A 56,221-nucleotide genomic window follows, 5' to 3' on the forward strand; every position below is an offset into this window, starting at 1 on the left:
CATCGGCCGCCTCCGCCCGTATGCCCAGCTCGGTGAGGTGTGCCGCCACCGCGGCGGGGGTACGCAGGGCGTTGTTGGTGACGTACGCCAGGTGCGAGGCTTCGAAGCCCAGCCGCTCGTAGAAGCGGCGGGCGTGGGTGCGTGTCCTGTCAGAGGTCAGCTGGACCAACTGGCAGCCTTCGCGGCGTGATGTGTCGACGGCCCACTCGATGAGCCGCGTGCCCAGGCCGCTGCCGCGCTCGTCCGCGTGGATGCGGACGCCTTCGATGATCGACCGGGTGGAGCCGCGCCGAGACAGGCCGGGAATGATCGTGAGCTGGAGCGTGCCGACGATGCGGTCCTCGCGCACGGCGACCACCAGGTGCTGGTGGGGATCGGCGCTGAGCCGCTCCAGCGCGGACAGATAGGGCGCGAGGTCGTCCGGCGACTCACGCTGGGCCCCCAGCGGGTCGTCCGCGAGCATCGCCACGATGGCGGGGACGTCGGCGGCGACAGCGGCTCGTATGGCGAGTTCTTCCATGGCCCGCACCCTATGGGGTGGTCCGGCCCGTACCGGCCATGCCGGTGCGGGCCTATGCCGGGGCTGTCGCGTGCAAGGACTCGACGGCCCGGACCAGCGGTGCCAGATCCGGGTTCTTCGCGGCTTCGTCGAGTGCCTCGCGCAGGGCGCCGTCGTTGGTCGGCCGGGCCTGGGCCAGGAGCTTGAGACCGGCTTCGGTGACGTTGGTGTAGATGCCGCGGCGGTCGGTGGGACACAGGTAGCGCTCGAGCAGCCCACGGTCCTCGAGCCGGGTGACCAGTCGGGTGGTGGCGCTCTGGCTGAGGACGACCGCGTCCGCGACCTGCTTCATCTGCAGATGGCCGCCCTCACCGTCGTGCTGCCGGCTGAGCACGTCGAGCAGGGAGTATTCGCGCACGCTGAGATCGTGCCCGGCCTGAAGGGCGCGCTCGACGTGCGCCTCGATCCTGCCGTGCAGCAGGGCGAGCGCGGACCAGCCCTGGGCTAGGGCGGTCAGCGCGGGGTCCGTCGCTGTCATGGGCGTTTCCTCCGTCCCGGAGCGGCTGGATCCAGGATAGGGCAGCGCAACAATAGACAGCTTTTGAAGATATCGCGCGTGCGCAACTATTGCCTGACGGAAGATCGGTTCTCGGCCTGGCGAAAGACAGGGGCCGCCGTCGAGGCGCCAGCCCGGAGCAGTCGCCTCAGCCCGCTGCCACGGTGAGCGGTGCGAACCGGCGGGTCCAGTCCCCGGGCGGCTCCGCGATGCCGTACATCATGACGTCGTTGCGCATCACCGGCGCCAGCCCGCGTTCCGTCACCCAGGCCAGCAGTTCTTCGTGGCGTACGTCGATGTCGGTGCGCAGCCGGCGGTCGGTTCGGGCTGCGAGGGAGGCGATCAGGGCCTTGGCCGTCTCCGTGTCCCGGGCGATCAGGGGACCCACGACATGGGTGTCCATGTTGGGCCAGGCCGCTGCGTACCCGATGATCCGGCCGTGCTCCTCGGCGACGCGCAACTGGTCGGCGAACGCGGGCAGTCGCGTGATGACCGGGGTTCGATCAATGCCGAACACCTCCTCGTCGAGCCGGAGGATGCCCGCGAGGTCCGCCGCAGTGGCCGCGCGCGTGGCGATAGGAGGCCGCGACTCGTCCGGTGTGAAGTGCCCGACCACCATCTCCGCCCCGCCGGTGGTCTTGAAGCCCAGCTCCTCGTAGAGCGGGCGGCCGAGTGGGGTCGCGTGGAGGGTCAGGGGGGTGCTGCCCATTGTCGAGACCACGTGGCGCATCAGCCGCCGTCCGATGCCCTGGCGGCCATGTCGTTCGGCGACCAGGACCATGCCGATGGCGCCGAGATCCGGGCGGCCCTGCGGTCCGTACTCGCTCACGACACACGCGGCGATGAGTCCTCCGTCCGGGTCGTCGATGCCGTAGGCCGTCCCGGCCGTCAGAAGAAAGCTCCACTTGTGCTCCTCCCGCGGCCACCCCCGGTCCTCGGACAAGTCGGCGCAGGCGGTGAGATCGCGAAGCGTCAGGCGGCGGATGGGGGAATGAGCGGGAGAAGGAGTCGACACGCAGGTCAGGCTGTCCGAAGGACCCCCTCGGCGTCCACCTGTTTCGGACCGGACGTACGTGCTTTTGGCCACGCACGGGTGACCTGTTCCTCAGCCCAGGTCGGGAGCGTGCATGGCCCGCACGCCCTCGATGTTTCCGTCCAGGTAGTGGCGCAGGGACAGCGGAACCAGATGGACAGAGGCGATGCCGACCCGTGTGAACGGCACCCGTACGATCTCGTACTCGCCGGCGGGCTGGTCCACTTCCGGGCCATGCCGCTGGGAGGGGTTCATGGACTCCAGTCGGCAGACGAAGAAGTGCTGCACCTTCACACCGGTCGCGCCGCCGTCCTCGCCGATGTGCTCCACGGTGTCCACGAAGCAAGGCACCACGTCGGTGATCTTGGCGCCGAGTTCCTCGTGCACCTCGCGGTGCAGAGCGTCGACGACGGTCGCGTCCCCGGGCTCGACCCCGCCACCGGGAGTGACCCAGTAGGGATCGACGCCGGGCTTGGTGCGCTTGATCAGGATCAGGTCGTCACCGTCGAGGAGAACGGCACGGGCGGTGCGCTTGACCACGGGTCGGACGGTCATGGGAGAAATGTGGCCCGGCTGGTTCCACGTGAAACATCGCACGCCGCCCCGGTCTCATGCCGCGCCCTTCCCACCCCTTCTCCTCCCTTGCCCTCCCCCTTCTGCGCTCAGCACCAGGCGGTGGCCGCTCGCAGCAGCCATTCATGGGCCCGCGCGATGTGCGGCATCGCCAGTGTTCCGGTGCGGACCGCGAGGAAGTAGGTGCGCAGCGGTGGCACCGCCGGCTCGTGCAGGGGCACGATCTCCCCCCGCCCCAGGGCGGCCGTGCACAGATACCGGGGCAGCACCGCGAGCCCCGCACCCGCCACCACGCAGGCGAGGACCGCACGCAGATCGGGGACGATCACCGTGCCGGAGGCCGCGGGCCGTGCGTCGAAGACCGAGCCCCAGTAGCGGGAGGCGAAAGGAAGCGACTCGTGGACCTCGATCACGGGGACGGTGTCCAGGGCGGGCACGACCGTGCGGCGCGGTGTCGTCTGATCGATCCGCTCGGCCCAGCGCGGAGCGGCGACCAGGACGTGCTCCTCGTCGCACAGCGGAGCCGCCGTGAGCAGTCCGCCGCGGGGCCGGGCCGTGCTGATGGCCAGATCGTGATGTCCGGCGGACAGGCCGTCCAGGGTCTCCTCGGCGGTCCCGAAGGAGGTGCGCAGCGCGAAGCCCTGCCCGTCGTCGCCGGTCAGCCCGGTCAGTGCGGGCAGGGCCCGTTCGGCGATGAACTCCGGCGGCCCGGCCAGATGCAGCGTGCGCAGGGAGAACTCGTCGTCGAGGCCGGTCTCGGTGATCTCCACGAGCGCGTCCAGATGCGGCGCGGCCTTGTGCGCGAGCTCGTCGCCGATGGTCGTGGGCGTCACACCGCGGGCCTGGCGCAGGAACAGGGGCCGTCCCAGCTGCCGTTCCAGCGTGCGGATCTGGGAGGTGACGGCCGGCTGGGAGAGGCCGAGGAGCGCTGCGGCGCGGGTGAAGGAGCCCGCGCGGTGCACGGTCACGAACGTGCGCAGCAATGCCAGATCCATGGCACGCCCACCCCTCTTGGTGCCCTTTCGTACGACCCCCCGGCCCCGCCCAACTATAAATATGTCGATAGGTCTCTGTCGCTACCGTGATTGGACACTGACACAGAGTCAACTAGCCTTGTTCGCGCGGTTCTTCGCGCGCGGAACCGAGGGCGGTCCGAGCCACGAGGGGGGAGGCTCGGACCGCCCGCTGTGGACGGACGGAAGCGGAAGGAAGCGGACGGAAGCAGACGGAGACCGCCGGGACTCGCAGGAGATCTGTCAGGTGCCCGCCAGGGACCGGCCGGCGTCCGGGAAGGGGTCAGTGGGCCGGCTCGGCCGACTCGTCCAGCGCCCGCAGCACATCCGCCACCAGGTCCTCGGAGTCCTCCGCGCCGACGGACATCCGGATGAAGCCCTCCGGCACCGCGTCGCCGCCCCAGCGTCCGCGCCGCTCGGCCGTGGAGCGCACCCCGCCGAAGCTCGTCGCGGGGTCCACGAGCCGCAGCGCGTCGAGAAAGCGCTCGGCACGCGCACGCGTGGGCAGCGTGAAGGACACCACGCACCCGTAGCGCCGCATCTGCCGTGAGGCGATCTTGTGGGAGGGGTCGTCGGGCAGCCCGGGGTAGCGCAGCCCGGTCACCTCGGGTCGACCGCGCAGCGCCTCGGCGAGAGCGAGGGCGGAGGCGTTCTGCCGGTCGACGCGCAGTTGCAGGGTGGCGATCGAACGGTGGGCGAGCCACGCCTCCATCGGTCCCGGGATGGCACCGACGATCTTGCGCCAGCGGCGTACGGCCGCCATGGCCTCGCCGCCGCCGCCGGCGACGTATCCCAGCAGGATGTCGCCGTGTCCGCTGAGCTGCTTGGTGCCGCTGGCCACGGAGAAGTCCGCGCCCAGCGCCAGCGGCTGCTGCCCGAGCGGGGTCGCCAGGGTGTTGTCCACGGCGACCAGGGCGCCATGCGCGTGTGCCGCCTCGACCAGCCGCCGGATGTCGCACACGTCCAGCCCTGGGTTCGACGGGGACTCGATCCACAGCAGCCGTGCCCCGTCCAGCGCGTCGAGCTGGGCGTCCCCGCCGGTCGGCGCCGTGCGTACCTCGATCCCGTACTCCTGAAGCTGCTCGCGCACCAGGGGCAGCGCCTGGTAGCCGTCGCTGGGCAGCACCACCGCGTCCCCGGCGCGCAGCTGGGAGAAGAGCACCGACGAGATGGCGGCCATGCCGGAGGCGAACACGAGCGTCTCGACGCCGTCCTGCCCGGGTGCCTCCAACTCGCCGATGGCGCGCTCCAGCAGCGTCCAGGTCGGGTTCTCGTCGCGGCCGTAGGTGTACGGGCCCGTGGGGTCGCCCGGCAGATGGAAGTGGGCGGCGAACACAGGTCCCGGAAGTGTCGGTTCGTGCTTGACCGGCTCGGGCAGCCCGGCCCGCACCGCACGCGTGCCGTCACCGGCGCCGGTGGGGAAACGGGGCTGCTCCGGCGTGCCGTTCGGGTCGTCCGCAGCGGAGTCGTTCATACCGCTCTGCCTTCCTTCGCTTGCTGTCGTCTTGCGGCGAGCGGTGCGCGGTCCGCCGCCCACTTCTCTCTCGGGGCGCTTCCTCGGCCCCTCGGTTCAGTCCTCGTCCGGCAGGACCAGGTTCAGCGCCCAGGAGACGACCGAGACGATCAGGCCGCCCAGTACGGCCGTCCAGAAGCCCTCGACGTGGAAGCTCAGGTTGAGCTTGCCGCACACCCACGACGTCAGCAGCAGCATCAGAGCGTTGACCACCAAGGTGATCAGGCCCAGTGTCAGGATGAACAACGGGAAGGTCAGTACCTTCACGATCGGCTTGACCAGGAAGTTCACCAGCCCGAAGATCAGAGCAACGACGATCAGCGTGCCGGCCTTCTTGGCGGTGCTGTCGCCGGTCAGGGTGATCTTGTCGAGCAGCCACACGGCGACCGCCAGGGCGCCCGCGTTGGCGATCGTCTTGACTACGAAATTCTTCATGTGTCTGATCGTGGCAGACCAGATCGACTACGAGTACGGGCGAGGGCTATGAAGGCATTCCGGCTGGACGAACTGGAGGCGGAACGAGCCGCCAACGAGGGTGCCTACCTTCAGTTCCTGCGCGAGCGGAACATGTCGGTCGGTCTGTACGCGCTCAACGCGGGCGAGCACGACCCGCAGAAGCCGCACAACCAGGACGAGGTGTACTTCGTCGTGAGCGGCCGCGCCGCGATCACGGTCGGTCTGGAGACGACCGAGGTGGCCCGCGGCAGCGTGGTGTACGTGCCGGCCGGGGTCGCCCACAAGTTCCACCACATCAGCGAGGATCTTCGGGTCCTGGTGGTGTTCTCTCCCCCGGAAGCCTGAGGCGGCGTCTCGGGGTTCCCTAGGGGACCGGTCAGGGCAGGACAAGGGGTGCGAGGGCTCCGCGGGGCGCCCTCCCGGCTCTAGCATCGAGTGCAGAACATCGACAGGGCCCGCACCGGGGAGTGCGGGATGCCGACAGGGTCCGGCACCGCGCCGGCGGAGAGATGAGGACGAGGGCAATGCGAGAGATCTTCGCGAGTCTGCCGTGGTGGGTGAAGTGGATCGCGGTGCCCGTCATCGCTCTGGTCGTCTTCGGCGGCGTGATAGCGAGCGTGATCGGCTTCGTGGTCTGGCTGCTGTTCAAGGTGCTGATCTTCGTCGCGCTGGTCGGCGGGCTGATCTACATCGTGCGGAAGTTCATGGCGGGGTCGTCCTCACGCAGCGACTGGTGAGTGCCGGAGGGCGCCGGTGAACCGGTAACGGGAATCGCCGGTTCCCTCGCGGGAGGGAAGTTTCCCGGACAAGTCGTCCGTGTGCGGTGACAGGCGGATAAAGTCCGGAGATCGACGCGGGGGCCGGCCCCCGCAGGCGGCGTACACCCCCATTCGTGTTCCCCGCACGGCTGCCCCCTCGCGCTACGGGAGTGACCCCTTGGCCACGGTTGACACCGCACCCGCAGAACGGCACGCGCCGCCCGCACCCCGGGGGCCGTCCCGCTCGACGGCCCTCCCGGCGCAGCCGCGTTCGTCGGCCCCCTTGGAACGGCCCAGGGCCACGGTCCCGGAGCAGCCGAGGCCCCAGCAGCCCCCCACCCTCATCGGATCCGTGCAGCGCGCGATGCGCCTGCTGGAGACCGTCGCGCGGCACGAGCACGGGGCACCCGCCAAGCAGCTCGCCCGTGAGACGGGCCTGGCCCTGCCCACCGCGTACCACCTCCTGCGCACGCTCGTCCACGAGGGCTATCTGCGCCGCGACCAGGGCCTGTTCTTCCTGGGCGAGGCCGCCGAGCGGCTGAGTAGCAGCGGAGCGGCGCAGAAACGTCGCACCACGATCGTCGAGGCGCTCGCCCAGTGGCGGGATTCCATCGGTGCGCCGCTGTACTACGCGATGTACCGCGAGGGCGAGATCGAGCTCATGTGCGTCTCCGCCACCGCGGCCATCCCGGCGGTCGAGGAATGGGCCGGCTTCCGCGAGACCGGGCACGCGCACGCGATCGGCCAGTGCCTGCTGTCCCAGCTGGACGACAGGGCTCGCCGCGACCACCTCGACCGCTACCCCGTGCGGTCCCTCACCCCGTACACGGTCCGTGACGAGCACACGGTGCTGCGGCGCCTGGAACGGGCCCGGCCGATGGAGCCGGTGACCGAGCGGCAGGAGTACGTGCTGGGGGCGGTGTGCGCGGCGATTCCCATCACTGTGGGCACCACAGCGGCCGCGATGGCCCTCTCCCTGCCGGCCCATCAGGCGGACCGGCTGCTGCCCGCCGCACGTCGGCTGCAACACGAGGTGGGACGGCGTCTGGGCTCCCTGGCGCTCTCTATCAGTATCTGAAAACTCACTCCTTGTGATCTGATGTGCACGTTCAGCAAGATGCACCATTGTCACGGGATGGATTCCCGGCCAGTCGACGGCAAACAACGGGGTAGCGATGCGCGAGTCCGTACAGGCAGAGGTCATGATGAGCTTTCTCGTGTCCGAGGAGCTCTCCTTCCGCATCCCGGTGGAGCTGCGGTACGAGACCTGTGATCCCTATGCCGTACGGCTGACCTTTCATCTGCCCGGAGACGCCCCGGTGACCTGGGCGTTCGGTCGAGAGCTGCTGATCGACGGGGTGGGGACGCCGTGCGGGGACGGTGACGTGCGCATCTCACCGGCCGACCGCGACTCGCTGAGCGAGGTCCTGATCCGGCTTCAGGTCGGCGGCGACCGGGCGCTGTTCCGCTCCTCGACGGCGCCGCTGGTGGCGTTCCTGGACCGTACGGACAAGCTGGTGCCCCTGGGCCAGGAGGGTGCGTTGGCCGACTTCGACGCCCACCTCGACGAAGCCCTGGACCGCATCCTGGCGGAGGAACAGAGCGCGGGCTGAGGCGTCACGGCAGCGGACGCGGGCGGTGGTGTAACGCGTCGCCACGGCCTCAGGGGGTGCAGGAACGCTTCGTCGGCCGCCCAAGTGGCCCCCGCACACGGAGTCAGCGCCTGCGGCGCCTGCCCCTTCCACCGCGCGCCGGAGCGGGCAGGGTGGCCTGTGCCGCGGCCTGCGCCCGTCCCGGGCGGTCGGCCGAGACCACGAGTGCCGCCAGCGCCGTGGTGACCGGCACGGAGGCGACCAGGCCGATGGAGCCCACCAGCGTGCGCACGATCTCCTCCGCGACGAGCTCACTGGTGGCGACGGTCGTCACGCTGCTCTGCGCGATGGAGAACAGCAGCAGCAGCGGGAGCGCGGCACCCGCGTACGCGAGGACGAGGGTGTTGACGACGGAGGCGATGTGGTCGCGTCCGATGCGGATGCCCGCGCGGTACAGCCCGCGCCAGCCCATCGCGGGGTTGGCCTCGTGCAGCTCCCAGACCGCGGAGGTCTGTGTCACCGTCACATCGTCCAGGACGCCGAGCGAGCCGATGATGACACCGGCGAGCAGCAGGCCGCTCATGTCTATCGACGGATACAGGCCGTGGATCAGACCGGTGCTGTCGTCGGTGTTGCCGGTCAGCGCGGCCCAGCCGATGAACAGCGAGCCCAGGAAGCCGATCAGCATGAGCGAGATCAGCGTGCCGAGCACCGCGACCGAGGTACGGGCGGACAGGCCGTGACACATGTACAGCGCGATCAGCATGATGGCGCTGGCTCCCACCACCGCCACGACCAGCGGGTTCGATCCCTGCAGGATCGCTGGCAGGACGAAGAGGTTCAGCACCAGGAAGCTGATGGCCAGCGCGACCAGCGCCATGACGCCCCGCATCCGCCCGACGACCACGACGGCGAGTGCGAAGAGACCGGCCAGCAGCGCCATCGGGAAGTGCCGGTTGATGTCGGTGACCGAATACTGCAAGTCCTTGGGTGCCGAGGGTTCGTAGGCGACCACGACCTTCTCGCCCTGGTGCAGCTGCCGGGACTGGTCGGGCTGTACGACCTCGGTGAAGGTACGGCCCTTGTCGTTGCCGGTGTCCACCCGGATCGTGGCCTTCTTGCAGCTCCCGGACTGCTGCTGCTGTGCGGAGGACCCTTCGGCGGTGGAGGTGTCGCCGGTCGGTGTGTCCCCGGAGCCGTTCACCGACCGGCAGCTGACCTCGAGCACCTCGACGACGGTGGCTTGCTGGGTCTGCCGGTCGAAGCCCACGCCGGTGCGCTCGTGCGACGGGGCGCCACCCGGCCACAGCACGGCGAGTCCGGCCGCCACCACGGCGGCGAACGGGATGAGGATCGCCGCGATCACTTTGCGGAGGTGCTTCGACACGGGTGCGGCCGGCCCGTGGCTGTGGCCGTGCCCGTGCCCGCCACCGCTTCCCGGACCGTGCCCGGCACTGCTCCCCGGGCCGTGGCCGCCGCCGGTCGCGGGGCCGTGTCCGTGGCCGGCGGCGGTGGCTTCCTGGCCGTGCCGGAAGTCCTCTCCGCGTCGGGGTTCGGGCGGCGGATGGGGGAACTGCTCTGTCGTGGTCACCGCCCGATCATCGCAAGAACGGCACAGGCCCACTGTTCACCGCGCCACAAATGACGCTAGCGTGGGGGCACCTTTGCACACGCGGGAGCTCGGAGCACCGGGCTGAGAGGGCGCTGACCTCCGTCTTTGCGATGTTTCACGTGGAACGTGCGATGTTTCACAGGAAACGCCGGCAGACGGATACCGCTGCGTCGACCGCCGAACCTGTTACCGGGTAATGCCGGCGTAGGGAGTAGGTCTCATGACCAACAAGGACGTACGCACGCCTGCCTCCAAGCAGATCTCCAGCGACGCGGAGCGGATCACTTCCGACGCTTCCGACGGGGAGGCCGGAAAGTCCAGCGGCTGGCACAAGGGCTACGTGGAGGGCTCACGTCCCGATCTGCGAGTGCCGGTCCGTCAGGTGCACCTCACCGACGGGCAGTCGGTCACGCTGTACGACACCTCCGGCCCGTATACCGATCCACTTGTGGGAACCGATGTCCGCAGGGGCCTGCCGCCGTTGCGGGAGAACTGGATCGTGGCCCGCGGCGACACCGAGGAGTACGCCGGCCGTCCCGTCCGCCCCGAGGACGACGGGATCAAGCACACCTCGCCGCGCGGCGGTCTGCGCAACCTCGACGCGGTGTTCCCGGGACGGCCGCGCCAGCCGCGCCGCGGCCGCGACGGAGGAGCGGTGACGCAACTCGCCTACGCGCGCCGCGGGGAGATCACGCCGGAGATGGAGTTCGTGGCCATCCGGGAGAACGTCGCTCCCGAGACCGTCCGCGAGGAGATCGCGGCGGGCCGCGCGGTGCTGCCGGCCAACGTCAACCACCCGGAGATCGAGCCGATGATCATCGGCAAGCGGTTCCTGGTGAAGGTCAACGCCAACATCGGCAACTCCGCGGTGACCTCTTCCATCGAGGAGGAGGTGGAGAAGATGACCTGGGCGACCCGCTGGGGCGCCGACACGGTCATGGACCTCTCCACCGGCCGCAACATCCACACCACCCGTGAGTGGGTGCTGCGCAACTCCCCCGTCCCCATCGGCACCGTCCCGCTCTACCAGGCCCTGGAGAAGGTGGACGGCAAGGCCGAGGAACTGACCTGGGAGATCTACAAGGACACCGTCATCGAGCAGGCCGAACAGGGCGTGGACTACATGACCGTCCACGCCGGGGTACGCCTTGCCTACGTGCCGCTGACCGCGAACCGAAAGACCGGCATCGTCTCGCGCGGCGGCTCGATCATGGCCGCCTGGTGCCTGGCGCACCACAAGGAGTCGTTCCTCTACGAGAACTTCGAGGAGCTCTGCGAGATCCTCGCGGCCTACGACGTCACGTACTCGTTGGGCGACGGACTCCGGCCCGGCTCGATCGCGGACGCCAACGACGAGGCGCAGTTCGCGGAACTGCGCACGCTCGGGGAACTCGGCCGGATCGCCAGGCGTTTGGACGTACAGACCATGATCGAGGGCCCGGGCCACGTCCCGATGCACAAGATCAAGGAGAACATCGACCTTCAGCAGGAGATCTGCGATGAAGCTCCGTTCTATACGCTCGGCCCGCTGACGACGGACGTCGCCCCGGCGTACGACCACATCACCTCCGGCATCGGCGCCGCGATGATCGCCTGGTGGGGCACGGCCATGCTCTGCTACGTCACGCCCAAGGAGCACCTGGGCCTGCCCAACCGCGACGACGTCAAGACCGGCGTCATCACCTACAAGATCGCCGCCCACGCGGCCGACCTCGCCAAGGGGCACCCGGGCGCGCAGGAGTGGGACGACGCCCTGTCCGACGCCCGCTTCGAGTTCCGGTGGGAGGACCAGTTCAACCTCTCCCTCGACCCGGACACGGCAAGGGAGTTCCACGACGAGACCCTCCCGGCGGAACCCGCCAAGACGGCTCACTTCTGCTCGATGTGCGGCCCGAAGTTCTGCTCGATGAAGATTAGCCAAAGCATCACAGAGCGGTTCGGCGGTGCAGCGGCTGAGGGTGCCACGGCGGAGGAGATCGCTGAGGGCATGCTGCAGAAGTCGAAGGAGTTCGCGGAGGCGGGGAACCGGGTGTACCTGCCGATCGCCGACTGATGCATGGTGGGGCGGTGCTCTCGGCGAGCGCGCCAAGGCACCGCTCCCTTTGCTGTAGTCCCGGCGCCGCCCTCTGCCAGAGGCCGCGGTTACGGTCTCCCCCGGAAACCGGCACAGGCCGGTAGTGAGCAGGGAGAGGCGCCGCCATGAGCACTGCTGGAGCGACAGCGATGGAAGTGTCGTATGCAGCCCCAGAAGTTGGGCTCCGGGGCACGGCGCAGGCTGCTCGTACTCGATGGAGAGCCTGCGTTCGTGCGGGCGTCCCCGGCGCCCCGGCCCGGTGGGTGCGGGACGGGGTGGCGGGGTGCGCGCCGGGCCCTCGGGGGCGAGCAGTCGCCCTCGGCGTGGGAGCGCGGGGCGCTGGTTACTCCGGTTGGTGTTCCGGGCCTCCGTAGTCCGGGCTGCTGAAGTCGGGACTGGAGAAGCGCGGGCGGCGGCTCGGGGCCCCGTCGTCCGGGCTGCTGAAACCTGGCCGGCCGTAGCCGAGCTGTGGCATGCGGCCGGTCGGTGACGCCGGCCCCGTATGCCCTGGTGCGGGGGAGCGCGGGTCGGCGAGCGCGTCGCGCAGGAACGGCAGGATGCCCCGTTCGAGCAGGGCCTCCTCCCAGGCTTCCCTGGCTTGGGCAACCTCCTCGCCCAGTTCGGCGTAGGCGCCGCTGTCGAGCGAGGGGCGGTTGCGCAGCGCGGTGAGCAGCAGCCCGGCGGCGGCGACGAGGATCGCGGCCGCGGTCAGGGCACCGAACACCCAGCCCGCGGTGATCATGGACTGGGCGAACGCCTGGGTCGGGTCCAGCATCCTCAGGATGTAGCCGACGAGCAGGAAGAGGGCCGCGGCGGTCCCGGCGAGTACGGGGGCGAGTACCGCGACGACGGCGCCCGCGCCCGCGCCGTGGGCCTCGGTGACCTCGTCCAAGGTGGCGGCTGGTCGGGCGAGCCCGCCCGGCTCGGCCGAGTCGGCCTCGATGAGGGAGGGCGGGACGGCCGGCGCCGGTCGGCGCAGTTCCTCGCGGACCTTGACGTAGTGGTGGTACTCGGTCGACGCGGCCGCCGTTATGACAGCGGTGGCGCTCAGCGCCATGGTGCGCAGTTGTTCCGAGTTGAGCCGCTGTCCGGCAGCGGCCAGTTCCGGGTGGTGTGGGGCGGAGCGCAGCGCCTCATCGAGGATCCGCTCGTATTCCTGGCGGTCCTCGCTCAGCAGGTGCTGCGGAACGCTGTTCATGTGCATCCCCCGATGCTCCGTAGGGCTTGGGGCTCGCATGGCGGCGAGCCGTCGGGCAGAAACGGAGGGGAGCCTGCTACGGATAAGCCGATGGTAGAGCCGTGACGGCGCGCGGTGACAGGGGGTTTCCACAAATTGGGTGCCGACCTGCGCGGTCGTCTCGACAGGCGGGCTGCCCGGTGAACGGTCAGATGTCGAGGGGCAGTTGCTGGACCAGCAGCTTTCCGGCCATGGTTACGCCGCCGTCCATCGCGATGGCGAGTCCGTCGGCATAGATGTGCGGTCCCTCCACGACCGGACCCGCGGACTCCTCGCCTTCCTCGGAGCCGACTTCGCCCAGCAGATAGGGAATGGGGCTGTGGCCGTGAACGATGCGGGTGCCGCCGTACGTATCGAGCAGGGAGCGCACGGCGTCGGCACCGCCCTCGTCGCGGAAGGAGAAGCGCTTGGTGAACTTGCGGAACAGATCCCAGACTTCGTTCGCGTCGTTGCGGGTGAGCGTCTCGCGGACGGTGTCGTTGACCTCTTCGATCGAGGCACCGTAGTCGAGATAGGAGGTGGTGTCGGAGTGCACGAGCAGGTAGCCGTCGACCGCCTCGACGGCGTCGAGCCGGGCCATCCACTGGAGGTGGTGGTCCCGGAGGCGGTCCATGTCGGACTTCTGGCCGCCGTTGAGCAGCCAGGCCGCCTGGAAGGTCGCGGTGCCCGCGCCGGAGTTGACGGGGGTGTCGCCGAACCGCTTGGCGCCGAGCAGCAGCAGCTCGTGGTTGCCCATGAGGGCCTTGCAGTAGCCGCCGGCCGCGGCCGCCTCCGCGGACAGCCGCATCACGAGGTCGATGACGCCGATGCCGTCCGGGCCGCGGTCGGTGAAGTCGCCGAGGAACCACAGCCGTGCGGTGCCCGCGCACCACTGGCCGGCGGAGTCGACGAGCCCCTTCTCCTGGAGCGCGGCGACCAGCTGATCCAGGTAGCCGTGCACGTCACCGACGACGTAGAGGGGGCCCGGGCCGGTGGCGGACTGCCGGGTCGGAGCGGAGACCGGGTCGACCGCCACCTGAAGCGTGTCACCGCGCTTGATGACCGGCAGGTCGCGCTCGGTGGGCGTGTACGCGGCCGGGTAGCCCTCCTTGGGCGCCGCGGGCGCCGCCGGGGCCTCCTCCGGCGGCCGGACCGTTTCGGCGGGCTGCGTGCCGTGGGCGTACGGACCGGTCTCGTTCACGTACGCGGGAACCCGGAAGTCGCGCAGCGTAGCCGTCCGCTCCACCTCGGGTCCCTGACCGGCCCCCTGAGACATCGACCCCTCCACCATCGCGCCGCCTGTGCACCGCTTCGGACTGCCTGGTCGCAGCGGCCCGCGGTGTTGTGGGCCCATCATAGGAACGCGGATCGCGCCATGTGATGACCCAGGGGTGGTGAATCGGGACTGGACTCCGGTTCACCGTGGCTTTCGCCCCGATTGGACAGTCTTAGGCAATCCCGCGGCCACCCGTGTCCTAACGGCCCTCCGACGCGCGGGGCGGGCTGACCGTCCTGCGCTGGGTGCGCCGCTGGGACGAGGTCCGCACGATCAGCTCGGTCGGTATGACCTGCTCGACCGGTTGGTCCGACTCGACCCCTTCGATGGCGTCGATGAGGAGCTGGACGACCGCCGTGCCGATCCGGCGCGGCTTCAGCGAGAGCGTGGTGATGGGCGGCTCGGTGCTGGCGTACACCGTGGACTCGCTGCAGCACACCAGCAGCAGGTCGTCGGGGACGCGCAGGCCGTAGCGGCGGGCGGCGGCGAGCAGGTCGGTGCCGTTGGGGTCGAACAGTCCGTAGACGGCGTCGGGCCGGTCGGGGCGGGCCAGCAGCCGGTCGGCGGCGACGGCGCCCGCGCACGGGTCGTGGGCGGGGTAGGCCTCGTACACCGGGTCCTGGCCGACGCGCTTGCACCACTGGAGGTAGGCGGTCGTCGACAGGTGGGTGTAGGTGTCCGTCGTGGTGCCGGTGAGCAGGCCGATACGGCGGGCGCCGGCCTCGGCGAGGTGGTCGAGGATGCCGAGGACGGCGGCTTCGTGGTCGTTGTCGACCCAGGCGGTGACCGGGAGTGCGCCGGCCGGGCGGCCGTCGCTGACCACCGGTAAGCCCTGCCGCACCAGCTCGCTGACGACCGGGTCCTGGTCGGAGGGGTCGATGACGACCGTGCCGTCCAGGGCGACGTTCGACCACACGTCGTGGCGCGAGGTCGCGGGCAGGATGACGAGGGCGTAGCCGCGGGCGAGCGCGGCCGAGGTGGCGGCGCGGGCCATCTCGGCGAAGTACGCGAACTCGGTGAAGGTGAAAGGTTCATCCCCGTACGTCGTCACGGTCAGGCCGATGAGGCCCGACTTGCCGGTACGGAGGGTGCGGGCCGCGGCCGAGGGGCGGTACCCCAGCCGGTCGGCGACCTCGCGGACATGGCGCCGGGTGGCGTCGGGGAGGCGCCCCTTGCCGTTGAGGGCGTCGGAGACGGTCGTGATGGATACTCCGGCGGCGGCGGCCACGTCTCTGATGCCCGCCCGGCCCGGCCGGCTCCCTCGGCGTGAGGTTTCCGCGCGGCTCACCTGGTGCTTCCCTGCTGCTGTCATGGCGAGCCGATAGTAGGGCTCTTGCGGTGGGGTAGTGCGGACGCATATGCACGCGTTGACAGGCACGTTTCTGCATGGTCGTCGTGGTCCAAGTGCCTTTGAAACCATGGCAGTTACCCGGTGTCATGTTAGGACGTGACGCGGTGGCACGTATGGGCCTGCCGACCCCTCGATGTCTCGAAGAGGTCTCAACTCACCTTCACGAGGGATGCGCGCCACGGCGCAAGCCACCGGCGCATAGATATATGTGGACGCGCCCCCCCATTTCGTATGCATTCGTATGAAGACGCCGCTGATGTCGGTGTGACGGACGAGGTCGGCCTCGCGCACGAGTGATGGCTTCCGACCCATACGCAGCGGCGCCCAATCCTCATAAGGTGTGCAGTATTGGATGCCGGTGGTGGTCACGAGGAGGACTGCGGTGAGCGAGACAAGCCCGAAGCTGCGTGCCGAGCTGGAGGGTATCCCCACCTACAAGCCGGGGAAGCCCGCTGCGGCCGGCGGTCCGGTGGCGTACAAGCTGTCCTCGAACGAGAACCCCTACCCGCCGCTGCCGGGGGTCATGGAGTCGGTGACGGCGGCCGCCTCCTCCTTCAACCGCTACCCGGACATGGCGTGCACGGCCCTGACCAACGAGCTGGCCGAGCGCTTCGCCGTGCCGGCCTCGCACGTGGCCACGGGCACCGGTTCCGTCGGTGTCGCCCAGCAGCTGATCCAGGCCACCAGCGGTCCCGGCGACGAGGTCATGTACGCCTGGCGGTCCTTCGAGGCGTACCCGATCATCACGCAGATCAGCGGGGCGGCCTCCGTGCGGGTCCCGCTGACGCCGGGCGATGTGCACGATCTGGACGCGATGGCGGACGCGATCACCGAACGCACGCGCCTGATCTTCGTCTGCAACCCGAACAACCCGACCGGAACGGTGGTGCGGCGGGCCGAGCTGGAACGGTTCCTCGACCGCGTGCCCTCCGATGTGCTGGTGGTCCTGGACGAGGCCTACCGCGAGTTCATCCGCGATGCCGAGGTGCCGGACGGGGTGACGCTCTACCGCGACCGGCCGAACGTCTGCGTGCTGCGCACGTTCTCGAAGGCCTACGGCCTCGCCGGGCTGCGCGTCGGCTTCGCCATCGCCCACGAGCCGGTGGCGGCGGCGCTGCGCAAGACGGCCGTGCCGTTCGGCGTGAGCCAGCTGGCGCAGGAGGCGGCGATCGCCTCGCTGCGTGCCGAGGACGAGCTGCTGGGGCGGGTCGGCTCGCTGGTGTGCGAGCGCACCCGTGTGGTCGACGCGCTGCGCGCCCAGGGCTGGACGGTGCCCGAGACGCATGCCAACTTCGTGTGGCTGCGGCTGGGGGAGCGGACGGTCTCCTTCGCCGGGGCCTGCGAGCGGGCCGGCGTGGTGGTCCGGCCGTTCCCGGGTGAGGGCGTGCGGGTCACCGTCGGGGAGACCGAGGCGAACGACATCTTCCTGAAGACGGCGGAGGCGTTCCGCAAGGAGGCCTGATCCTGTCAGCGTGATCCGGTCAGGTCTGGGCCGGCAGGTCTGGGCCGGCAGGCCTGATCCGGTCGGGTCTGGCCCGGCAGGTCGGATCCGGTCAGGTCCGAGCTGGCTGCGGCCGGCCGAGAGCGTCGCGGCATCTTGCGAGGAGGGGGTCCCCCCAGGGCCTGGGGACCCCCCCTTCGCTGTTCGAAGACAGGTGCGCCATAATTGCTTGTGAATGTGAACGCGTTCACAAGCGGGTCCGATTGTTGCCTGTTGTGCAGGACACATCGGGATGAACCGCCGCCGTGATCGCGGTGACGTAAGGAGAGTGACGACGTGAACCTGGCTTTGGCGCCGGAGACACTGGCGCGCTGGCAATTCGGCATCACGACCGTCTACCACTTCCTGTTCGTTCCCCTGACGATCTCGCTGGCCGCCCTGACGGCCGGTCTGCAGACCGCCTGGGTGCGCACGGAGAAGGAGAAGTACCTCAGGGCCACCAAGTTCTGGGGCAAGCTCTTCCTGATCAACATCGCCATGGGCGTGGTCACCGGCATCGTGCAGGAGTTCCAGTTCGGCATGAACTGGTCGGACTACTCGCGCTTCGTCGGTGACATCTTCGGTGCCCCGCTCGCCTTCGAGGCACTGATCGCGTTCTTCTTCGAGTCCACGTTCATCGGACTGTGGATCTTCGGCTGGGACAAACTGCCCAAGAAGATCCACCTGGCCTGCATGTGGATGGTGTCGCTCGGCACGATTCTGTCGGCGTACTTCATCCTCGCGGCCAACTCGTGGATGCAGCACCCCGTCGGCTACCGGATCAACGAGGCCAAGGGCCGCGCCGAACTCACCGACTTCTGGGCGGTGCTGACCCAGAACACGGCGCTCAGCCAGGCCTTCCACACGCTCTCCGCCGCCTTCCTGACCGGTGGCGCCTTCATGGTCGGCATCGCCGCCTACCACCTCGCCCGCAAGAAGCATGTGCGCGAGATGAAGACCTCGCTGCGGCTCGGCCTGGTCACGGTCGTCATCGCCGGCCTGCTCACCGCGGTCAGCGGCGACGTCCTCGGCAAGGTCATGTTCAAGCAGCAGCCGATGAAGATGGCCGCGGCCGAGGCGCTGTGGGACGGACAGAAGCCGGCGCCGTTCTCGGTCTTCGCCTACGGCGATGTGGACAAGGGCCACAACACGGTGGCCGTCGAGATCCCCGGCCTGCTGTCCTTCCTGGCCAACGACGACTTCACCTCCTACGTCCCCGGCATCAACGACGTCAACAAGGCCGAGCAGGAGCAGTTCGGGCCCGGCGACTACCGGCCCAACATCCCCGTCGCCTACTGGGGATTCCGCTGGATGATCGGGTTCGGCATGGCGTCCTTCGCCATCGGCCTCGCGGGACTGTGGCTGACCCGCAAGAAGTTCCTGCTGCCCCGGCATCTGCGGGTCGGCGACGACGAGGTGCCCCATCTGGTGCTGCTGCCGAACAAGGCGCTCGGCCCGCGGCTGACCACCTGGTACTGGCGCATCGCCATCTGGACGCTGGCCTTCCCGCTGATCGCCAACTCCTGGGGCTGGATCTTCACCGAGATGGGCCGCCAGCCGTGGGTCGTCTACGGCGTGCTGCAGACCCGGCACGCGGTCTCCCCCGGTGTCTCCCAGGGCGAGGTCCTCACCTCGATGACCGTCTTCACGCTGCTCTACGCCGTCCTCGCCGTGATCGAGGTCAAGCTGCTGGTGAAGTACGTGAAGGGCGGCCCGCCCGAGCTCACGGAGGCCGACCTCAACCCGCCCACGAAGATCGGCGGCGACGAGCGTGACGCCGACAAGCCGATGGCCTTCTCGTACTAGGCCGAGGGAGCTGCACAGTCATGGAACTGCACGACGTCTGGTTCGTCCTCATCGCCGTCCTGTGGACCGGCTACTTCTTCCTGGAGGGCTTCGACTTCGGGGTCGGCATCCTCACCAAGCTGCTCGCCCGGAACCGGCCCGAGAAGCGGGTGCTGATCAACACCATCGGCCCGGTCTGGGACGGGAACGAGGTCTGGCTGCTCACGGCGGGCGGCGCCACCTTCGCCGCCTTCCCGGAGTGGTACGCCACGCTCTTCTCCGGCTTCTATCTGCCGCTGCTCGTCATCCTGGTCTGCCTGATCGTGCGCGGAGTCGCCTTCGAGTACCGGGCCAAGCGGCCAGAGGAGAACTGGCAGCGCAACTGGGAGAACGCGATCTTCTGGAGCTCGCTGATCCCCGCCTTCCTGTGGGGTGTGGCCTTCGGCAACATCGTGCACGGTGTGAAGATCGACCGGAACCTCGAGTACGTCGGCGGCGTCGGAGACCTGCTCAACCCGTACGCGCTCCTCGGCGGACTGGTCACCCTGACGCTGTTCACCTTCCACGGCACGGTGTTCACGGCCCTGAAGACCGTCGGTGACATCCGTGAGCGGGCGCGGAAGCTGGCTCTGCGCGTGGGTCTGGTGACGGCCGTGGCGGCGTTGGCCTTCCTGCTGTGGACACAGGCCCACACGGGCAACGGCAGGAGCCTGGTGGCGCTTCTCGTGGCGGTGGTCACCCTGGTGTCCGCGCTCGCGGCGAACCAGGCGGGGCGCGAGGGCTGGGCGTTCGCGCTGTCGGGCATCACCATCGTGGCCGCCGTGGCGATGCTGTTCCTGTCGCTCTTCCCGAACGTCATGCCGTCCACGCTCAACGCGGACTGGAGCCTGACGGTCACCAACGCCTCGTCCAGCCCGTACACCCTGAAGATCATGACCTGGTGCGCCGGTATCGCCACACCGATCATCCTGCTCTACCAGGGTTGGACCTACTGGGTGTTCCGCAAGCGGATCGGCACGCACCACATCGCCGAACCCGCGCACTGAGTCCGGTGAGGGTGTGTTTCACGTGAAACACACCCTCTGGGCCGAAGGGCATGTTCTCCATGAAACCGATCGATCCGCGACTTCTGCGTCACGCCCGTGCCACCCGGCTCTTCCTGGTGGCCGTCGTCGGGCTCGGCGCCATCGGGGCATGCCTGGTCATCGCACAGGCGATGCTCATCGCCGAGGTGGTGATGGGAGCCTTCCAGCACCGGATGCCGGTCGCCGAACTCCGCACTCCCCTGCTGCTGTTGGCCGTCGTCGCCTGCGGTCGTGCGCTGGTCTCCTGGCTGACCGAGCTGGCCGCCCACCGGGCGAGCGTGGCGGTGAAGTCCGAACTGCGCGGGCGGCTGCTGGAGCGGGCGGCGGCGCTCGGCCCCGGCTGGCTGAGCGGGCAGCGCACGGGCTCGCTCGTGGCCCTGGCGACGCGGGGTGTCGACGCCCTGGACGACTACTTCTCGCGCTATCTGCCGCAGTTGGGGCTGGCCGTGGCCGTCCCGGTGGCGGTGCTCGCCCGGATCGTGACGGAGGACTGGGTTTCGGCGGCCATCATCGTCGCCACCCTGCCCCTCATCCCCGTCTTCATGATGCTGATCGGCTGGGCCACGCAGTCCCGCATGGACCGCCAGTGGCGGCTGCTGTCCCAGCTGTCGGGGCACTTCCTGGACGTCGTCGCGGGACTGCCGACCCTGAAGGTGTTCGGCAGGGCCAAGGCACAGGCGGAGTCGATCCGGCGCATCACCGGGGAGTACCGGCGGGCGACCATGCGCACGCTGCGGATCGCCTTCCTGTCCTCCTTCGCCCTGGAGTTGCTTGCCACGCTGTCGGTGGCACTGGTCGCCGTGACGATCGGCATGCGGCTCGTGAGCGGCGACATGGACCTCTACATCGGGCTGGTCATCCTCGTGCTCGCGCCCGAGGCCTATCTCCCGCTGCGTCAGGTGGGCGCCCAGTACCACGCGGCGGCGGAGGGGCTGGCGGCTGCCGAGGAGATCTTCGCCGTGCTGGAGACCCCCGTGCCGGAGTCCGGCACCGAGGCCGTGCCCGCCGGGGCCCTGACCTTCGAGGACGTGAGCGTTCGCTATCCCGGTCGGTCCGCGGACGCGGTGACGGATGTGTCCTTCTCGGTGCGGCCGGGGGAGACGGTCGCCCTCGTCGGGCCGAGCGGTGCGGGCAAGTCGACGCTGCTGAACGTCCTGCTGGGGTTCGTGAAGCCCAGTGCGGGCCGGGTGCGCGTCGCGGAAGCCGATCTCGCCGACGTCGCCCTGGAGCAGTGGCGCTCGCGCATCGCCTGGGTGCCGCAGCGGCCGCACCTTTATGCGGGAACGATCGCCGAGAACGTACGGCTGGCGCGGCCCGACGCGGACGACGCCGCCGTACGCGGGGCGCTGGCCGACGCCGGTGCGCTGGAGTTCGTGGACGCGCTGCCGGAGGGACTGGACACCCTGCTCGGAGAGGACGGGGCCGGGCTCTCCGCCGGGCAGCGGCAGCGGCTCGCGCTCGCCCGGGCCTTCCTCGCCGACCGGCCCGTCCTGCTGCTCGACGAGCCGACGGCGGCCCTGGACGGAGCGACCGAGGCGGAGGTCGTGGACGCGGTGCGGCGGCTGTCCGCGGGCCGGACGGTGCTCCTGGTGGTGCACCGGCCCGCACTGCTGGACGTGGCGGACCGGGTCGTGCGTCTCGACGGGTCGGAGTCCCTCGGGCCGGCGCCGGCCGTGGCCCGCTCCGCCGAGGCACGCCCCGTGCGAACGGCCGAACCCGGACCGGCCTCGGCTCCGGTCGAACCCGGGACCGAGGCCACCACCGTCGCGCGCGGCGTCCTCGCCCGGGTGCGGGCGATGTCCGGTCCCCGGCGCGGCCGACTCGCCCTCGCCCTGCTGCTGGGCAGTCTGGCGCTCGGTAGCGCGGTCGGGCTGATGGCGACCTCCGGGTGGCTCATCTCGCGGGCGTCCCAGCAGCCGCCCGTGCTCTACCTGATGGTGGCCGTCACGGCCACCAGGGCCTTCGGCATCGGGCGTGCGGTCTTCCGGTACGCGGAGCGGCTGGTCTCGCACGACGCGGTGCTGCGGATGCTCGCCGACACACGGGTGGCCGTCTACCGGAGGCTGGAGCGGCTGGCGCCCGCCGGGCTGCGCCGGATGCGCCGCGGCGATCTGCTGACGCGGCTCGTCGCCGACGTGGACGCGCTCCAGGACTACTGGCTGCGCTGGCTGCTGCCCGCCGGCGCGGCCCTGACCGTGTCCGCCGCCTCCGTCGCCTTCACGGCCTGGCTGCTGCCGGAGGCCGGGGCGGTGCTCGCGGCCGGCCTGCTCGCGGCCGGGGCCGGCGTCCCGCTGGTCACCGGGGCCGTGGCCCGGCGTGCCGAGCACCGGCTCGCCCCCGCGCGCGGCGCCCTCGCCATCCGCGTGACCGAGCTGCTCACCGGAACTGCCGAACTGGCCGTCGCGGGCGCCCTGCCCACCCGCATCACCGAGACCCGGCGGGCCGACCGGCTGCTCACCCGGATCGCCTCGCGCGCCGCCACCGCCACCGCCCTCGGCGACGGGCTCACCGCGCTGATCTCCGGACTGACCGTCGCAGCGACCGCCCTCGTCGGCGCCCAGGCGGTCACCGACGGACGGCTCGGCGGCGTGACCATGGCCGTTGTCGTCCTCACCCCGCTGGCCGCCTTCGAAGCCGTCCTCGGCATGCCCCTCGCCGTGCGCTACCGGCACCGGGTACGCCGCAGCGCGGAGCGGGTGTACGAGGTCCTGGACGCCCCCGAGCCCGTCCGTGAACCGGAGCGGCCCCGGCAGGCATCCGCCTCGCCGTTCCCGCTCGCCGTCAGGAACCTGACGGCGCGGTACGCGGGGCAGGACAGGGCGGCGCTCGCCGGACTCGACCTGACGCTCCAGGAGGGTCGCAGGGTCGCCGTGGTCGGGCCGTCCGGCTCCGGCAAGACGACGCTCGCCCAGGTGCTGCTCCGCTTCCTCGACGCGGAGACGGGCACGTACACCCTCGGCGGCGTCGACGCCCACGCTGTGGACGGCGACGACGTACGGCGGCTGGTCGGGCTGTGCGCCCAGGACGCGCATCTCTTCGACAGCTCGGTCCGCGAGAACCTGCTGCTCGCGAAGAAGGACGCGACCGAGGCCGAACTGCGGGACGCCCTCGCGCGGGCCCGGCTGCTCGGCTGGGTGGACTCCCTGCCCGACGGGCTCGACACGCTCGTCGGCGAGCACGGTGCCCGGCTGTCGGGCGGACAGCGTCAGCGACTGGCCCTGGCCCGCGCGTTGCTCGCCGACTTCCCGGTGCTGGTGCTCGACGAACCCGCCGAACACCTCGACCTGGCGACCGCCGACGCGCTCACCGGGGATCTGCTGGCCGCCACCGAGGGCCGTACGACGCTGCTCATCACCCACCGCCTGGCCGGGCTGGCGGCCGTGGACGAGGTGATCGTCCTCGACGAGGGGCGCGTCGTCCAGCGGGGACCGTACGCGGAACTGGCCGCGCTGCCGGGACCGCTGCGTCGGATGGCCGAACGGGAGACGCAGACGGAGCTGCTGGTGGGCGCGCGGTAGCGAGCCGTTCGCGGGCCGCCCCCGGCGGGCGGCCCGCCCGCTACGGCCGCTCCCCCAGCAGCCGCTCGATGACGACCGCGACCCCGTCCTCGTTGTTGGCGACCGTCCGTCCGGACGCCGCGGCGATCGCGGCGGGGTGCGCGTTGCCCATGGCGTAGGACCGGCCGGCCCAGGTGAGCATCTCGACGTCGTTCGGCATGTCGCCGAAGGCGACGACCTCCTCCTGCGAGATGCCGCGCTCGGCACAGCACAGGGCCAGAGTGCTCGCCTTGGAGACGTCCGGACCGCTGATCTCCAGCAGGGCGCTGGGGCTGGACCGGGTGATGGTGACGTGCTCGCCGGCGGCGAGGCGGGCGACGGTGAGGAAGGCGTCGGGATCCAGCGTGGGGTGGTAGGCGAGGATCTTCAGGATCGGCTGGCCGGCTCCGGCTCCGTCCGGCGCCAGCAGTTCCTCGGCCGGCGCGAGGACGTCTGCTATCTCCATGTGCAGCTTCGGATAGACCGGCTCCTGATGGAAGCCGTAGGTCTGCTCGACCGCGTACACCGTGCCCGGTGCCGCCTCGCGCACCAGCCGCACGGCGTCCAGTGCGGTCTCCCGGGCCAGCTCCCGCACCTTCACGAAGCGGTGGCCGCCGGAACCGCCGTGCAGGTCGACCACGGCGGCGCCGTTGCCGCAGATCGCCAGACCGTGGCCGTGCACGTGGTCGCTGACCACGTCCATCCAGCGGGCCGGGCGGCCGGTGACGAAGAAGACCTCGATGCCCGCCTCCTCGGCCGCCGCCAGGGCGGCGATCGTGCGCGGGGAGAGCGACTTGTCGTCGCGCAGCAGGGTGCCGTCGAGATCGGTGGCGATCAGCCGAGGCGGAACGCCGGGGGTGCCCCCCGGCTCGAACGAGGTCGAGAGCTGGGGTGAGGCCGGGGTCTCGGGCCGTCGAGTCGCTGAGGTCACCGCGTCATTGTCGTCTATATGTCCGCACGATCGTGCGAGAGTTCGCACATTTGAGGGGTTGTGTCGGTCACGTCAGCTGGGAGGGAGCTTCCATGGCGATCCGCTCGAAGACCTTCTGGTCCGCGGCGAAGTCCGAGTCGGGGATCGGCCAGTGGATCACGATCTCGGTGAAACCCAGCTCCTGGTGGCGGCCCGCGAAGTCGACGAACGCGTCGAGGGACTCGAGCGGACGACCGCGGTCGGGGGTGAATCCGGTGAGCAGGACCCTGTCGAGCGCGGAGGCGTCACGGCCCGCCGCGGCACACGCGTCCGCGAGCTTCTCGGCCTGGGCGCGAATGGCCTGAACGGACTGCTCCGGCGTGCCGTTCTCGTACAGCTTCGGGTCACCCGTGGTCACCCAGGCCTGCCCGTACCGTGCGGCGAGCCGCAGTCCGCGCGGCCCGGTCGCGGCCACGGCGAAGGGCAGCCGGGGCCGCTGCACACACCCGGGGATGTTGCGCGCCTCGTGCGCCGAGTAGAAGTCGCCCTCGTACGACACCGTGTCCTCGGTCAGCAGCCGGTCGAGCAGCGGAACGAACTCGGCAAAGCGGTCGGCCCGCTCCCGCGGCGTCCATGGCTCCTGACCCAGCGCGGTGGCGTCGAAGCCGGTACCGCCCGCGCCGATGCCGAGGGTGATCCGGCCCCCGGAGATGTCGTCGAGGGAGATCAGCTCCTTGGCGAGGGTGACCGGATGCCGGAAGTTCGGCGAGGTCACCAGGGTTCCCAGCCGCATCCGATCCGTCACGGCCGCGGCGACGGTCAGCGTCGGCACGGCCCCGAACCACGGGCCGTCCCGGAAGCTGCGCCAGGACAGGTGGTCGTAGGTGTAGGCGGCGTGGAAGCCGAGCTGTTCGGCACGTGTCCATGCCGAACGGCCGCCCTCGTGCCAGCGGCGGTAGGGAAGGATCACGGTGCTCAGACGCAGACTCATGGCCCCGAGCCTAAACACCCGTGGCTGTTTCACGTGAAACGGTCACCGCAGGGGGCCGGCGGCCCTGGACTGAAGTGGATCAACGGGCCTCGGAAAACCGCAGGTACCGGGGCGGCACGGACTGCGTCAGCCACACACCGTTGGCGCTGACATGGAAGACATGGCCGTCGCGGTGCATGGCGGCCGCGTCCACCGCGAGGACGACCGGGCGACCGCGGCGGGCGCCGACCCGGGTAGCGGTCTCGCGGTCGGGCGAGAGGTGCACGTCATGCCGGTTCATCGGCCGCAGCCCCTCGCTGCGGATCGCCTCCAGGTTGCGGGCCACGGTCCCGTGGTAGAGGTGCGGCGGCGGTGTCGCGGTCGGCAATCCGAGGTCGACCCCGATGCTGTGGCCCTGACTGGCGCGGATACGGCTGCCCTCGACCGCGAAGCGCCGCTTGTCGTTGGTGGCGACCACGTGGTCCAGTTCCTCGCGGCTGAACCGGAAGCCGTGCGCGGCCGCCGCCGCGATCAGCGCGTCGATCTCGACCCAGCCGCCCTCGTCGAGCATGAGCCCGATCCTCTCGGGCTGGTGGCGAAGGTGCTTGGCGAGGTACTTCGACACCTTCACGGTGCGTCTTTCGTCCATGCCACCAGCCTGCCGGGAGAGACGCGGATCACGCAGGTCAATTCCGCCCGGGAGGTTTGATCCACAGCCAAGTGATGTTGTCCACAGGCAGGAGAGGCGAAGCTGTGGACAACTGGTCTCCGATTCAGGGATGTTGGCCCGGATCCGCGGCACCCAGCGGCGGCTTCGCCCGTGCGAGCCGGCGCCGCGCCCGGGGGGTGAAGCGGGACATCGCGCGGAGGAGACGGGCCTCCGGCGTCACCGGTACCACCGCCTCGTCGCGCACGACCGCGCGCAGGATCGCGTCGGCCACCTTCTCCGGCGGGTAGCCGCGCAGTCCGTACAGGCGGGCCGCGCGCCGCCGCCGGCGCTTCTCCTCCTCCGCGTCGACGCCCGCGAAGCGCGCCGTGGACGTGATGGCGGTGTCGACGAAGCCGGGACAGACCGCCGTGACACCGATCCCCTGCCCGGCCAGCTCCGCGCGCAGGCACTCGCTCAGCATCAGCACCGCCGCCTTGGAGGTGCTGTAGGCGGGCAGGGCCTTCGAGGGCTGGTACGCCGCCGCGGACGCGGTGTTGACGATGTGGCCGCCCTGTCCCCGCTCGGCCATCCGCTTCCCGAACAGCCGGCAGCCGTGGATCACTCCCCAGAGATTGACGTCGAGGACCTTCCTCCAGTCCTCGGCGGTGTGGTCGAAGAACGAGCCGGACAGGCCGATGCCCGCGTTGTTCACCAGGACGTCCACCACGCCGTGCTCGGTGTCGACCTTCTCGGCCAGCTTCTCCATGGCCCGCCCGTCGGAGACGTCCACCGCCTCGGCCCAGGCGGCCGACGCCCCGAGCTGCCGGGACTGCTCGGCGGTGCGGGCCGCGGCCTCGGAGTTCCGGTCGACGGCCACCACTCGCGCGCCGGCCCTGGCGAAGGCGTACGCCGTGGCCCGTCCGATGCCGCTGCCCGCGCCGGTGACCAGCACGAGCTGCCCGGCGAAGCGGTCGGCGTACCTCCCGGTGGCGGCCGGCTGCGGCTGCCCGTCCTCGGTGGCCGTGACGAACTGGGTGATCCAGGCCGCCAGCTGGTCGGGCCGGGTGCGCGGGATCCAGTGCCCGGCGGGGAGCGTGCGGCGCACCAGGCCGGGGGCCCACTGCTCCAGGTCGTCGTACAGGCTCTCCGAGAGGAAGGCGTCGTCGAGGGGAGTGATGAGCTGCACCGGCGCGTGCGCGTGGGCGTCCGCCCGTGGTCTGCGCAGCCGGGCCCGCACGTTGTCCCGGTACAGCCAGGCGCCGTGCGCCGCGTCCCGAGGCAGCGACGAGGTCGGGTAGTCGTCGCCGGGGACCTTCTCGACGCGCCTCAGAATGCCCGGCCAGCGCTTGCCGAGCGGGCCGCGCCAGGCCAGCTCGGGCAGCTTGGGCGTGTGCAGCAGGTACACGTACCAGGACTTGGCGCCCTGGCCGAGGAGCTGGCCCACCCGGCGCGGGGTGGGGCGCCTGACGCGCCTGGCGATCCAGTGACCGAAGTGGTCGAGGGACGGCCCGGACACCGACGTGAAGGAGGCGATCCGGCCCTCGGTGCGCCGGACGCTGACGAACTCCCAGGACTGCACCGAGCCCCAGTCGTGCCCCACCAGGTGCACCGGCTTGCCGGGGCTCACCGCGTCCGCGACCGCCAGGAAGTCGTCGGTCAGCTTGTCGAGGGTGAAGCCCCCGCGCAGGGGCCGCGGCGCGGTGGAGCGGCCGTGGCCTCGGACGTCGTAGAGCACGATGTGGAAGCCGGCGAGGCGCTCGGCGACCTCCGACCAGACCTCCTTGCTGTCCGGGTAGCCGTGCACCAGGACGACCGTGGGCCGCTGTGCGTCGCCCAGTTCGGCCACGCACAACTCGACCCCGCCCGTGCGCACCCGGCGCTCCCGCGCGCCCTTCAGCGTCGTCACTTCTCCTCCGCTCTCCTCCACCGAGGTCGGACACGGCTGCCGAACGTGCCTGTGCTGTGATGCCGGCGACTGTGGCAGTTGTTAGATCAGTCGTCAACAGTGCGATCCGGATGCCGGAACTCCGCAGGCCGCCCGGCCCCAGGGGTCCGACCCCTAAGGTCCCCGTAATACTCGAGGCGGACTCCAAGACGGCTCTGGGGTCTGACGACCGGCGTGGTCCGGATCACTACTGTCGAAGACGTGACTGTGATCGCGACCGAAAGCCTGAGCAAGCGGTTCCCACGGGTGACCGCGCTTGACCGGCTCTCCGTGGACGTCGGACCGGGTGTGACCGGACTCGTCGGCGCCAACGGAGCCGGCAAGTCCACACTCATCAAGATCCTGCTGGGTCTGTCCCCCGCCACCGAGGGCAGCGCCGAGGTGCTCGGCCTCGACGTCGCCACCGAGGGCGCCGCCATCCGTGAGCGCGTCGGCTACATGCCGGAGCACGACTGCCTGCCGCCCGACGTCTCGGCCACCGAGTTCGTCGTCCACATGGCGCGCATGTCCGGCCTGCCCCCGACCGCCGCCCGCGAGCGCACCGCGGACACCCTGCGCCACGTCGGCCTGTACGAGGAGCGCTACCGTCCCATCGGCGGCTACTCCACCGGGATGAAGCAGCGCGTGAAGCTCGCCCAGGCCCTGGTGCACGATCCGCAGCTGGTCTTCCTCGACGAGCCGACCAACGGCCTCGACCCGGTCGGCCGCGACGACATGCTCGGCCTGATCCGCCGCATCCACACCGACTTCGGCATCTCCGTCCTGGTCACCTCCCACCTGCTGGGCGAACTGGAGCGCACCTGCGACCACGTCGTCGTCATCGACGGCGGCAAGCTCCTGCGCTCCAGCTCCACCACCGACTTCACCCAGACCACGACCACCCTCGCCATCGAGGTCACCGACAGCGACGAGCACCCGGACGGCACCCGCGCGGTGCGCGACGCGCTCCACGCGCGCGGTGTGGAGACCCAGGACGGCACCGGCCTGCCGGGCGCGGGACACGTCCTGCTGCTCACCGCCCAGGGCGAGGAGACGTACGACCTGGTGCGGGACGTGATCGCGGACCTCGGCCTCGGCCTGGTGCGCATGGAGCAGCGGCGGCACCACATCTCGGAGGTCTTCCGGGACAGCGACGAACAGCGCGAGACACAGGGGAAGGAGGCGGTCGGCCATGGCGGTTGAACCCACCGCGGCAGCGCCCAAGGGTGACCAGACCCGCATCCACAACATCGGCTACCGCAGCTACGACGGCCCCCGCCTCGGCCGCGCCTACGCCCGCCGTTCGCTGTACTCGCAGTCCCTGCGCGGCGCCTACGGCCTCGGCCGCTCGGTGAAGTCCAAGGTGCTGCCGATGCTGCTGTTCGTGGTGATGTGCGTGCCCGCGGCCATCATCGTCGCCGTCGCGGTCGCCACCAAGGCCAAGGGCCTGCCCATCGAGTACACGCGCTACGCCATCATCATGCAGGGCGTCATCAGCCTGTACATCGCCTCGCAGGCACCCCAGTCCGTCTCGCGCGACCTGCGCTTCAAGACCGTGCCGCTGTACTTCTCACGGCCCATCGAGACCGCCGACTACGTGCGCGCCAAGTACGCGGCGCTGGCCTCCGCGCTGTTCATCCTCACCGCCGCTCCGCTGCTCGTGCTCTACGTGGGCGCGCTGCTGGCCAAGATGGACTTCGCCGACCAGACCAAGGGATTCGCCCAGGGAGTCGTCTCCGTGGCACTGCTCTCACTGCTCTTCGCCGGCATCGGCCTCGTCATCGCCGCCGTCACCCCGCGCCGCGGCTTCGGCATCGCCGCCGTGATCGCCGTACTGGTCATCTCCTACGGCGCCGTCTCCACCCTCCAGGCCATCGCGGAGGCCCGGAACAACTCCGGCGCCATCCCCTGGATCGGCCTGTTCTCACCGGTCACCCTTGTCGACGGCGTGCAGACCGCCTTCCTGGGCGCGACCTCCTCGGCACCCGGCGCCGCCGGCCCGGGCAGCGGACAGGGCGTCGTCTACGTCCTCGTCGTCCTGGGCCTCATCGCCGCCGCATACGGCCTCCTGCTGCGCCGCTACAAGAAGGTGGGACTGTGACGACCCTCAGCATCGACCACGTCTCCCGCTGGTTCGGCAACGTGGTCGCCGTCAACGACATCACCATGACGATCGGCCCCGGCGTCACCGGCCTGCTCGGCCCCAACGGCGCCGGGAAGTCCACGCTGATCAACATGATGGCCGGCTTCCTCGCCCCCTCCACCGGCACGGTCACCCTCGACGGGCAGCCGGTGTGGCGCAACGAGAAGATCTACCGGCACATCGGCATCGTTCCCGAGCGGGAGGCGATGTACGACTTCCTCACCGGCCGCGAGTTCGTCGTCGCCAACGCCGAACTGCACGGCCTGGGCACCAAGGCCGCCCAGAAGGCGCTCGCCACCGTCGAGATGGAGTACGCGCAGGACCGGAAGATCTCCACCTACTCCAAGGGCATGCGCCAGCGCGTCAAGATGGCCTCCGCGCTGGTCCACGACCCCTCGCTGCTCCTGCTCGACGAGCCGTTCAACGGCATGGACCCGCGCCAGCGCATGCAGCTGATGGACCTGCTGCGGCGCATGGGCGACGAGGGCCGCACCGTGTTGTTCTCCTCCCACATCCTGGAGGAGGTCGAACAGCTCGCCTGGCACATCGAGGTCGTCGTCGCCGGACGGCACGCCGCCAGCGGCGACTTCCGCAGGATCCGCCGCCTGATGACCGACCGGCCGCACCGCTACCTGGTGCGCTCCAGCGACGACCGTGCCCTGGCGGCCGCGCTGATCGCCGACCCGTCGACGTCGGGCATCGAGGTCGACCTCGCCGAGGGCGCGCTGCGCATCCAGGCCGTCGACTTCGGCCGGTTCACGACCCTGCTGCCTCGGGTGGCCCGGGACCACGGCATCCGGCTGCACACGGTCTCGCCCTCCGACGAGTCCCTCGAGTCCGTCTTCTCGTACCTGGTCGCGGCGTAGGAGGCCCAAGATGTACGACCCCACAGTCGCCCGGCTCACCTACCGGGCCCTGCTCGGCCGCCGTCGAGCCCTCATTCTCGGCGCGCTGCCGCTGCTGCTCATCGTGATCGCCGCGGCCGTCCGCGCCCTCGCCGGAGCCGACGACCAGACCGCGGTGAACGTCCTGGGCGGGTTCGCGCTCGCCACCATGGTGCCGATCATCGGCGTCATCGCCGGCACCGGAGCGATCGGGCCGGAGATCGACGACGGCTCGGTGGTGTACCTGCTGTCCAAGCCGCTCAAGCGGTCGACGATCATCTTCACCAAGCTGATCGTGGCGATCGCGGTGACCATGGTCTTCTCCGCGGTGCCGACCCTGGTCGCCGGGCTGATCCTCAACGGCAACGGGCAGCAGATCGCCATCGCCTACACCGTGGCCGCACTGGTCGCCTCCATCGCCTACGCGGCCCTCTTCCTCCTGCTGGGCACGGTCTCCCGGCACGCGGTGGTCTTCGGGCTCGTCTACGCGTTGGTCTGGGAGGCGCTGTTCGGCTCCCTGGTGCCCGGGGCGCGCACGCTGAGCATCCAGCAGTGGGCGCTGGCCGTGGCGCACAAGGTCGCCGGCGGGGACATGGTCACCTCCGACGTCGGGCTGCCGACGGCGACGGTGCTGCTGGTGGTGGTGACCGTCCTGGCCACCTGGTACGCCGGGCAGAAACTGCGGTCGCTGAACCTCGCCGGCGAGGAGTGAGGCATCCGATCGAGGCCGGGCGGTCCTGCCCGGCCTTGACGGAGGCTTCACCTTCACCCGGGCACACTGGGCAAAGCGGACGAAGCGGCAGGAGGGCGTGATGGCGGGCGAAGTGCCGGAGAGCGAAGGCCGGGGGACGACCGGGGACACGTGGGACGACGTCGTCCTGGACGCCGACTTCATACGCGCCGCCGGGACCGCCGAGCCGTCCGGCCGGGCACGGATGCTCGCCGCGCGCTGGCGCCGCGAGGAGCCCGAGCCCCAGCCGTGGCGCTCCGACGAACCGCCCGCCGGATGGTTCTTCAGCAAGGTCCGCCGGCGTCGGTGGCGGCGGCGGTGAAGGGGCCTGGGGCGGTCGGTAATTCGGTGGCACCGGAGCCGTCGTAGCGGCACAGTGGTGGTGTTCACCGCGCCGGACCGAATCGGCGCCACGTTCTGGGAGAGGAGCTGGGCGATGTCGATGCACGGCAGTACGCCGAGCTCCCGACAGGGCAGCCCGCGGCGGGCTCCGGAGTAACTACCGGCTCCGTCGAGTCCGCCTCGCACGGGGAGCTGCCCGGGGCGGCCGCTTCGAGCACGCGAATCCCTTCGCGTGGGCCGCCCACCCGGAGGATTGGCCGAGTGGCAAGGCACCGGCTTGGTTCAAGCCGCGGTCGGGGTCGCCCCCGCGCACGTTCGATCCGTGCATCCTCCGCTGAGACCGAGGGCTCAGCCCACCAGCTTCTCCAGCAGCACCGCGATGCCGTCCTCGTCGTTCGAGGCCGTCACCTCGTCGGCGACCGCCTTCAGTTCCTCGTGGGCGTTGGCCATCGCCACGCCGCGGGAGCCCAGGAGAACATCGGGACGTCGTTGGGCATGTCGCCGAAGGCGATGGTGTCCGCCGCCTTCAGGCCCAGCCGTCGCGCGGCCAGAGAGAGCCCCGTCGCCTTCGACAGGCCCAGCGGCAGCAGCTCGACGATGCCCTCGCCGGCCATGGTCACCGAGACGAAACCGCCGGCGGTCCGGCGGGCCACGTCGGCCAGTTCGTCGTCCGTGAGGTCCGGGTGCTGGACGTAGATCTTGTTGAGGGGCGCGCTCCACAGGTCCGCGACGTCCGTGAACGGTGTCGCCGGAAGCGGGCCCGTGACCGCGTAGCCGGGACCGACCAGCACCTCGCCGTCCAGGCCGTCGCGGCTGGCCGCCAGGTACAGCGGACCGACCTCCGCCTCGATCTTGGCCAGGGCCACGGCCGCCAGTTGCCGGTCCAGGGTCACCGAGGTCAGCAGGCGGTGCTCCCCGGCGTCGTACACCTGGGCGCCCTGGCCGCAGACCGCGAGGCCCCGGTAGCCGAGGTCGTCGAGGACGTTCCGGGTCCAGGGCACCGCGCGGCCGGTGACGACGAGGTGCGCGGCACCCGCCGCGGTGGCCGCGGCGAGCGCCTCACGGGTGCGCTGGGAGACCGACCCGTCGGAGCGCAGGAGCGTCCCGTCGAGGTCGGTCGCGATCAGCGTGTAGGGGAACGGCCCGGCGGTGGGTCTCACTTGGCCACCGGTTCCAGGACCTCCCGGCCGCCGAGGTAGGGACGCAGCACTTCCGGCACCCGCACGGAGCCGTCGGCCTGCTGGTGGTTCTCCAGGATCGCGACGATGGTGCGCGGGACGGCGCACAGCGTGCCGTTGAGCGTTGCCAGGGGGCGGACCGCCTTGCCGTCACGGAAGCGGATCTGGAGCCGGCGGGACTGGAACTCGGTGCAGTCCGAGGTCGAGGTCAGCTCGCGGTACTTGTCCTGGGTCGGGACCCACGCCTCGCAGTCGAACTTGCGCGAGGCCGAGGCGCCCAGATCGCCCGAGGCGACGTCGATCACGCGGAACGGCAGCTCCAGCGAGGTCAGCCACTGCTTCTCCCACTCCAGCAGCCGGCGGTGCTCCTCCTGCGACTCCTCGGGGGTGACGTAGGAGAACATCTCGACCTTGTCGAACTGGTGGACGCGGAAGATGCCCTTGGTGTCCTTGCCGTGCGAGCCGGCCTCGCGGCGGAAGCATGGCGAGAACCCGGCGTACCGCAGCGGCAGGCGGTCGGCGTCGATGATCTCGTCCATGTGGTACGCCGCCAGCGGCACCTCGGAGGTGCCGACCAGGTACAGGTCGTCCTTGTCGAGGTGGTAGACGTCCTGGGCGGCCTGGCCGAGGAAGCCCGTGCCCGCCATCGACTGGGGGCGGACCAGCGCGGGGGTCAGCATCGGCGTGAAGCCGGCCGCGGTGGCCTGGGCGATCGCCGCGTTCACCAGCGCCAGCTCCAGCAGGGCGCCGACACCGGTGAGGAAGTAGAAGCGCGAGCCGGAGACCTTCGCGCCCCGCTCCACGTCGATCGCGCCGAGGAGCTGGCCGAGCTCCAGGTGGTCCTTGGGCTCGAAGCCCTCGGCGGCGAAGTCGCGGATCGTGCCGTGCGTCTCCAGCGTGACGAAGTCCTCCTCGCCGCCGACGGGCACGTCGGGGTGGATGAGGTTGCCGAGCCGGAGGAGGAGCTCCTGGGTCTCGGCGTCGGCCGCGTCGCGCTCGGCGTCGGCGGTCTTGACGTCGGCTGCGAGCCCGCTCGCACGCTTCAGCAGCTCGGCCTTCTCGTCACCGGAGGCCTTGGGGATGAGCTTGCCCAGAGCCTTCTGCTCGGCGCGCAGCTCGTCGAAGCGGACGCCGGACGACCTGCGTCGCTCGTCGGCAGACAGGAGGGCGTCGACGAGCGCGACGTCCTCTCCACGGGCACGCTGCGAGGCGCGCACACGGTCGGGGTCCTCACGGAGCAGACGAAGGTCAATCACGCGGTCAAGGCTACCGGTGCGACGTTCCACCCCACGACCCAGTATTCCAAACCATGCCTTACGTACCGCTACGGGCGAATTGCTTCCGGTGTCAATGAGGGAGACCCCGCCTCCCTGGAACGAGGCAGGTGGCGGGTGCCGGGTTGACCTGATTCCCTTGTGCGGAAGGGGACTTGAGGTCGGTTGTCCACAGGGATCCACACCTTCCGGCGAGTTATCCACAGGCTGTGTGGAAGATCTGTGGATTTCGGAATTGATCACTCCGGAAGCGTTGTGCGGAGGGAGGAATTCCTGTCTTGAGGTGCCCGGACGCCCACTTTCGGCGGAAAGGGGTCGCCCCAAAAGATGAACCAAAGGAGACGAGTGGACGAAGGGTGACCTGTGGGGCCTCGACCGACCTTGGGGCCCGAAGGGCGATTTGTCGACCGAGTCCCCCTTGGGTGTCGACTTGTCCCCAGGCCGAGAGGGGAGGGTGTGGATAACTTCTGTGGACAACCAACATCCGCGGGCAGCACCGGCCGGAAGCGGCACAACCGGCTAGAAACGGCCGTCCTGGCAGCGTGCCACCCAGTCCGCCGCCGCCACGAACTCCTGGTCCGAGGTCCCGGTCAGCGGAGGCCGTACGTCAGCCGTGTCGCCGTCCGCCCGCGGGTACGAGCCCAGGAAGCGCACCTGGAGGCAGATCCGCTTGAGGCCCATCAGGGCCTCCGCCATCCGGCGGTCGTTGATGTGGCCCTCGGCGTCGACGCAGAAGCAGTAGTTGCCGATGCCGGCGCCCGTCGGGCGGGACTGCAGCAGCATCAGGTTGATACCGCGGGTGCTGAACTCGCCCAGCAGGTCGCGCAGCCCGCCGGGATGGTCGTCGCGCTGCCACAGCACCACGGACGTCTTGTCCGTGCCGCTCGGCGCGGCGGGCCGAGCGGGCCGACCGACCAGCACGAACCGGGTCTGCGCGTTCTCCGCGTCGTGGATGTCCGTCTCCAGGGGCACGAGCCCGTACCGCGCGGCCGCGAACTCACCGGCGAACGCGGCGTCGTAGCGGCCCTCCTGGACCAGGCGGGCGCCGTCCGCGTTCGAGGCGGCCGACTCCCAGACGGCGTCCGGAAGGTTCGCCGAGAGCCAGTTGCGCACCTGCGGCTGGGCGGCCGGGTGGGCGGTGACCGTCTTGATGTCCGACAGCGTCGTACCGGGCCTGACCAGCAGCGCGAAGGTGATCGACAGCAGCACCTCGCGGTAGATCATCAGCGGCTGGCCCGCGACCAGTTCGTCGAGCGTGGTGGTGATGCCGCCCTCGACGGAGTTCTCGATCGGCACGAAGGCGGCCTCGGCCGCGCCGGCCCGGACGGCGTCCAGCGCCGACTGCACGGACACGTACGGAACCAGTTCCCGCGTGGCCGTCTCGGGAAGGGTGCGCAGGGCGACTTCGGTGAAGGTGCCCTCGGGGCCGAGATACGCATAGCTCGCTGGCATGACCTCACCCTAATGGCCTCGGCCGGACCCGGCTCGCGTGTCTCACGGAAGCCCCTCCCCCGGGTGAACCGGGTGTGACGGGTGTGATCGCGCCGGCTCCCGCCGTGCTCACCCCTCCAGCAGTCGCTGCCCCACGTACTCGCCCTTCGCCGCCCCGCCCGGGACCGCGAACAGACCGCTCGCCTCGTGCCGGATGTACGCCGACAGCGCGTCGCCGCGGTCCAGCTTGCGCTGCACCGGGACGAAGCCGCGCAGCGGGTCCGCCTGCCAGCAGATGAACAGCAGGCCCGCGTCCGGGGCGCCGTCGGCGTCGAAGCCGTCGTGGTAGGAGAAGGGGCGCCGGAGCATGGCCGCGCCCCCGTTCTGGTCGGGCCGGGTGATCCGGGCGTGGGCGTTGACCGGGACGACGTAGGTGCCGTCCTTGCCGGTCTTCTCCAGGTCCATCGCGGTCGACTCGGTGGAGCCGCCGAGCGGCGCCCCGTCGGACTTGCGGCGCCCGATGACGTTCTCCTGCTGGGGGAGCGACAGCTTCTCCCAGTCGTCCAGGAGCATCCGGATGCGGCGTACGACGACGTAGGAGCCTTTCGCCATCCAGGCCGGATCGCCGTTCGCGGGCACGAAGAGGCGCTGGTCGAAGTCCGGGTCGTCCGGCTTCGGGTTGCGGGTGCCGTCGATCTGCCCCATCAGGTTGCGGGCCGTCATGGGCCGCGCGGTGGCTCCGGGGGAGCGGTTGAAGCCGTTCATCTGCCAGCGGACGCGGGCGGCGCCGCCCGCGTCCTTCTGGAGGGCGCGCAGGGCGTGGAAGGCGACCAGCGCGTCGTTCGCGCCGATCTGCACCCAGAGATCACCGTTGCTGCGGGCCTTGTCGAGCCGGTCGGAGGAGAAGTCGGGCAGCGGGTCGAGAGCGCCGGGCCGCTGCCGGCGCAGATCCGTCCGGTCGAAGAAGGAGTGGCCGAAGCCGAAGGTGACCGTCAACGCCGAGGGGCCCGCGTCCCGTGCCACGTCGGTGTCGTCGTGCGCGGTGGGCTCACCCGCCATCAGCCGCTCGGCCGACGCCGACCAGCGGCGCAGCAGCGCGGCGGCCTCCTTGCGGCCCGCTCCGGGCGCGAGGTCGAAGGCGACGAGATGGCCGCGGGCCTGGAGGGCGTCGGTGATGCCGGGCTGATGTTTCCCGTGAAACATCGCCCGGTCGGCGCCGAGCGAGGTGAGAGGGGTGGCACCGGCGGGCGCCGCCGTGTAGCCGAGGCCCGCGCCGGCCGCGCCGAGGACGAGCCCGGTGGCACCGGCCGTGCCGAGCAGCCGCCGGCGCGACACGCCCGCTCCTGCGGCGGTGCCGGCCCGCGCGGACGCGGTCGCCGCGGGCGAGGGGGCCGGGGAGGTGGCCTCCGAGGTGGACTGGTCGGTCATGGTGCGGTTCAGCCGATCTGCGCGTTCTTGGTGACGGTCACCTGGTCGATGTCGGAGGTCCGCACGGTCACGGCGACCTGCCAGTCGCCCGCCATGGGGATCTGCACTCCGCTCGCCACCCAGTGTCCGGTGGTGACGTACTCGGGGTTCACCGGGAGCGGTCCGAGGTCCTTCGCGGCCAGCGTGAAGGCGATCTTGAGCTCGGTGATGTCGCGGAGGCGCCCGTTCGGCCCGAGGGCAAAGATGTGCAACTCGTTGCCGCCCACGCGCGCGGGGTCGATGTCGATCCGTACGACGCCCTTGCCGTCCTTGCCGCCGGTGTCGAACGGCATGTCGAGGGTGACCGCGCCCACCCCGGAGGACGAGGAAGAGGACGCGGGGGACGACGTGGCGGTCCTGGCCTCCGTCTCCGTGCGCCCCGGTTCGGTCTGCGTCAGCACGGTGGTGACGGCGAGCAGCACGACGGCGACACCCGCTTCCATCAGCACGGACCGGCGCAGCCCGAAGCGGTGGGGGTCGGCGTCCCGCAGCCGTTTCCGCCGTGCGGTGTCCACGGCGGCCTGCTGCCGCGCGAGCTGGGCGGCCCGCCGGGCGGCCTCCCCCGTCGCCGCCTTCCCGCCCGGCTTGGCCTTGTCGTCGTCGGCCTTCCCGGTTTCGCTCTTCACGGCCCCAGCCCCGGTCTTCCCGGCCCCGGCCTTCCCGGTTCCGGCCTTCGCGTCCGGGCCGGGATTCCTGCCCGCGGTCGCCGCGACCTTCGCGCGTGCCTTGGCCGGGGCCTTCACGGCGGCCGTCTGCGCCAGTCGGCCCGTCCAGCGGCGGGAGGTCCAGGCGACGCCGACCATCAGCGCCACCAGACCGACCTTGACGAGGAGCAGCTGTCCGTAGCGGGTGTCGGTGAGCGCCGACCAGGAGCCGACCTGGCGCCAGGACTGATAGGTGCCGGTCGCGACCAGCGCGAGGACGGAACCGAAGGCGACCTGGGAGAAGCGGTGGACGGCCGCGGTCTCGACCGGGGTCTCGGCGGGCGCCCGGTACAGCGCGACCAGGAGGGCGACGAGACCGCCGAGCCAGGCGGCCACGGCGAGCAGGTGGACGACGTCGACCGGCATCGCGATGCCCGGCTGGAGCCCGGTCGAGGCGTGCTCGGACATGGCCCAGCTGGCCGCGAGCCCGATGGCGACCACGGTGCCGCCGATCGCGAGCCCGAAGGTCAGATCGCGCTTCTCGTCGTCCGTGCGCTTCTGGTACTCCCCGAAGAGCACCGCGACGAACAGCGCCGCCGCGGCGAGCAGCAGCAGCCGGGAGACGAGGGCCGCCCCGGTCCTGGTCTGGAGCACCTGCCCGAGGAGTGTCAGGTCGAAGACGTCCCCGATCTTTCCGGAGGTGGTGTAGGAGCCGCGCAGGAGCAGCAGCGCGAGCGTGGCCGCGGTGAGCGCGACCCAGCCGGAGACGATGAGCCGCTGCACCGCCCGCACTCCCGAGCCGCGCTGCCAGCAGGCCAGTACGAAGGCGGCACCGCCGGCCAGGACGACGAAGCCGGCGTACGACACGTACCGTCCGAGCCCGTAGAGCCCGCCGACGATCCCGCCGCCCGCCGTCTGGTCGCCGACCGCGGCGGTCGTCTTGGAGGGGGCGCCGATGGAGAAGGTGTAGGCACCGCCGACGGGGTGGCTGTCGGCCGAGACCACCTGGTAGGCGACGGTGTAGGTGCCGTCCGGCAGCCCGCTGCGCAGTCGCACGGCGTACGTCGTCCCGCTGACCGCGGTGGGCTTCCCGGTGTCGACGCGGTTGCCCTTGGGGTCCAGGACGCGCAGCGAGCTGTCGCTCAGGGCGACCGGCTCGGAGAAGGTCAGCGACACCTGGGCGGGCGCCTTGTCGACCACCGCCCCCTGCTGCGGATCGCTGCCGGTCAGCGCGGCGTGCGCGGAGGCCGGGGCGGCTCCGGCGAGGAGCACGCCGGCGACGGCCATGAACAGCAGCATCAGGGCCCGGAAGCGTGGGGCGATGGTCTGCGACAAGGTGGTCCCTCCCTCAGTGTCCGGTCGCGGGGTTGTACGTGGCCGATTTCACCGGCATCTCGACCTTGACGGTGCCGGATTCGGCGAAGTGCAGTTCGACGAGGACCGTCTGGCCCTGCCGGGGCGCGCGCTTCAGCTTGTCGAACATCAGGTGGTTGCCGCCGCTCTCGAACACGAGCCGCCCGTGGGCGGGGACGGTGAGGGGGCCGGCCTCCGTCATGACCCCGCCGGCGGTCTGGTGCACGGTGACGTCCTCGGCCTCGACGCTGGTGACCGAGGTGAGTTCGTCCTTGGCGCCGCCCTTGTTCTCGATCGTCAGGAAGCCTGCCGCCATCGCGTCCGACACCGGCTGGGGCATGTAGGCGGAGTGGACGGACAGTTCGGCCTTCGCGTCGCCGGTCCCGGAGGACGCGCCGCAGCCGGTCAGCAGGGCGGTACCGGTCAGGGCCGCGGCCACGAGTGCCGCCGCCGGTGCCGGCCGCCTCACGGGTTCTCCCCCTTGACGATCCTGGGGAGGTCCTTGGTGTAGTCGTCGACGGTGGCGTCCTCGCCGTAGAGGACGTATCCGGCGTCGGTCTTCGGGGAGAACGCGATCACCTGGGTGCCGTGCATCGAGACGAGCTTGCCGGTCTTGTCCTTCGTGGTCGGCTCGATGGAGATGCCCAGGGTGCGCGCGCCGGCCTGGATGGTGGAGAAGTCGCCGGTCAGTCCTATGAACTGCGGGTCGATCATCTTGAGCCACTTGCCGAGCTCGGCCGGGGTGTCGCGGTCCGGGTCGGTCGTGACGAACACCACGCGCAGGTCGTCCTGCTCGGCCTTGGGCAGCGCCTTCTTGGCGACCGCGATGTTGTTCATGGTCAGCGGGCAGGCGTCGGGGCAGTGGGTGTAGCCGAAGTAGACCAGCGTCGGGTGGCCGGCGGTCTCCTTGCGGAGGTCGTACTGCTTTCCCCGGGTGTCGGTGAGGACCAGGTCCGGCTTCTCGAACGGCTGGTCGAGGACGGTCGCGGCCTTCTGCGAGGTGTCCTCGGAGACGACGGCGACGGGCTTCCCGCCGTCGCTGCCGCTGCCGCACGCGGAGAGGGTCATGGTGGCCGCGGCGAGCAGGGCGGCCGCGACGAAGGTCTTGTTGCGCATAGAGAAATGTCCCAGATGTGAGAACTCCGGCGCGCACCGGGGGTCGTACGAGAGGGTCGCACGACCCCCGGAGCGCGTGACGGACGAGCCGGATCAGGCGGTGGTGCGCCTGCGGCCGGCGAGTACGCCGTAGGCCACGCCGGCCGCGCCGACGAGGATGCCGGCGATGCCGAGGACGCGGGCGGTGGTGTCGCTGCCGCTCTTGGAGGTGTCGGCGGCGGTGGCCTGGGCGGCGGGCTTGGTGTCGGCGGCGGCGTCCTTGGCCGACGCGTCGTGTCCGTCACCCTCCGAGGCCGCGGTCAGCTGAAGCACCGGCGCCGGGCTGTCCGGCTCGGCCTGGCCCTTCTGCGGCACCTCGATCCAGCGCACGACCTCCTTGTTGGAGTACGTCTGGATCGCCTTGAAGACCAGCTGGTCGGCGTCCTCGGGCAGCGTGCCGATGGAGACCGGGAACTTCTGGAAGAAGCCGGGCTTGATGCCGTCGCCGTCGGCGGTCCAGGTGACCTTGGTGACGGCTTCGGAGATCTTCTTGCCGTGCATCTCCAGCGGCTTGTCCAGCTGGGACTTGGTGACGTCGATCTTCCAGCCGGTCATCGGCTGTGGCATCACGGAGGCCAGCGGGTGGTCGGTCGGGAAGTTGACCTCGATCTTGGTGGTGGAGGCGTTGTCGCGCTCGTTGGGGACCTTGAAGTCGACGACGGCGTAGCCGCCCTTGGCGGCGGGGCCCTCCGGCTGGACGCTGACGTGCGCGAACGCGGGGGCGGACAGGGCGAGGACGGCCGAGCCGGCGACGGCGGCGGTGGCGACGAGTCGAGAAGCCTTCATAGGGGGTGCACTCCGCATCGGGTGAGTTCCGGTGTCTGAGGGGTGCGCGTGCGGGGCGGGACCGGTGCTCCCGGTGTTCCCGCCGGACGGGCACGCGCGCGCGTGCCGCACGACGGCGGCCGCTCCCCCGGCGGAAACCCGCTCGGTGGGCTGGTGGTCGCGTCGCGTCAGGCAGCGAGGACGAGTGCGGCGGCGGCCGGCGGGCCGCGGCGGATCACCGTGTGCTGGAGTGCGGTGGTGTGCGGGGTGAGCGGCGCGGAGTCGGCGGTGCGCCGGAAGCGTGGGCCGGTGCCGGCCGTCGTGGGCAGCCCGGCGCACAGGGCGCGCACCAGGGCGAGCGCCCCGCGCAGGGACCGTACGAGCGCTGCCTCGGCGACTCCGTGCGCCGACAGCTCGATCAGCCGCAGCAGGGCCAGGTCGCCGCGCCGCAGCACCCAGCCCGTGGCGACGGCGGCCAGGACGTGGACGAGCAGCATCGGCAGGGACGGCAGCAGCGCGGCGGCCGCGCCGATGGGGAACGGGGAGCCCGCCGGGTGGTGCGGGGCGCCCGGGCCCGTGCCGGCGCCGCCGTAGGCGTGTGCGTCGACGAGTACCCGGTAGGCCTGGGCCGGGCTGATCGCGGCGGCGGTCGCCCCGCACACGTACCGGGCGGCCTGCTGGACGAGCTCGGCGTCGGACAGCACGGGCAGCGAACCCGTCGGCCCCGTCGATCCCGTGGAGCCCATGGTCATGGCACCGGAGGCCGTGGCGCCCATGCCGCTCTGCCCCATGCCGAACAGGCTGTGCAGCACGGTCTGGCCGACCACGAGCAGCGCCGCGATCCCCGGCAGGGAACGCGCGCGCCCGGCGAGGGGCGCCACCACGACCAGCGCCCCCAGGAACCCCGCGCCCAGCGTCCACAGCGGCACCGCGGCGCAGGAGGCCAGCGTGTGCCCGGCCGCGGCCAGCACGACGCAGACCGCGGCGAACACCGCGGCCCGCAGGATCCGGAGACCGCGTCCGGCGGGTGCCGTGCGCGGGCGGGGGGCAGACATGGCGGCCTCATCATCCCACTGGACCCGGGCCCGCCGTATGGCAGGTCCACAAGATGCGGTAGATCCGGAAGATCACGTTCTGATGCCATCAGCCCGCACATACACCGATTCCCCGCCCCGCCGCGTCCGCCGATCGGACCGTGTCGTGTCAACGCCGTGCTTACGGCAGGGCACTCGGGGCAATACGTAACGGTATGTCGAGCCGCGCCGGGAGGCTGGAGCATGAGCATCTGGTGGTCACTCCATCTGCGGCGTGACGCCGCGAGCGTGCCGCTCGCGCGGCGACTGCTGCTCGGCACCATGGAGACCGCGGGCGTCGACCCCGACATCTCCTACGACCTGTCCGTGGCCCTGAGCGAGGCCTGCGCGAACGCGGTGGAGCACGGCGGGGACCCCGAATCCTCCGGCGGATACCGCGTCACCGCCTTTTTGGACGGGGAGAAGTGCCGCATCGAGGTGGCCGACGCGGGCCCTGGTTTCCCGCCTGCGGGCCGCGGCCGCCGCCGCCCGGTCCGCGCCGCGCGCGCCGAGGCCGAGCACGGCCGCGGCCTGTATCTCATCCAGGAACTCGCCGACCATGTCCACATCCGCAACAGGCCGGGCCGGGGCGGCGCGGTGGTGAGCTTCGACAAGATCCTCAAGTGGCGCGAGGACGCCCCGCTGGTGGCGGTGTAGCGCGGCCGGTCGCGGTGCGGCGCCGCGCGAGACGCCGGCCGGGAGTCCGGGCGTGTCCCGGGTCGAGCGGCGGGGCGGAACCCCCTCAGGCGTCGGCCAGGACCTTCGCCAGGGCCTCCAGGGCTTCGGGGTAGACCCGTTCCCGGGGGGTGCCGTAGCCGACGACCACGCCTTGGGGGCCGTCCTCGCCGGGGGTGTTCCAGTGGTCGGCCAGACGGCCGAGCGCCAGGCCCACCGCCTCCGCGCGGGCCAGCGTCTCCGCTTCGTCGGCGACGTCCACCAGGGCGTGCAGACCGGCGGCGATCCCGCGCACCCGGCGGGAGCCGAGGCGGTCCAGGAGCTGGTCCCGGCGGCGCCGGTAGCGAAGACGGCACGCGCGTATGTGGCGGTCGTAGGCGTGGCTGTCGATCAGCTCGGCGAGCGCCAACTGGCCGATGGTCTCGGTGTGGTGGTCGCTGTGCAGCTTGGCCTCGGCCACCGCGTCGACCAGGTGCGGCGGCAGCACCATCCAGCCCAGTCGCAGGGCCGGCCCCAGGGTCTTGGAGGCGGTGCCCAGATAGGCGACCTGACCCGGCGCCATGCCCTGGAGCGCGCCCACCGGCTGGCGGTCGTAGCGGAACTCGCCGTCGTAGTCGTCCTCGACGATCAGCCCTCCACGCGCGCGTGCCCAGTCGGTCAGCGCCCGCCGCCGCTCCGGGTGCAGGGTCACGCCGGTCGGGTACTGGTGCGCCGGGGTGACGACGACGGCCCGCTGCTCGCCCAGGTCCTGGGCGCACACACCGTGTTCGTCGACCCGGACCGGCGCCACGCTGCCGCCCGCCCGCCGCACCACTTCCCGGTGGAAGGGCAGCCCGGGGTCCTCCATGGCGACCTCGGCCCCGTCCAGTACGCGGGTGAGGAGCGCCAGCCCCTGTACGTACCCCGAGGTGATGACGATCCGCTCGGGCGGAGCGATCACCCCGCGCGCCCGCCCCAGATAGCCCGACAGCGCCGTGCGCAGCTCGATCCGGCCGCGCGGGTCGCCGTAGTCGTACGTCAACGAGGGCGCCGTCGCGATGGCCCGGCGCAGTGCCCGCAGCCAGGCCGCCGCCGGGAAGGTGCCGACGTCCGGGCTGCCGGGCCGCAGGTCGAAACGGGGAGCACGCGCGCGTGCCGCCGCTCCCGGCTCCTGCGCGTCGACGGTCGGCAGGGCGGCGACCCGGGTGCCCGATCCCTGCCGCGCCGTCAGATAGCCCTCGGCGACCAGTTGGTCGTACGCCGCCTTCGCGGTGCCCCGCGAGATGCCGAGTTCGTCGGCCAGCCGGCGGGTCGCCGGCAGCCGTGTCCCGGGCGGCAGCCGCCCGTCCCGCACCGCGTCGCGGAGCGCCTTCTCCAGTCCCGCCCGGCGGCCCGCCGCCGCGTCCGGTTCCAGATGCAGGTCCAACCCGGCACCGGACCAGAAGTCCTCCACGAGAACCCTCCCCCTAGGTACGTGAATGCACGTCCGGGACCCGCGCCCCGGCACAGGAAGGCCGGGCACCTCGCGGGTACCCGGCCTTCGGACCCGTATCAGCTCTTCAGCGACGCCATCCAGGCCTCGACCTCGTCGGAGCGGCGCGGCAGGCCGGCCGAGAGGTTGCAGTTGCCGTCCTCGGTGACCAGGATGTCGTCCTCGATGCGGACGCCGATGCCGCGGTACTCCTCCGGGACGGTCAGGTCGTCGGCCTGGAAGTACAGGCCCGGCTCGACGGTGAGGACCATGCCCGGCTCCAGCGTGCCGTCGACGTACGTCTCGGTCCGCGCGGCGGCGCAGTCGTGGACGTCCATGCCGAGCATGTGGCCGGTGCCGTGCAGCGTCCAGCGGCGCTGCAGACCCAGCTCCAGGACCCGCTCGACCGGGCCCTCGACCAGGCCCCACTCGACGAGCTTCTCCGCGAGCACGCGCTGGGCGGCGTCGTGGAAGTCGCGGTACTTGGCGCCCGGCTTGACCGCCGCGATGCCGGCCTCCTGGGACTCGTACACCGCGTCGTAGATCTTCTTCTGGATCTCGTTGTACGTGCCGTTGACGGGCAGCGTGCGCGTGACGTCGGCGGTGTAGAGGGTGTGCGTCTCCACGCCCGCGTCCAGCAGGAGCAGGTCGCCGGAGCGGACCGGGCCGTCGTTGCGCACCCAGTGCAGGGTGCAGGCGTGCGGGCCGGACGCGCAGATGGAGCCGTAGCCGACGTCGTTGCCCTCGACACGCGCGCGGAGGAAGAACGTTCCCTCGATGTAGCGCTCGCTGGTCGCCTCGGCCTTGTCGAGGACCTTCACCACGTCCTCGAAGCCGCGCACCGTGGAGTCGACGGCCTTCTGCAGCTCGCCGATCTCGAAGTCGTCCTTGACCACGCGGGCCTCGGAGAGGAAGACCCGCAGCTCCTCGTCGCGCTCGGCGGTGACCTTGTCGGTCAGGGCGGCCTCGAGGCCGGCGTCGTAGCCGCGCACGACGCGGACCGGGCCGGTGGCCTCGCGCAGCGTGTCCGCCAGTTCGCGCACGTCGGAGGTCGGGATGCCGTACAGGGTCTCGGCCTCGCCCAGGGAGTGGCGGCGGCCGACCCACAGCTCGCCCTGGCCGGAGAGCCAGAACTCGCCGTTCTCACGGTCGGAGCGCGGCAGGAGGTAGAGCGTCCCCCGGTGCCCGTCCGCGGTGGGCTCCAGGACCAGGACGCCGTCCTCGGTCTGGTTGCCGGTGAGGTAGGCGTACTCGACCGAGGAGCGGAAGGGGTACTCGGTGTCGTTCGAGCGGGTCTTCAGGTTGCCCGCGGGGATGACCAGGCGCTCGCCGGGGAAGCGTGCGGACAGTGCGGCGCGGCGGCGCGCGGTGTGCTCCGCCTGCTCGACCGGCTCGAGGCCGTGCAACTCGGTGTCGGCCCAGCCGGACTTCATGTTCTCGGCGAGCTCGTCGGACACGCCCGGGTACAGGCCGTTCTTCCGCTGCTTGATCGGTTCTTCTTCGGCGGTCTCCGGGGTCTCCGGCAGCTCCTGCGCCACGGTCTTCCTCCTCGATACAGCCATTGGGCCATCCCCCATCGTACGGTCGTGCGGAAGGGGGCCAGAGGCGGAAGCACCTGTTACCGGGTCACCGGGCGGCCTACTCGAAGCACGCCACCAGCAGCGCCACGTCCTCCGCGCCGTCGGTCACGTCGAGACCGTTCGGCAGGACCGTGTGCAGGACGTGGTCGGCGACGGCTCCCGGGTCGTGTCGCAGTGTCCGCGGGACGCTCGCCGCGGCCGTGTGCAGCCGGGCGAAGGCGCGGTCCACAGGATCGCCGGTGCGGTGCAGCAGCCCGTCGGTGTAGAGCAGCAGCGTCTCGCCCGCGGCCACCTGGAACTCCACGCTCGGCGCCTCCCAGCAGGAGAGCATGCCCAGCGGCGCGGACACGGACGTCTCCACGAACTCCGTGCGCCGTTCGCCGAGCAGCAGCGGGGGGCAGTGCCCGGCGCCCGCCAGGGTGATGCGGCGCAGCGCGGGTTCGCAGTAGGCGAACAGGGCCGTGGCGGAGCGGGCGGGCTCGGTCAGCCGCAGAAGCAGTTCGAGGTCGGACAGGACGGCGACGGGATCCTCGCCCTCCATCACCGCGTACGCCCGCAGGGACGCCCGCAGCCGGCCCATCGCGGCGATCGCGCCGGGCCCGGCGCCGGTGACCGCGCCGACCGCGAGGCCGAGCGCGGCGTCGGGCAGCGGCAGCGCGTCGTACCAGTCGCCGCCGCCGCGTGGCCCGGTGCGGTGCCGGGAGGCGAGCCGGACACCGGGGACGCGGGGCAGGCGGGAGGGCAGCAGCTCCTCGTAGACCGTCGCCATGCACGCGCGCGTGCGCTCGGTGTCGAGCAGGCGCGCCAGGTGCTCGGTGGCGAAGCGGAGGTAGAGGCCGGCGAGGTGGCGCTGCCGCTCGGCCGGCTCGGCGGGCTCGTCGTAGAACCAGACGGCGGCGCCGAGGCGGCCGGCGGTCTCGGTGGACAGGGGCAGCGCGTAGCTGGCGGCGTAGCCGAGGCGGTCGGCCACCTCGCGGTGGCGCGGATCGAGGCCGTCCTCGGCGAGCAGGTCGGGGCGCACGACCTCGCCGTGGCCGCCCGGCAGCCCGGCCGCGCTGTCGAGGAGCTTCCCGTAGGGCATGGCGCTGCGCGGCACGGTCTCGATGTGGCCGAGATCTGCCCGTGCGAGGCCGAGGCCGATGGTGGTGTCGGGGCCGAGTCCGTCGTCCGGTTCGAGGACGGCGAGGCCGCGCCGGGCGCCGACGAGGGCGGCGCCGGCGCGCAGTAGTTCCTTCAGGGCGGCGTCGAGGCCGCTCGTACGTGCCAGCCGTTCGGTGAGCTCGTTCAGGGTGGTGAGGTCGGAGACCCAGCCGGCGAGCCGGTCCTGGAGGAGGGCGCCCGGTGGGCGGGGCGCGTGCGGGCCGGACGGACCGCTCGGGGAGGGGTCCGGGACGGCGGGCGAGGGCGCGACAGTGTGTGCGGGTGCCGGAACCGTCGAATCGATTCCAGCCACTTTCGGAGGGTGGGGGGCGCTCATGGCGTCCGGCTTTCCGACCGGTGCGTATTGCTCAAAAGCATCGCAAACCCCCATGTCATTCTGCGCCGCCAGCAGTGTCTCCACATGTACACGCACTCGTGAGGGGATGTCCAGCATTGTCCTGCCGGGTTTCCTGGTGTCAGAGGGCTTCTCGGGGTCTTCTTCCCCACCTCTTGCGAAAAAGGGAAGTTGGCTTGAAACTGCCTCGGGTGACGGCCTGTTGCGGTCGACTGGGCTTGCTCGACAGAGCGTCACAGCGGTCGTGATGGGTACGTACTCGGAGAAGGCCAGGGGTGGTTGGGTGCTACCCGGAACCTGGCGGCGGACCCGGGCGTCTTAGCCACCGACGACCGTGCCCCATCCTTGCGTGATGGAGGCGGAGAGCAGAACACGAGACGGCATAACGCCACGCTCCGCCACCCCGCGCCACGCCCATGCTTCTGGTAGACGCAGTATGGACGGGGCTGCCGTGGAAGCAGCCGATGCTCGGCCCATAGGGGTTCCCCGTGCCTGAAGGCAGGGGTGTGATGCGCCAACAGGTACGCACAGTGCAGTGATCGACACATGGTGTGAGTGGTCCACGGTGTTGCCAGCGGTGCAACGGAAAGGAACGAGCGCTCATGCGCGAGATCCCCGGAAGGCGACGCAGGCTCCCGTCCCAGCACAGTGACGGGGGGCCTGAGCCGATCAGCGCGGCCCTGACTTTCGCGACCCGGTGGCAGTGGCCCGTGCTACCGGGCGTGGCACCGGATCCGCGGCGCGGCGGCCGCTGCGGCTGCCCCGACCCGGAGTGCACGGTGCCCGGCGCGCACCCCTTCGAACCCGGCCTCCTCGCGGCCACCGCCGACGCCCGGATGGTGCGCTGGTGGTGGACCAACCGGCCCACCGCGCCGATCGTCCTGGCCACCGGGGGCAAGGCCCCCTGCGCGGTGAGCCTGCCGGCCCTCCCGGCCGCCCGCGCCCTCACGGCGCTCGACCGCGTCGGCATGCGGCTCGGCCCGGTCGTGGCCTCGCCCACGCGCTGGGCGATCCTCGTCAAGCCGTACTCCATGGAGCAGTTGGGCGAACTGCTCTACGCCAAGGACTTCGTCCCCGGCTCCCTCCGCTTCCACGGCGAGGGCGGCTACCTCGCCCTGCCCCTCTCCGAGACCGGGGCCGGCCCGATCCGCTGGGAGCGTGCCCCGTTGCCCGGTTCCGCCTCGCCCTGGGTGCCCGATGTGGAGGCCGTGGTCGACGCGGTGGTGGAGGCCCTCACCCGTACGGGTGTGAGCGCCCCCGAGTTCTAGGGGTGTCGTGGCCGGGCGGGCGAAGCGCCCGCCCGGGGCCGTTATCGTCCCCGCATGCTGCGTCGTTCCGCCGGACCCGGAAGCCGAGTGCCGTGCGGCGGCCCCGATCCCCAGCGCGTCCGCCTGCTCGCCCTCCTGGGCGTCGTCGGCTGCGCCGTCGTACTGCCGCTGGCCGGGGCGTCCGCGGGCCAGGTGGGTGATCGGAGCGGTACGGACGCCCGGTCCGCGGTGCGCTCCCTGCCGCCCGGCGACGACAAGCCCTCCGCCGCGCCCGCCCGTTCCCCGCTGGTGCTCGGCCTGGGGCTCGCGACCGCCGCGCGCTGCGGCGCCGAGATCACCTCGCCCGACGGGGTCGAGGCGCAGACCTGTGTGCTGATCCAGGGCCAGGACACCTGGGCGCGCACCTACTACCGCAACGCGACGGGACGGCCCCTGGACGCCTACCTGACCCTGATGGGTCCGCGCGAGCGCAATGTGCGGACGCGCTGCGCGCCGGCCGGGGACGGGGAGCCGGAGACCTGTGAGACACCGCGGGAGCGCAGCCGGGGGACGGCGGCGGAGTACAGCGCGGTCGCGGAGTTCGCAGAGCGCGGCGGACGCGCTGCGCTGCTGCTGCGATCCGGGAGCAACTCGCCCATGACAACGGACGGTTGACGTCCGACTGCGCTGGGTGAGCGTCGGCGGACACGTAAGCGCCCGGTTGCTGGCGACGGGGGATGCACCAGCAACCGGGCTACTGGAACGGTAACAAGAGATCGGCAGTTCGCAAATTCGATCCCGGCTTTCCAGTCACCGGGTGGACGGCCTTTCCGGTCACCGACTCGCCTGAGCCGTCCGCCGGTTGTGACCGGGGTCACCCGATCTGCCCGAGCCGGGCGGCCGACCGGAGGGCCGGCCGCCCGGCCGTCGCTCAGCTCAGCGTGACCTGGCGGTTGGTCAGACCGCCGCGGGCCCGGCGCTCGTCCCCGGTCAGCGGCGTCTGTGTGGCCAGCGCGGCGGCCAGTTGCTCGGCGAACTCGGCGGCCGGCTTCTCCACGTCCTGGGCGCCCATCTCGCTCGGCAGGTCCCACACGGGCACGGTGAGGCCGTGTGCCCGGAAGGAGCCCACGAGACGGGTGCCTTCACCGAGGTTCGACCGGCCCGCCGCGTGCAGCCGCGCGAGAGCGTCCAGAAGCTGCTCCTCCGCGTGCGGCATGACCCAGCGCAGGTGGTTCTTCTCCGGCGTCCGGCACCAGTACGCCGCCTCGACGCTCTCCAGGCGCACGGTCGGAATCGCCGCCGCGTTGGCCCGCTCCAGGGAGGCGGTGACCTCCGGCGTCGCGTTCTCCGCGTCCGGCACCCAGAACTCGAAGCCCTCGTGCACCACCGGCTGGAAGGGGGCCTCGAGGTCGAGCAGGTCCTGAAGCCGCGGGCCGTCGGCCGGGGCGCGGCGGCCCTGCACCGGGGTGCCGGGCTTGGCCTCCAGGGCGCGCAGCAGGGTGTCGGCGAGGTCGCGGCTGATGTCGCCGGACGCCGTGTCGTTCTGGAGGCCGAGGAGCACCGAGCCGTCGTCGCGGCGCAGTGCGGGCCAGGCCATCGGCAGGACCGTGGCGAGCGTGACCGCCGGGACGCCGTCGGGCAGGCCGTCGCGGAGCGCCAGCCCGGCCGTGGCGGCGGGGACCAGCTCGCGCAGCGCCACCCAGTCGCACTCGCCGGGCAGTCCCTCGAAGGGCCGCTGCACCAGCTCGGTCACCGCGTGCGCGGCGGCTCGGCCGTGGCAGGCCTTGTACCGCCGGCCGCTGCCGCACGGGCAGGGCTCGCGCGCACCGACGACCGGGATCTCTCCATCCGTGAGCTGCGGGCGCTTGGCCTTCGTCTGGGGTCGCTTCTTGGCCATCTGGGTGTCTCCCGGTTACGGCTCGTCTCGTACGGCGCGAGCCTAGCCGTTCACGCCGTCATCGACGGGCTCCTGTGGACGCGGCGGGGGAGTGGCGGGGAACGCCACGGAACGGCGGGGAGCGCCGGGGGGCGGGGACCACCGGCCGGCCCCGCGCGCCCGCGGCCCGACCCGGGCATCGCCCGGGCGCGGCGCACGCGTGCGTGTTCAGTCCAGGTCGCCGAAGGCGTCCGTGAAGCCCAGATCGGGCAGCGCCGACACGGACGGTGCGGTGATCCGGGAGGCGAAGTCGTCGCGACGGTGACCGGCGTCCGGGTCGTGCACGTCGTCGTGGACGACCACCCATACGGTGACCTCGCCGCCGACACCGTCCCGTACCCCCCAGTCGTCGCAGAGGGCGGTGATGATGTTGAGCCCGCGGCCACCGTGCGCGGTGACCGAGGGGGTGGCCGGGGACGGGCGGGTCGGGCCGCCGCCGTCGGTCACCTCGACGATCAGGCTGCCGCCCGCGTCCACCCGCCATGCGGCCCGGACGTCGCCGTCGCCGGCCAGGGCGCCGCGCAGCGGCCGGCCGTGCTTGCAGGCATTGCTCAAGAGTTCGGAAAGGATCAATACGGCGTCGTCGATGACCGGTTCCGCCACGCCACCGCTGCGCAACTGATCACGCATCCGGTGTCTTGCTTCCCCCACGCCCGCAGGGCCATGGGGTACGGCCATGCTCGACGACGTGGGCACCTCCTGTGCCACCACCAACGCCACCCCCGAGACCTCCTTCGCCCCACGCCACGGTGTGGATGCCCCACCGGCCTGTACCGGAAACCGGCCGAATCGCGTCCGGCGACGCATTTGGAACATCCGATCACTCACCGAACGCGCCGGAGCACTCCCTGTCATCGTCGCTGGACCGGTGGCCGGTCAGCGGCCGAGCCGGTGCAGGACCGCGCGCGGGCGGTTGGTGATGATGGCGTCCACCCCCAGGTCCACGCAGAGGTCGACGTCCTCGGGATCGTTCACCGTCCACACGTGCACCTGGCGTCCCGCCTGCTTGAGCCGCTCCACGTACGCCGGCTGGTTGCGCACGATCCGGATCGAGGGCCCCGCGATCCCGACGCCCGCCGGCAGCCGCCCGTCCCGCAGCCGCGGTGAGACGAACTGCATCAGATAGACCGTCGGCAGGGCCGGCGAGGCCGCCCGCACCCGGTGCAGGGAGCGCGCTGAGAAACTCATCACACGCACCGGCGACCTCGCGGCCGAGGCCGGGGCGTCCAGTCCGAACCGCTTCAGAAGCGTCAGCAGCCGCTCCTCGACCTGCCCGGCCCACCGCGTGGGGTGCTTGGTCTCGATGGCCAGCTCCACCGGCCGTCCGGCGTCGGCGACGAGTTCGAGCAGCCGCTCCAGGGTGAGGACGGAGGTGTCCTCGGGGTCCTCGGGCCGCACCTCCCAGTCCGGCTCCTCGACCCGGCCGCGCCAGGACGCGCGCGTGCGCCAGGACCCGAAGTCCAGTGCGGCGAGGTCGGCGAGCTCAAGGGCGGACACCGCTCCCCGGCCGTTGGACGTACGGTTGACGCGCCGGTCGTGCACGCAGACGAGATGGCCGTCCGCGGTCAGGCGTACATCGCACTCGAGGGCGTCCGCGCCGTCCTCGATGGCCTTCCGGTAGGCGGCCAGCGTGTGCTCCGGGGCGGCCTCGGAGGCTCCACGGTGGGCGACGACTTGGATGTGGTGCTGTCGTGCGTGGGTCACCGCGTCATGGTGCCACCGCGGCGGAATGGGCGGGACGGTGGGGAGCCGTCGATAATGTATCTGTTTCATGTGAAATGACCTATGTAAAGAATGTACCCGGACCCACAGCAACGGCTTATGGTGCTCTGACGGCCCGTGGGAAAAGCTGACTACGTACACACCTGCACATGCACAGCTGGAGCGCGCCGGGTCACCGGCGGGCATGGCTGGCCGAGTGCGACCGACAACAACAGCCGTGGACCAAGGAGAAGAGCTGTGAGCACCGAGAACGAGGGCAACACGGTACCCCCGGCGCCGTCCGCACCTCCCGTGCCGGTGGATACTCCCGCTGCTTCCTCGCACCCGGCCGCCCCCCAGGGCGGCCCGTCCGCACCTCCGCCCCCGGACGCGCCTCCGCACGTCCCGGGTGCCCACGGCGAGGCCGGCGCGCCCGCACCGCAGGTCCACGGCTCGCCCGCCGACGGCTCCTGGCCGCCCCCGTCCCCCGCCGCGCCCGCCTACGGGGACGGCGGCGCGGGAGGCTCCGGCTGGGGCGCCGCGTACCAGCAGCATCAGCCCGCGCCCAAGCCCGGCGGCCGGCGCGGCGGCCTGGTCGCCGCGGTCCTGGTGGCCGCGCTCGTCGCCGGCGGACTGGGCGGCGGCCTCGGCTACACACTGGCCAGGAACGACGACAGCAGCTCCACCACGGTCTCCGCCTCCGACAACGGCGCCTCGCAGATCAAGCGGGACCCGAACTCGGTCGCGGGCGTGGCGGGCAAGGCCCTGCCGAGCACGGTCACCATCGAGGCCGAGGGAACCGGCGGCCGGGGCGGCACCGGCACCGGCTTCGTCTTCGACACCCAGGGCCACATCGTCACCAACAACCACGTGGTGGCCGAAGCCGTCGACGGCGGCAAGCTCAGCGCCACCTTCCCCGACGGCAGGAAGTACGACGCCGAGGTCGTCGGCCACGCCCAGGGCTACGACGTCGCGGTCGTCCGACTCAAGAACGCCCCCTCGGACCTCAAGCCGCTCGCCCTCGGCGACTCCGACAAGGTGGCCGTCGGCGACGAGACGATCGCCATCGGCGCGCCCTTCGGCCTGTCGAACACGGTGACGACCGGCATCATCAGTGCGAAGAACCGTCCCGTCGCCTCCAGTGACGGCGGCTCCGACAGCAAGGCCTCCTACATGAGCGCCCTGCAGACGGACGCCTCCATCAACCCGGGCAACTCCGGCGGCCCGCTCCTCGACGCGCGCGGCGCGGTCATCGGCATCAACTCCGCCATCCAGTCCTCAAGCAGCGGCGGCCTCGGGGGCGCGGGTCAGTCCGGCTCGATCGGCCTCGGCTTCGCCATCCCGATCAACCAGGCCAAGTACGTCGCCCAGCAGCTGATCAAGACCGGCAAGCCCGTCTACGCCAAGATCGGCGCGTCGGTCTCCCTGCAGGACACGACCAACGGCGCCAAGATCACCGATCAGGGCGTCAGCGGATCGGACCCGGTCGAACCGGGCGGCCCTGCCGCCGATGCCGGTCTCAAGCCCGGTGACGTCATCATCAAGCTCGACGACCGGGTCATCGACTCCGGCCCCACCCTCATCGGCGAGATCTGGACCCACAAGCCCGGCGACAAGGTCACCGTCACCTACAAGCGCGACGGGAAGGAGCGCACGGCGGAACTCACGCTCGGCTCCCGCGTCGGCGACAGCTGATCCCACGCGCGCCTGCCAACCCGTTAGTCTTGTCCCCGCGCCGCCGCGCACGAGCGGCGCGGGGTGGGTTGCCCGAGCGGCCTAAGGGAACGGTCTTGAAAACCGTCGTGGCGCGAGTCACCGTGGGTTCAAATCCCACACCCACCGCCAGGCAGAACGGCCCCTGACCAGGTAAAACGGTCAGGGGCCGTTGTGCTGCGCGATGCCCGCTCGCCACCGTGGTTCCCCATGATTTCCCGCAGGATCGGGCACGGATGGGGCACGGGCACCTTCTGATCCGTAGCTCTATGTGGATCGGTCGGTGACGGTCATACAGGCCGCTTCATGGCCCCTCAGAGGCGCTACTGGTCGAGGCTGGCTGCTGTGGTTGCTGTACTTCCTTGCTGTACAGCTCGCTTCGCCGCCGCGTTCTGGGCATGAGCCTCACGCCGCAGCCGACGCTCATAGTCCAAGATCTGTCGGGGTACGGGCCTGCTGGTTGCAGCTCGGATAAGCCGCTCGTTCTCCCGATCCATCAAGAAAGGGCCGTTCCCGCCGAGTGTTGGCCGCTGGCCGACGTCTTCAGTCAGCATCTGCCCAGCGTCTCAGAGGGGGCGGCGCGTCTATGTCTGCTCGTATCACCGCCACCCGCGAGGGGCGGCGCGCTCATCCGCTGGCGCACGGTCAACCCGGCCGCGCCGACCACCAGGTCGTCCACGACCACATCGAGCGGTACGGCAAGCACTCGGCAGATTCGTCGCGGACGGCGGAGCTGGCCAGGGACTGCGTGGTTCGACTGACGGGGCGGAGCGGGGTGTTGGCCATCTCAAATCGATCTTCGAAGATTTCATCTTTGTATACAACCTTTCACGTTCGCCCCAGGTCTGGTCTGTCGGGTCAGCAGACCCACAGACCAGACCTGGGGAACACATGCGTATTCGTGCCACTGTTGCCGCTGCCTCCGGCGCCCTGGCCCTGTCCGCCCTCGCCGTGCCGGTCTCTCAGGCGAGCAGCCCTTCGTTCGCGCTGACGCGGGCGGACGCCGCCCCGGTGATCAGCAAGGTCGTTGTGAACAGTGGAAAGCCGATCGTGCTCGGTACCACCGCCACCAAGAAGGTGACGGTCTCCGTCACCGCGTCCCACTCCTCGGGCATCAAGGACGCTCTCTCCTACATCTGGAGGGGCCGCGACAGCAACCCGAACCTGTACGGCTTCGGGTTCCACCCGGACGGGGAAAGGGCCAAGTGCAAGGCCGCGAACGCCACAACCTCGACCTGCACCCTCACCATCACGGTCGATCCCGGATACCTGTGGAACACCAACGCCACGACCTGGCGGGTCTACGCCGGCGCATGGGGCAAGGACGGGAACTTCACCGCGAATGACAGCTTCTCCTCGGTGAGGTTCCAGCGGTTGTCGCGGCTGACGGCCAAAGCCTCCCCGAAGCCCGTGAAGAAGGGCAGCACCATCACGGTCACGGGCAAGCTGGACCGGGCCAACTGGGACACCCGTAAGTACGCGGGCTACACGTCCCAGTCGGTCAAACTCCAGTTCCGGAAGAAGAACAGCAGCACATACACCACCGTCAAAACGGTGAAGAGCTCCAACACCGGCACCCTGAAGACCACGGTCAAGGCGGTGCAGGACGGCTACTGGCGCTGGAGCTTCGCCGGTACGACCTCGACTCCCGCAGTCAACGCCACCGGTGACTTCGTCGGCGTGAAGTAGTCCCGCAGCGCGCGGTAGCTTGAGAACCGAAGGGCCCGGCCTGCCGGGCCCTTCGTCGTTTCCGCGAGGGGGCGTTTCCGCCGAAAAAAGCGCCGGCGCGCCCGGGATCCTAGAGCACCAGTTTGGAAGAGTGCGTATGCGGATGACCGCTGAGCTGGCGAGACGCTGACCTGGACCTTCCTGGGGGACTCCGACGTTCCCCGTTGTTCCCCGCCGTTCGCCATCTGACCGGGCACGCAGGGGACACGACGTCGTTCTCCCGACTTCCCCACTCGGTACCCTCGCGCCCCGGCAGGTTGCGTCCAGGGAAGTGGTGTACGGGTTCGACCTGATCCGGGGTCAGAAGGTCCGCGAGGGCGGCCGCATCATCAACGTCCACGCGCTCATCGCGGTCGGCGTGAACGCCGACGGCCACCGCGAGATCCTCGGCCTGGA

47 protein-coding genes, 2 tRNA genes, 3 pseudogenes and 1 riboswitch are annotated in these 56,221 nt (G+C 71.1%); of the genes and pseudogenes, 22 read left to right on the top strand and 30 right to left on the bottom strand.

The window, feature by feature from the left end; all coding sequences use genetic code 11:
- Positions 1-82: 82 nt before the first annotated feature.
- The 7 genes and pseudogenes from ABZ818_RS29445 to ABZ818_RS29475 all read right to left on the bottom strand — a co-directional run.
- Positions 83-520 (bottom strand): annotated as a pseudogene (locus ABZ818_RS29445) (GNAT family N-acetyltransferase); the annotation flags it as partial.
- 52 nt (positions 521-572) lie between these two features.
- Complete coding sequence (locus ABZ818_RS29450; RefSeq protein WP_361421049.1) at positions 573-1,037, bottom strand: MarR family transcriptional regulator; 465 nt, start codon at positions 1,035-1,037, stop codon at positions 573-575.
- Positions 1,038-1,203: 166 nt separating this feature from the next.
- Positions 1,204-2,070, bottom strand: a complete 867-nt coding sequence (locus ABZ818_RS29455; RefSeq protein ID WP_361421052.1) for a GNAT family N-acetyltransferase — start codon at positions 2,068-2,070, stop codon at positions 1,204-1,206.
- 90 nt (positions 2,071-2,160) lie between these two features.
- Positions 2,161-2,643, bottom strand: a complete 483-nt coding sequence (locus tag ABZ818_RS29460; protein ID WP_225076418.1) for an NUDIX hydrolase — start codon at positions 2,641-2,643, stop codon at positions 2,161-2,163.
- Positions 2,644-2,750: 107 nt separating this feature from the next.
- On the bottom strand, positions 2,751-3,656 hold the full coding sequence (locus ABZ818_RS29465; RefSeq protein WP_361421056.1) for a LysR family transcriptional regulator: 906 nt from the start codon (positions 3,654-3,656) through the stop codon (positions 2,751-2,753).
- 301 nt (positions 3,657-3,957) lie between these two features.
- The gene (locus tag ABZ818_RS29470) at positions 3,958-5,148 is read right to left on the bottom strand and encodes a cystathionine gamma-lyase (RefSeq protein ID WP_361421059.1); all 1,191 of its coding nucleotides are present in this window, start codon (positions 5,146-5,148) and stop codon (positions 3,958-3,960) included.
- Positions 5,149-5,244: 96 nt separating this feature from the next.
- Positions 5,245-5,622 (bottom strand): phage holin family protein, encoded by a 378-nt coding sequence (locus ABZ818_RS29475; RefSeq protein WP_141359890.1) that lies wholly within the window; start codon positions 5,620-5,622, stop codon positions 5,245-5,247.
- A gap of 48 nt (positions 5,623-5,670) precedes the next feature.
- On the opposite strand from ABZ818_RS29475, the gene ABZ818_RS29480 reads away from it, so the two are divergent.
- From ABZ818_RS29480 to ABZ818_RS29495, 4 genes are all read left to right on the top strand, one after another.
- Positions 5,671-5,988, top strand: a complete 318-nt coding sequence (locus tag ABZ818_RS29480; protein WP_361421062.1) for a cupin domain-containing protein — start codon at positions 5,671-5,673, stop codon at positions 5,986-5,988.
- A gap of 179 nt (positions 5,989-6,167) precedes the next feature.
- Entirely contained in the window at positions 6,168-6,380 is a 213-nt protein-coding gene (locus ABZ818_RS29485) for a DUF5326 family protein (RefSeq protein WP_141359891.1), read from the top strand.
- 304 nt (positions 6,381-6,684) lie between these two features.
- Positions 6,685-7,479 (top strand): helix-turn-helix domain-containing protein, encoded by a 795-nt coding sequence (locus ABZ818_RS29490; protein ID WP_361421066.1) that lies wholly within the window; start codon positions 6,685-6,687, stop codon positions 7,477-7,479.
- 97 nt (positions 7,480-7,576) lie between these two features.
- A complete protein-coding gene (locus tag ABZ818_RS29495; RefSeq protein WP_361421069.1) occupies positions 7,577-8,014 on the top strand; it encodes an SsgA family sporulation/cell division regulator in 438 nt (145 codons plus the stop codon).
- A gap of 103 nt (positions 8,015-8,117) precedes the next feature.
- Here ABZ818_RS29495 and ABZ818_RS29500 read toward each other — a convergent pair whose 3' ends face one another.
- Positions 8,118-9,584, bottom strand: a complete 1,467-nt coding sequence (locus ABZ818_RS29500; protein WP_361421072.1) for a YibE/F family protein — start codon at positions 9,582-9,584, stop codon at positions 8,118-8,120.
- 71 nt (positions 9,585-9,655) lie between these two features.
- Positions 9,656-9,833, top strand: a riboswitch (TPP riboswitch).
- Here ABZ818_RS29500 and thiC point away from each other — a divergent pair.
- Entirely contained in the window at positions 9,826-11,658 is a 1,833-nt protein-coding gene (thiC, locus tag ABZ818_RS29505; RefSeq protein WP_361421075.1) for a phosphomethylpyrimidine synthase ThiC, read from the top strand. Its footprint overlaps the riboswitch before it by 8 nt.
- A 364-nt stretch (positions 11,659-12,022) precedes the next feature.
- Here thiC and ABZ818_RS29510 read toward each other — a convergent pair whose 3' ends face one another.
- From ABZ818_RS29510 to ABZ818_RS29520, 3 genes are all read right to left on the bottom strand, one after another.
- A complete protein-coding gene (locus tag ABZ818_RS29510; RefSeq protein WP_361421078.1) occupies positions 12,023-12,883 on the bottom strand; it encodes a hypothetical protein in 861 nt (286 codons plus the stop codon).
- Positions 12,884-13,064: 181 nt separating this feature from the next.
- A complete protein-coding gene (locus ABZ818_RS29515; protein WP_361421081.1) occupies positions 13,065-14,171 on the bottom strand; it encodes a metallophosphoesterase in 1,107 nt (368 codons plus the stop codon).
- A 199-nt stretch (positions 14,172-14,370) separates the two neighbouring features.
- Positions 14,371-15,483: a LacI family DNA-binding transcriptional regulator gene (locus ABZ818_RS29520; RefSeq protein WP_361421084.1), complete on the bottom strand. Its 1,113-nt coding sequence runs from the start codon at positions 15,481-15,483 to the stop codon at positions 14,371-14,373.
- 421 nt (positions 15,484-15,904) lie between these two features.
- Here ABZ818_RS29520 and hisC point away from each other — a divergent pair, with 421 nt between their 5' ends.
- The 4 genes from hisC (at position 15,905) to cydD (ending at position 23,390) form a co-directional block, all read left to right on the top strand.
- The gene (gene hisC, locus ABZ818_RS29525; RefSeq protein WP_361421087.1) at positions 15,905-16,984 is read left to right on the top strand and encodes a histidinol-phosphate transaminase; all 1,080 of its coding nucleotides are present in this window, start codon (positions 15,905-15,907) and stop codon (positions 16,982-16,984) included.
- Between the two features lie 315 nt (positions 16,985-17,299).
- Positions 17,300-18,808 (top strand): cytochrome ubiquinol oxidase subunit I, encoded by a 1,509-nt coding sequence (locus tag ABZ818_RS29530; protein WP_361421090.1) that lies wholly within the window; start codon positions 17,300-17,302, stop codon positions 18,806-18,808.
- 20 nt (positions 18,809-18,828) lie between these two features.
- On the top strand, positions 18,829-19,833 hold the full coding sequence (cydB, locus tag ABZ818_RS29535; RefSeq protein WP_361421093.1) for a cytochrome d ubiquinol oxidase subunit II: 1,005 nt from the start codon (positions 18,829-18,831) through the stop codon (positions 19,831-19,833).
- A gap of 59 nt (positions 19,834-19,892) precedes the next feature.
- Entirely contained in the window at positions 19,893-23,390 is a 3,498-nt protein-coding gene (gene cydD, locus ABZ818_RS29540) for a thiol reductant ABC exporter subunit CydD (protein ID WP_361421096.1), read from the top strand.
- 40 nt (positions 23,391-23,430) lie between these two features.
- On the opposite strand, the gene ABZ818_RS29545 is transcribed toward cydD, so the two are convergent.
- The 4 genes from ABZ818_RS29545 to ABZ818_RS29560 form a co-directional block, all read right to left on the bottom strand.
- A complete protein-coding gene (locus ABZ818_RS29545; protein ID WP_361421099.1) occupies positions 23,431-24,339 on the bottom strand; it encodes a Cof-type HAD-IIB family hydrolase in 909 nt (302 codons plus the stop codon).
- Positions 24,340-24,406: 67 nt separating this feature from the next.
- A complete protein-coding gene (locus tag ABZ818_RS29550; protein WP_361421102.1) occupies positions 24,407-25,309 on the bottom strand; it encodes an LLM class flavin-dependent oxidoreductase in 903 nt (300 codons plus the stop codon).
- Between the two features lie 79 nt (positions 25,310-25,388).
- Positions 25,389-25,937, bottom strand: coding sequence for an RNA 2'-phosphotransferase (locus tag ABZ818_RS29555; RefSeq protein WP_361421105.1), 549 nt, complete (start codon positions 25,935-25,937; stop codon positions 25,389-25,391).
- Positions 25,938-26,061: 124 nt separating this feature from the next.
- On the bottom strand, positions 26,062-27,843 hold the full coding sequence (locus tag ABZ818_RS29560; RefSeq protein ID WP_361421108.1) for an SDR family oxidoreductase: 1,782 nt from the start codon (positions 27,841-27,843) through the stop codon (positions 26,062-26,064).
- 246 nt (positions 27,844-28,089) lie between these two features.
- Here ABZ818_RS29560 and ABZ818_RS29565 point away from each other — a divergent pair, with 246 nt between their 5' ends.
- From ABZ818_RS29565 to ABZ818_RS29590, 6 genes are all read left to right on the top strand, one after another.
- Positions 28,090-29,064 (top strand): ABC transporter ATP-binding protein, encoded by a 975-nt coding sequence (locus tag ABZ818_RS29565; RefSeq protein ID WP_361421178.1) that lies wholly within the window; start codon positions 28,090-28,092, stop codon positions 29,062-29,064.
- Complete coding sequence (locus tag ABZ818_RS29570) at positions 29,054-29,962, top strand: ABC transporter permease (RefSeq protein WP_361421111.1); 909 nt, start codon at positions 29,054-29,056, stop codon at positions 29,960-29,962. Before ABZ818_RS29565 ends, ABZ818_RS29570 begins: the two co-directional genes overlap by 11 nt.
- Positions 29,959-30,870: an ABC transporter ATP-binding protein gene (locus ABZ818_RS29575; protein WP_361421114.1), complete on the top strand. Its 912-nt coding sequence runs from the start codon at positions 29,959-29,961 to the stop codon at positions 30,868-30,870. Before ABZ818_RS29570 ends, ABZ818_RS29575 begins: the two co-directional genes overlap by 4 nt.
- 10 nt (positions 30,871-30,880) lie before the next feature.
- Complete coding sequence (locus ABZ818_RS29580) at positions 30,881-31,600, top strand: ABC transporter permease (protein WP_361421117.1); 720 nt, start codon at positions 30,881-30,883, stop codon at positions 31,598-31,600.
- A 100-nt stretch (positions 31,601-31,700) separates the two neighbouring features.
- Entirely contained in the window at positions 31,701-31,940 is a 240-nt protein-coding gene (locus ABZ818_RS29585; RefSeq protein ID WP_361421121.1) for a hypothetical protein, read from the top strand.
- 267 nt (positions 31,941-32,207) lie between these two features.
- Positions 32,208-32,294 (top strand) — tRNA-OTHER (locus ABZ818_RS29590).
- A 14-nt stretch (positions 32,295-32,308) separates the two neighbouring features.
- Here the strand turns inward: ABZ818_RS29590 and ABZ818_RS29595 are convergent.
- From ABZ818_RS29595 to ABZ818_RS29635, 9 genes and pseudogenes are all read right to left on the bottom strand, one after another.
- A pseudogene (locus ABZ818_RS29595) lies at positions 32,309-33,120 on the bottom strand (Cof-type HAD-IIB family hydrolase).
- On the bottom strand, positions 33,117-34,394 hold the full coding sequence (gene serS, locus ABZ818_RS29600) for a serine--tRNA ligase (RefSeq protein WP_141359911.1): 1,278 nt from the start codon (positions 34,392-34,394) through the stop codon (positions 33,117-33,119). Before serS ends, ABZ818_RS29595 begins: the two are co-directional and overlap by 4 nt.
- Before the next feature lie 537 nt (positions 34,395-34,931).
- Positions 34,932-35,864 carry a prephenate dehydratase gene (gene pheA / locus ABZ818_RS29605; protein WP_361421124.1) on the bottom strand — a complete coding sequence of 311 codons (933 nt, stop codon included), beginning with the start codon at positions 35,862-35,864 and terminating at the stop codon, positions 34,932-34,934.
- Between the two features lie 108 nt (positions 35,865-35,972).
- Positions 35,973-37,271, bottom strand: a complete 1,299-nt coding sequence (gene efeB, locus ABZ818_RS29610) for an iron uptake transporter deferrochelatase/peroxidase subunit (protein WP_361421127.1) — start codon at positions 37,269-37,271, stop codon at positions 35,973-35,975.
- Between the two features lie 8 nt (positions 37,272-37,279).
- Complete coding sequence (locus ABZ818_RS29615; protein WP_361421130.1) at positions 37,280-39,289, bottom strand: copper resistance protein CopC; 2,010 nt, start codon at positions 39,287-39,289, stop codon at positions 37,280-37,282.
- A gap of 13 nt (positions 39,290-39,302) precedes the next feature.
- A complete protein-coding gene (locus tag ABZ818_RS29620; RefSeq protein WP_361421133.1) occupies positions 39,303-39,776 on the bottom strand; it encodes a copper chaperone PCu(A)C in 474 nt (157 codons plus the stop codon).
- Complete coding sequence (locus tag ABZ818_RS29625) at positions 39,773-40,423, bottom strand: SCO family protein (RefSeq protein WP_361421136.1); 651 nt, start codon at positions 40,421-40,423, stop codon at positions 39,773-39,775. Before ABZ818_RS29625 ends, ABZ818_RS29620 begins: the two co-directional genes overlap by 4 nt.
- A 93-nt stretch (positions 40,424-40,516) precedes the next feature.
- Complete coding sequence (locus tag ABZ818_RS29630) at positions 40,517-41,248, bottom strand: YcnI family protein (RefSeq protein WP_361421139.1); 732 nt, start codon at positions 41,246-41,248, stop codon at positions 40,517-40,519.
- A gap of 167 nt (positions 41,249-41,415) precedes the next feature.
- Positions 41,416-42,282: a hypothetical protein gene (locus tag ABZ818_RS29635; protein ID WP_361421142.1), complete on the bottom strand. Its 867-nt coding sequence runs from the start codon at positions 42,280-42,282 to the stop codon at positions 41,416-41,418.
- 222 nt (positions 42,283-42,504) lie between these two features.
- Here ABZ818_RS29635 and ABZ818_RS29640 point away from each other — a divergent pair, with 222 nt between their 5' ends.
- Positions 42,505-42,957 (top strand): ATP-binding protein, encoded by a 453-nt coding sequence (locus ABZ818_RS29640; protein WP_361421145.1) that lies wholly within the window; start codon positions 42,505-42,507, stop codon positions 42,955-42,957.
- A gap of 85 nt (positions 42,958-43,042) precedes the next feature.
- Here the strand turns inward: ABZ818_RS29640 and ABZ818_RS29645 are convergent, their stop codons facing one another.
- The 3 genes from ABZ818_RS29645 to ABZ818_RS29655 form a co-directional block, all read right to left on the bottom strand.
- A complete protein-coding gene (locus ABZ818_RS29645; protein ID WP_361421148.1) occupies positions 43,043-44,407 on the bottom strand; it encodes a PLP-dependent aminotransferase family protein in 1,365 nt (454 codons plus the stop codon).
- A gap of 98 nt (positions 44,408-44,505) precedes the next feature.
- Positions 44,506-45,987, bottom strand: a complete 1,482-nt coding sequence (locus ABZ818_RS29650; RefSeq protein WP_361421151.1) for an aminopeptidase P family protein — start codon at positions 45,985-45,987, stop codon at positions 44,506-44,508.
- A gap of 76 nt (positions 45,988-46,063) precedes the next feature.
- Positions 46,064-47,599, bottom strand: coding sequence for a PP2C family protein-serine/threonine phosphatase (locus ABZ818_RS29655; RefSeq protein WP_361421154.1), 1,536 nt, complete (start codon positions 47,597-47,599; stop codon positions 46,064-46,066).
- Positions 47,600-48,102: 503 nt separating this feature from the next.
- Here ABZ818_RS29655 and ABZ818_RS29660 point away from each other — a divergent pair.
- A complete protein-coding gene (locus ABZ818_RS29660; protein ID WP_361421157.1) occupies positions 48,103-48,768 on the top strand; it encodes a bifunctional DNA primase/polymerase in 666 nt (221 codons plus the stop codon).
- A 54-nt stretch (positions 48,769-48,822) separates the two neighbouring features.
- Entirely contained in the window at positions 48,823-49,422 is a 600-nt protein-coding gene (locus ABZ818_RS29665; RefSeq protein ID WP_361421160.1) for a hypothetical protein, read from the top strand.
- Positions 49,423-49,678: 256 nt separating this feature from the next.
- Here the strand turns inward: ABZ818_RS29665 and ABZ818_RS29670 are convergent, their stop codons facing one another.
- The 3 genes from ABZ818_RS29670 to ABZ818_RS29680 all read right to left on the bottom strand — a co-directional run bounded on the left by ABZ818_RS29670 (position 49,679) and on the right by ABZ818_RS29680 (position 52,387).
- The gene (locus tag ABZ818_RS29670; RefSeq protein WP_361421163.1) at positions 49,679-50,644 is read right to left on the bottom strand and encodes a DUF5926 family protein; all 966 of its coding nucleotides are present in this window, start codon (positions 50,642-50,644) and stop codon (positions 49,679-49,681) included.
- Between the two features lie 207 nt (positions 50,645-50,851).
- Positions 50,852-51,490 carry an ATP-binding protein gene (locus ABZ818_RS29675; RefSeq protein ID WP_361421166.1) on the bottom strand — a complete coding sequence of 213 codons (639 nt, stop codon included), beginning with the start codon at positions 51,488-51,490 and terminating at the stop codon, positions 50,852-50,854.
- Between the two features lie 69 nt (positions 51,491-51,559).
- Entirely contained in the window at positions 51,560-52,387 is an 828-nt protein-coding gene (locus tag ABZ818_RS29680; RefSeq protein ID WP_361421169.1) for a glycerophosphodiester phosphodiesterase, read from the bottom strand.
- Between the two features lie 255 nt (positions 52,388-52,642).
- On the opposite strand from ABZ818_RS29680, the gene ABZ818_RS29685 reads away from it, so the two are divergent.
- The 4 genes and pseudogenes from ABZ818_RS29685 to ABZ818_RS29700 form a co-directional block, all read left to right on the top strand.
- Positions 52,643-54,079 carry a trypsin-like peptidase domain-containing protein gene (locus ABZ818_RS29685; protein ID WP_361421172.1) on the top strand — a complete coding sequence of 479 codons (1,437 nt, stop codon included), beginning with the start codon at positions 52,643-52,645 and terminating at the stop codon, positions 54,077-54,079.
- A 62-nt stretch (positions 54,080-54,141) separates the two neighbouring features.
- Positions 54,142-54,229: transfer RNA gene (locus ABZ818_RS29690), tRNA-Ser, on the top strand.
- A gap of 759 nt (positions 54,230-54,988) precedes the next feature.
- Positions 54,989-55,786: a DUF5707 domain-containing protein gene (locus tag ABZ818_RS29695; RefSeq protein WP_361421175.1), complete on the top strand. Its 798-nt coding sequence runs from the start codon at positions 54,989-54,991 to the stop codon at positions 55,784-55,786.
- A gap of 343 nt (positions 55,787-56,129) precedes the next feature.
- A pseudogene (locus ABZ818_RS29700) lies at positions 56,130-56,221 on the top strand (transposase); the annotation flags it as partial.

Source organism: Streptomyces sp. NPDC047453 (genome assembly GCF_040643155.1).
Taxonomy (GTDB): Bacteria; Actinomycetota; Actinomycetes; order Streptomycetales; family Streptomycetaceae; genus Streptomyces.

Coding starts and splice junctions, on each gene's coding strand:
- ABZ818_RS29450 (WP_361421049.1), bottom strand. CDS start 1,037: ATGACAGCGACGGACCCCGCGCTGACCGCCCTAGCCCAGGGCTGGTCC.
- ABZ818_RS29460 (WP_225076418.1), bottom strand. CDS start 2,643: ATGACCGTCCGACCCGTGGTCAAGCGCACCGCCCGTGCCGTTCTCCTC.
- ABZ818_RS29465 (WP_361421056.1), bottom strand. CDS start 3,656: ATGGATCTGGCATTGCTGCGCACGTTCGTGACCGTGCACCGCGCGGGC.
- ABZ818_RS29470 (WP_361421059.1), bottom strand. CDS start 5,148: ATGAACGACTCCGCTGCGGACGACCCGAACGGCACGCCGGAGCAGCCC.
- ABZ818_RS29475 (WP_141359890.1), bottom strand. CDS start 5,622: ATGAAGAATTTCGTAGTCAAGACGATCGCCAACGCGGGCGCCCTGGCG.
- ABZ818_RS29480 (WP_361421062.1), top strand. CDS start 5,671: ATGAAGGCATTCCGGCTGGACGAACTGGAGGCGGAACGAGCCGCCAAC.
- ABZ818_RS29485 (WP_141359891.1), top strand. CDS start 6,168: ATGCGAGAGATCTTCGCGAGTCTGCCGTGGTGGGTGAAGTGGATCGCG.
- ABZ818_RS29495 (WP_361421069.1), top strand. CDS start 7,577: ATGCGCGAGTCCGTACAGGCAGAGGTCATGATGAGCTTTCTCGTGTCC.
- thiC (WP_361421075.1), top strand. CDS start 9,826: ATGACCAACAAGGACGTACGCACGCCTGCCTCCAAGCAGATCTCCAGC.
- ABZ818_RS29510 (WP_361421078.1), bottom strand. CDS start 12,883: ATGCACATGAACAGCGTTCCGCAGCACCTGCTGAGCGAGGACCGCCAG.
- ABZ818_RS29515 (WP_361421081.1), bottom strand. CDS start 14,171: ATGTCTCAGGGGGCCGGTCAGGGACCCGAGGTGGAGCGGACGGCTACG.
- ABZ818_RS29520 (WP_361421084.1), bottom strand. CDS start 15,483: ATGACAGCAGCAGGGAAGCACCAGGTGAGCCGCGCGGAAACCTCACGC.
- cydB (WP_361421093.1), top strand. CDS start 18,829: ATGGAACTGCACGACGTCTGGTTCGTCCTCATCGCCGTCCTGTGGACC.
- cydD (WP_361421096.1), top strand. CDS start 19,893: ATGAAACCGATCGATCCGCGACTTCTGCGTCACGCCCGTGCCACCCGG.
- ABZ818_RS29550 (WP_361421102.1), bottom strand. CDS start 25,309: ATGAGTCTGCGTCTGAGCACCGTGATCCTTCCCTACCGCCGCTGGCAC.
- ABZ818_RS29555 (WP_361421105.1), bottom strand. CDS start 25,937: ATGGACGAAAGACGCACCGTGAAGGTGTCGAAGTACCTCGCCAAGCAC.
- ABZ818_RS29570 (WP_361421111.1), top strand. CDS start 29,054: ATGGCGGTTGAACCCACCGCGGCAGCGCCCAAGGGTGACCAGACCCGC.
- ABZ818_RS29580 (WP_361421117.1), top strand. CDS start 30,881: ATGTACGACCCCACAGTCGCCCGGCTCACCTACCGGGCCCTGCTCGGC.
- ABZ818_RS29585 (WP_361421121.1), top strand. CDS start 31,701: ATGGCGGGCGAAGTGCCGGAGAGCGAAGGCCGGGGGACGACCGGGGAC.
- pheA (WP_361421124.1), bottom strand. CDS start 35,864: ATGCCAGCGAGCTATGCGTATCTCGGCCCCGAGGGCACCTTCACCGAA.
- efeB (WP_361421127.1), bottom strand. CDS start 37,271: ATGACCGACCAGTCCACCTCGGAGGCCACCTCCCCGGCCCCCTCGCCC.
- ABZ818_RS29625 (WP_361421136.1), bottom strand. CDS start 40,423: ATGCGCAACAAGACCTTCGTCGCGGCCGCCCTGCTCGCCGCGGCCACC.
- ABZ818_RS29630 (WP_361421139.1), bottom strand. CDS start 41,248: ATGAAGGCTTCTCGACTCGTCGCCACCGCCGCCGTCGCCGGCTCGGCC.
- ABZ818_RS29635 (WP_361421142.1), bottom strand. CDS start 42,282: ATGTCTGCCCCCCGCCCGCGCACGGCACCCGCCGGACGCGGTCTCCGG.
- ABZ818_RS29640 (WP_361421145.1), top strand. CDS start 42,505: ATGAGCATCTGGTGGTCACTCCATCTGCGGCGTGACGCCGCGAGCGTG.
- ABZ818_RS29650 (WP_361421151.1), bottom strand. CDS start 45,987: ATGGCTGTATCGAGGAGGAAGACCGTGGCGCAGGAGCTGCCGGAGACC.
- ABZ818_RS29655 (WP_361421154.1), bottom strand. CDS start 47,599: ATGCTGGACATCCCCTCACGAGTGCGTGTACATGTGGAGACACTGCTG.
- ABZ818_RS29660 (WP_361421157.1), top strand. CDS start 48,103: ATGCGCGAGATCCCCGGAAGGCGACGCAGGCTCCCGTCCCAGCACAGT.
- ABZ818_RS29665 (WP_361421160.1), top strand. CDS start 48,823: ATGCTGCGTCGTTCCGCCGGACCCGGAAGCCGAGTGCCGTGCGGCGGC.
- ABZ818_RS29670 (WP_361421163.1), bottom strand. CDS start 50,644: ATGGCCAAGAAGCGACCCCAGACGAAGGCCAAGCGCCCGCAGCTCACG.
- ABZ818_RS29675 (WP_361421166.1), bottom strand. CDS start 51,490: ATGCGTCGCCGGACGCGATTCGGCCGGTTTCCGGTACAGGCCGGTGGG.
- ABZ818_RS29695 (WP_361421175.1), top strand. CDS start 54,989: ATGCGTATTCGTGCCACTGTTGCCGCTGCCTCCGGCGCCCTGGCCCTG.